The organism is Pseudarthrobacter naphthalenicus (genome assembly GCF_029076445.1).
Classification (GTDB): domain Bacteria; phylum Actinomycetota; class Actinomycetes; order Actinomycetales; family Micrococcaceae; genus Arthrobacter; species Arthrobacter naphthalenicus.
On the sequence record NZ_JARESG010000016.1, the window covers coordinates 1 to 56,999 of the forward strand.

Below are 56,999 nucleotides of genomic sequence, written 5' to 3' on the forward strand. Positions count from 1 at the left end.
ACGTTCCAGGGGCAATCATGGGAGCACCCTATGGGCAGCCACTGACAGCGAAGCTGACGTGTCCACCACAAAGAAGAACCAACCAATCACTGACAATCGAGGACGCTGTTCCATGACTACAGATAAATAGCGCCAACTCGGCAGGGTGCCACCGGCTCCTGAAAGAAGGCGGCGCGGTACTGGTGACCGACGCGGCCGAACTGACCGAACTGCTCGCCAGCTAGCCCGGGGGTGGCCGGCCTTTCGGGGCCGGTCACCGCGGGCGGTCCGCCGTCCTGGGCGGCTTGCGCTCTTGGTCGGCAGCGGCGGACCGCCATCCGCCAGAACCAGGTGCGGTGCAGCTGCCGCCGGCGGCAGACCAGGGTGCCACGAAAGGGCCGTACTTCGGTGGCGGCTAAGAGGAACGAATGTTCCCAGAGCTCACACCCATTAGGGCGTCCGCTGGCGCGGCCGGCTGTTAGGCGCTGCCGGTCCGTCGCAGAGCTCCTGCCCGTCATCACCTGTTGGTCCACAAGCGTTTTTTGTTGCTGTCCTGCGGATTCTAGGCGCCCGCTCCAGCCTGTCTAACCCCTCCTTCGTCGGGGCCTGCGGTGCAGGAATTTCCCTGCGGCGCTCCTGCGTCGCTGATTTCCTTAGGGAATTTCCCACACCTTGCCCAAGGGTAGACAGGCTTCCGTCGGCCGCCGAGCAAGCAAGCTTGCCAGTAACCAAAAAACAACGGGGGGAGAAGGGGAGCTGGCCGGTCACCTACACCGCCCCACCCACCCACCCCACTTCTCGGACAAGAAGGAACAACACCATGACCGCAACACCCACGCTTGAAATGCTCGACCCGGCAACCCTGACTGTTGATGTGAACGTCCGTAAGGACGCGGCCCTGACCGCCGACTTCATCGCCAGCATCAAGGAACATGGAGTGATGGAACCGGTGATCGCGCACCGCAAGGACGATGGCACCGTGCATGTCCTGATGGGCCAGCGCCGCACCCGCGCCGCCGTCGAAGCCAGACGCGAGGCCATCCCGGTGATGATCATCCAGTCCCCGGAAGAAGCGGAACGGATCGTGACGCAGGTGGTGGAGAACATCCAGCGCGCCGAACTGACCGAAGCCGACGAGGCCGACGCCTACCACCAGCTATCCCTGATCGGCGTCTCGGCGGCCGCGATCGCGAAGAAAACAGGGAGGACGAAGACCACCGTGGAAAGCGCCCTCAAAGCGAAGTCATCGGATGCCGGAGCCGCCGCCCTGGGCAAAGGATGGAGCATCGAGGAAGCGTTGATCATGGCCGAGTTTGAAGGGAACCGGGATGCGACGGCGGAATTAGAGTCGGTCATCATGGATGAACCGGGTCAGCTCCTTCACGTCGCCCAGTTGCTGCGTGACCGCCGCGAAAGCGCCGCCGCACTCGCGGCCCTGACCGAGGAGCTGGAAGCCCACGGCAAGATCATTGTGGAGGACGCCGGGCACTATGCCGATGAGGAGAACCTGTACGTCTCAGCGGCCAACAGGGCAGACGGTGAACCGGCCACTGATGAGGACGCCAACGCCTACGTGATCAGTACCGACTATCGGGGCCAGCACAACGCGAAGCCTGCCATCACAGGTTGGAAGGAACTGGGCTTCACGCCGAGGTACGAACGTTACGATGGCGGCCGCCAAGCGCAGAAAGGCCCGATGACCGAGGAGCAGAAGGCCGAGCGGAAAACGCTGATTGAGAACAATAAATCGATGGTTTCGGCGACGACGGTAAGGCGCCACTTTGTGAAGAGTTTGCTGGCGCGTAAGCAGGCTCCGAAGGGCTGGCAGTACTTCACCGTGCATGCCATCACGCACCATCCGGAGACGGCCAGCGGCTATGACGGCAAGGTTGCCGCTGAGTTGGTTGGGGCGAAGGTTGAGGAGTCCAACGCGTGGGCGTGGAATCCGCTCCGCGAGCACGTGGCCAAGACGACGGCACGGCCGGAGTTTTCCCTGATCGCGTTGGTGTGTGCCGGGTATGAAAAGACGATCGCCAAGGACTCGTGGCGCTCCCCGAGCCAGACGCACCGGGACTACTTGAAGCAACTGGTTCTTTGGGGCTATACCGCGAGTGAGACTGAGCAGATCATCCTCGACAGCGGCAAGCCGAACGAGGCCGACGCCGCCTAAACTGCTACCGCCTTGCCGGGCATCATCTGTCGCAACCGCCCGGCAAGGCCACCAGCCATCACCACACCGGGGTACGGAACCTTCGAGACGTCGGGCGGTCCGCCGCCCGGAGCGAACCACAGCAGCTACTCACCGGCGGCGGACCGCCGATCGACGCGACTATCCCACGCCGGCACTTGGTGCCGCGCTGTCATAAACAGCGGGCTTTCCCGCGCAGCTGGGTTCAGGGAAACATGCTCAGCTACGCTGAGTTCGCAAGATCTCCTTTGTCCGAGGAGCGAAGACAGGCCGACCCTCCAGCCGGCCTGTCTTTGTTTAACCACACTCCGGGCACAACCAGGGAGAACGCACATGCCCCGTCCTGGCAAAGATTTAGAACATCACCAGCGAGACAGTTAAGGCTCCGCACCCAACGGTGCGGAGCCTTAACTGTGTGTGCTCACAGCCAGACCCCGCCACGTCCCGGAGGCGGGACGGCGGCGGCGAGGCCTGGTCCGGGGGAGTCTTTCCCGTCCCCGACCCCGCACTCAACAGAGGCTGTGCACAGCCACCGCTCGCCTGAGGGCGACGTGGGCACATGAGGGGAGGTGGTGGTTGTGTGCAGGTGGTCCGGTGGGTCCCGTCGTCCAGATGTGTGCGGGAAAAGCAGCGGAGCGGTTGGGCTTTTGCCGTGCACATGTGGGCGAGGGGCAGGTCTACTCGGCCCCGGTAACCCCGTCGTCCGTGGACGGGGAACTATCGTCCGAGGTCCGGGTGGTGGCCGGCTTCCGGCGGCGAGCGGCGGCACCGGATTCGAGCCCGAGCTTCTTCAGTTCCTCGGTGCTCCACCCGTCTTTAGTGGCGCGCACGTAGGCGCGCTTGTCTTCACGCTCGGCGTCGGCGAGCTGCTCGCGCAGGTCGGTGATCCGCTGCCTGGTCTTGACCAGGTTCGTGACGGACTCGATACGCGAGTCCAGGAGGGCGCGGGCCTGATTGCGGGTCTGTTCAATATCAATGGTTGGCATGCACCCACCGTAACCACAGGCGGCCTCGTTTTTCGGGCAGCGACGCGCAGTGGCGTGCCGCTTCACGACCACCAAAGCACCAAACGGCACGAAAAGAGCAGGAGCCGACTTTGCCGGAGCAAGCTGGGAACTTAGCCGGGCTAAGTTCGTGTCGCTCCCGGGAACTTTGTTCCGGTCGCGGCAGACTGGTGTCTGGTCCCGGGGTTCCCGGGTCGCTGCGCTGGCAAGGTAGGGGAGGGGCGGAACAGATGAGTGAAGGCAACGGCTTCGCCGGGTGGAAGTCCCGCCGCCGCCGCGCGAACGTTGACGGTGGCAGGATGCACCGTCACGAGGTCAAGGTCAGCCCTGAAGAAGAGGCCCAGCTGCTCGCCTTGGCGGAGAAGCACCGCGTCACAATCCCGCGGCTTTTGATTGAAGCGGCGTTGAATGAGGACAGCGAAAGCCCGTCGGAGCGGCGTGATCAGTTCATGCAGCTTTCGAACCTGCAGCGCCTGATCGGGTCCGTGGCGAACAACATCAACCAGATCGCCCGGCACGCTAACTCGACAGGTGAAGTACCGCCTGATGCGGCGCCCGCTATTGCTCATGCCAGGAGCGTCATCATCCGGATTGACCGCCAGCTGGCAGACATGGCTGGCCGGTGATCCTGACGTGATTCCGAACATCACCCAGGGCGACCGCATGGCGGGCCTGATGATCTACCTTGCGGGCCCGGGCCGGGCGAATGAACACGAGGAACCGCACCTCGTTGCCGGTGACGCCGCGCTCATGGCGTGGCATGACGAGACCGAACTGAACCGCGATGCGGCCCTGGATATCGCCAACGCCCTCGACCGGGCGAAGCAGTTTTACAAAACCGAGGTCGACGGCGGCCACGTCTTCCACTGCTCACTGAGCCTGGCCGCGGAAGAAGGCCAGCTCACTGACGAGAAGTGGGGCGCCATCGCGAATGACTTCATGAAGGACATGGACTTCACCGAAGACGGCGGAAAGGCCCCGGCCCGGTGGGTTGCCGTCCGCCACGGACTGAGCAAGAACGGCAACGACCACATCCATATCGTGGCCAGCATGGTCCGTGACGACGGCACCAAATGGAACAGCTGGAAGAGCAAGTACAAGTCCCAACAGGTCGCCCGGGCACTGGAGAAAAAGTACGGACTCACCGCACTCGACGCGGTCCGGGCCGAACGCGGATACACCCCCGCGGAACAGGCCAAAGCCACCCGCCAGGGACTGCCCGAAGTCGAACGCCACAGCCTCGCCCGCAAGGTCCGCACCTGCGCTGCGGCGTCAACTGACGAAGCAGAATTCGTCCGCCGCGCACGCCAGGAAGGCCTGCTCGTCCGCCCTCGCTACGCTGCTGGCCGGACCGATGTCGTAACCGGATACTCCGTTGCCGAACGGCCACGCAAGGGGGAGCGGGCCGTTTGGTTCGGCGGCAACTCCCTGGGACGCGATCTTGCCCTGCCCAAGCTCCGCAGCGAATGGGAGAGCACCCCCGAATCAGCCACCGCGGCCGTCGCGGAATGGAACGCCGCAGCCCGCAACCGCCGACCCGTTGCTCCGGGCAGGGAGACGCTGCAGCCCTCCGCGGAACTCTGGGGCAAGTACGCCAACGACATCAACGCTCTCCGCGAGAAACTTGCCACCACCCCGCACAATGACCACGTTGCCTGGGCGCAGGCCGCCCGTGAAACAGCAGCCGCTTTCGGTGCATGGTCCAGGCGCATCGAACCTACCCCCGGTCCACTGGCAGATGCCGCACGCGAGCTGTCCAAATCCGCCCAGCTCCGCCGCTACCCGAAGCGCTCCGCGGCCGCGCTGCCGTCGGCACGTGGAGCGACAATGATCCTGCTGGCTGCCACCTCCAAGAGCGAACGGGCAGCGTACGCCCTGATGTTCCGGCAACTCGCCCAGACCGCCCGGGCCATCCACGACATGCACAAAGCCACCGACGACCTGCGACGCGTCCGCGGGCTCGCCGCAGCTGTGACCGCTGCCAGCAAAGTTGTTGAAGCCAGCGCCACAACCCAGACCATCAAGGCACAGCCGATCACGATGGACGCACTGCGGGAACAGCACCCCGGTGCCAGCGAAGAAGCCCTCCGGGCGCGGCTCATCGCCGAACGCTCGCGCGGCGGCTCACCCATCCCGACAACACTCACCAGGGCAGAAAAGACACTGCAGCAGGCCGGGCATACCGGCCCGCAGGAGCCACACAGGGACCACCATCCGAATCCAGGCATCGAGCGATAGGGGAAGAGCATGAGCGAAGCAGACGGAATGGACGAAGCAGTAGACGGTGCGATGCGTACCGGGCTAATGGTCGCCGCACGCATTGGCGAACAACTGGCCCGCATGCGGGAAGAAGAGCAGCGCACCATCGCCACCGCCGAGGAACAACGCGCGCGCCTGTTGCAGGAACGCTTCGACGCCCAACGCGCAGCAGCGCGCGCCCAGCTCGCACCCACTGCCAGGGATGACTGGTGGGACAAAGCCACCCCCCACATGATCGAACAAGCCCACCAGACAGCTACCGCATGGAAGGCATACGACCCCGAAGCCGCCCAGGCATCCGACCACATCCGCAACCAGGTGCAGGCACGTTACGGCATCGACGTGAACAACACAGGCGCGGATGAAGCGTCCGTTTCCGCCGCCCTCACCCGGGCACAGCAAGCACGTACCGAAACCGACAACGAACGGACCAAAGCCGCAGCAGCTGCACGCACCGATGAAGCGGTAGTTGGAGCCGCGGTGGCTGGCGCCAACAGGCAGGACAAGGCAGCACAAAAGACACAGGAAGAACCGGGTTACGACTCCCCGCAACGGCGCCAGCAACTTGAAGAGAGCCTTGAAGGCAAAGGCGACCGCGAAGCCGTCAACTCCCGCCTCCTGGCCGACAAACACCAGGGCACGCCGCCGACGGCAGCCGTGGCTCAAAAGCCGTCTCTCGCCAAAACCTCGAAGATGACCAAACAGAGCGGCACGGACAAGACACTGGAACGGGGCGGGCTCGAACGCTAGGACTTCAGTTCCCAGCGCTCCTCGTCCATTGAATTGGTCCCGAGATGCCTACTCGAAATACTGATTTCGGGGTGGTGGTCTTCATCCAACAACACGGCGGGCAGTGCGACCTCACGCGCGATCGTTTCCGGCTTCCGCGTGCGGAGACGAAGCCGCGGCTCCTGGAGAGTCTCCGGCGCTGTGAAGACGCTGGCCCGCGATAAGTGCGGCCCAGTGGAGGGGGAGTTGGGGAGTCAGGTCGTACGGCTGTTCGAGGACGTCATCGATCGACGTTTGGCCTGCCAGCAGGGGCGCGGCCCCTGCCGTGGTCTCCATGCGTCCTCTCGACATGCCTTGACGGTAGCGGGTGCCGGACGTGTTGGGTCCAGCTGACACGCAGGCCGGCTGCTCAGCGACATAGCCCGCCGAGGCGGTGGCTGAGCGACATGGCCCGCCGTGAGGCGGTGGCTGTTGTTACGAGGGCGGGGGAGGGGGACACGTTTCATCGGTTGCCATGGAGTAGATGATTTTGGTCTTGTCGGTGAGTTCATCAATATCTTCCATGGTGATGTTGATGGCCGTGGAGCGGTTCTTCAGGATGAGTACGGCTTCCCTGCCTGGCCACAGCAGATGATCAGTGAAGGTCGAAAACGAGCGCCCGCTGGCGGTGCCGTATCTCAGAATCTCCTGCGGGTCAGTGGTGCGCTGGCCGAGGACAAGTTCCACGTCCACGTCGCCGAGGGGATCCACCGCTGTATCGAGGTAGCTGCCGAAGATCCTCAAGCGCTGCACGAAGCAAGGTTTGGTGGGATCGGCATTGTAGGCCTTGGCCCGCTCGATTATTTCCGCGACCAGCCGGTCCGCTGTTTTGCGGGTGATCGGTTTCCCGAAGCTGGCCATGGCGAGGGCATTGCCGAGCGTTGTTGATCTCCACCACCATTGGCTGCCGTGGGAGTACTCGGCACGCTCGATGTACCCCGCGTCTTCAAGGCCCAGAAGGGTCGAATGCGGGCCGGCAGCGCCAAGAGACGAGAGCAGGGACAAGGCCCATTCCTCATCGAAGTCTGCGAACCTGATCCGGCGCAGGAACTCTCTGGCTGCCGGGGCCGGCAAGCCAGCGATGACGTCAGTCTTCACGAGCCTCATGCGGATACCGACGCCTTGGCAGCGCGGTCGGGATGGCGAGCGGCACCTGACCAAGATTGCACCTTGTCCATCCAGCAGATGCTATCGCGGTAGCTAATAAATACGACGGGCGGAAGACAACGGATAGGGCGGCCGGGACCATGCAGTAACGCGGCGACGGAACGGCCGTGGCGCGCGGCGCGTGACATTCTTGGGGTATGGCGCGAACCTGGTTATCGGTGACGGTGGAACTGCTCGGCGGTCGTGGTCAGGAGCTGTGGCCCTGGCCCGGGCGTATCTTCGCGGTCGGACCGTCACATACCTTCATGGATCTCGCCAATGCCATCAACGATGCCTTCGCCCGGTGGGACCGCTCGCACCTGTCACTGTTTACCCTGGCCGACGGCCGGGTCATCACTGATGAAGAGACGGGAGCCGAGATGGCCGGATCCTTCCGCGGGCCGATCATCGCACCAATCGACATCGATGTAGCAAAGGTCGTCCGGACGCTGGAAGCGGGGGCTGAGTTTCAGTTCACGTACGACCTCGGTGACTCCTGGATGCACCGGTGCGTGGTCGGGGAAGTGAAGGTCGACCCGCTGGAGGTATTGGGTGTGCGCCCTGATGTCCCACTGCCGTACTGGGGATGGGGCAGCGTCCCGGACCAGTACGGGCGCCGATGGGCTACCGACGACGGGGAGAGCCGGGCGCCAAGGAAACCGGGCACGCCGCACCCGATGCTCCTGCACGCCTGGCCGGCGCAGGTGCAGGTACCGGGGCTGGACCTGTCCGAGCTGCGTGGAGCCATTGCGTCGGCAGATGCGGCCCGTTTCCTCGCAGCAGTCACGGGACCGGACATCGATGACGCTCTGCAGCAGGTTGGCGCCGGCATACCGATGGCGCTGGAACAGGGACGGCAGGAGACCGGGCCGGTGGCACTGTCAGTCATCAACCGGCTGACGTGGCGCGGCGGGCCTGGTGACCAGGTGCTGGCCGAGGACCTGCTGGCCGGTCTGCGCCGCGAGCCGCTGACAGGCCGGCTGGTGCCGGTAGACCTGGAGATGCTCAGCATGGTGCTGGAAGGGGATCCCGGCCTGTCAACCGGCGGCTTCCTCGACCTGCGCACCGGGCAGGTGTACGACGAGGCCGCCACTGACCCGATGATGGTCGGGGAAGACGCTGCCATCGACGTGGAGGAGGAACCGGGCCGCTGGCTTCGGTTCAACCGCGCTGGTTCTCGGGACGGCTGGCGGGACATGGAGGCCTTCGCCGAGCGGCAGCACGATGAGGCTCTCCGGGAGCGGCTGGAGCGGGCGATCGGAGGCAAAGGCGCCTTCAGCCGGTTCCGCGACCTCGTCGACAGCGAGAACCTGACCGAACAGTGGTACGCCTTCTCCACCGACCGCCAGATGGGCCGTGCCCGCGAGTTCCTCGCTGACAATGGCATCCGGGTGGGTTGACGAACCGTGCCCGGTCAGCGGCCGACGCAAGGACGTACAGCCCGCCGCATGCCCACGCCGCGCCCATCGTGAGCTCCAGTACGGTTCCAAGGTCGTCCCGGTGCAGCTTGCCGGTTCGCTCTCTCGATTTTCTCCGCCGATTCAGCGTCACAGCCGATGCCTCCGCTGGACGCCTTCACAGGGAATCCTCAGGATCAGGTATGCATAATGAACCGAAGCTCCGGTCAACCGCTATTTGACTGGAGCTTCGCCAATTGTGTTGTCCGGGCCGCGTCGGCTTTGGCTTGGCCACGGCGGTGGGGGAGGGGATCGCGGCCGTATCGTCTCCGACGGCCCGGCGAAGGACATCCACGTCGCCTGGCGGGCGAGATATCGGCGTGAACACACTGACGCCGTCCGCGGAGCGCGGGGCACTGACGTTCTCCCGTCCTTAGACATAGGAACAACGGAGTAATGGTGTACGTTGCTGTCTCGTCAGAAGAACACCGCAGCAAACGTCAGAAACGAGAAACACCTAAAGTGGCAGCCGACTACGATGAAGTCCGTTCCGACGTCAAAGAATCCCAGGACCGTTCCCTGGAGGCGCTGCAGTCCGCGAACGCCCCGGATGCCCGCAGCGTCGTCACTGAACTGGACGAAGCCGACGCGCTCGATGAGGGCCTCACCCCAGGGGGAGAAATCGTCGCCGAGGAACTCGTCGTTCAGATCATTCCGCAGGCAGCGGACGAGTTCACCTGCTACTCCTGTTTCCTTGTCCGGCACCGGTCCCAGCTCGCACGCGAAAGCAACGGCCACTCGTACTGCATCGAGTGTGAAGGATAGGCATCCATCCCTCACGACGCCGTAGCCGGCGGGTCAACGTGGCTTTCTACCCTGCGGTCTGGAGATTGCTGTTGCGGGTCAGTCTGCCTGGGTAGCCCTTTGGCGCCGCGGTCTCAGGGGTCAGGATGCTCAGCTTGTAGTCGGACTGGAACGGATCGACGCAGGCGGGTAGGTGGTGGGACTTCGAGCAGGCCCGGAGTTCTTCCAGCGCGTCGGGCTCGATCCGGGCCCGGGTCATATCAAGCTCCAGGGTCATGCCAGCGGTGAGCGAGTTGGCGCGCTTCATCACGTCATACAGGCCGTGGACGCTTTTGGAGGTCACATGACCCTGCGCTGCAACCTGGGCAGTTGCGCAGTCGAGGTCCACCCGGACCAGCACCCGAAGCTTCTCTGTCGTCACGAATTCTCTCCGCTCTGTGTTGGGTGCCACGACGCTGTGGCGACCCCGAATAACCATAGACCAAATGTGATCCACGGAACACCGGCGCAGGAACCTGTTCCATCAAGGAGCGGGGCCAGCCGCTGCCGCCGCTGTTAATCAGCGCCTGCGCGGGCCTGGTTGAGTCTTGGGATTTTCCCATGCGTGAATAGCATCCGCAGGCTTCCGTCCGCCGTTGAACCACGAAACCAGGGATTCTGTCAGGACAACCGAGGACTCACTGGAGCCAAGCCACCTTGGGTACGCTCCGAGCCCGGCCCTGGACGACTTTATTGCAAAATACGCGCTTTATTAGAAATCAATAAAGTGAAGAAAATCTTCTACAATGCGTGGCATCGATCCAGTGAACGATCCCTACACTCCGGACGCCGGTGCGAGGCCGGAGATTGTCAAAGGACCAGGTGTCCCCGGAGTACTGAGAATGCTTCCAGTTTCTGTTGTAGCTTTCCCGGCGGGAATTCGGATTCCTCGTTGAGACCGTGGTCCAGGGCTGTCCGCTGCTTTAGCAACACCCTCTTTAGGGGCCTCCATCGGCACGGCGTTGTGGCGGCTGCCTGGTTACGCCATCAGGAAAGTGACCAGGGAGACAACGGGCTCCTGAGACCATAAGTAGGAAGCCAGCGACGCCGATGACCGCAAGCTGGTTGATGATTCCGGCGATGACCAAAGCGAAGCCGGCTAGACTTGCCAGAATGCCGTAGACAGTGCGGGCGGATGTCCAACGCCGGGACATCCCCTCCTGCAGCTGGTGATCCAGGCCTGGGTCGGTTTCGGCCAGTTCCTGTTCGAGGTTTTGAATTCTCCTGCGTTCTTCATCAGATAGGGCCATGACGGCGCTTCCCTTGCTCCCCGGGGTCAATAGCTAGCCGAAGGACTGAAACATCCCCTAGCGAACTCACTTTGGAACGTATGGGGCGTATTGCTCCAATGTCCCGTCGAGTACGGCCACGTCAAAACTTGTTGTGTCGCCCTGAGCTTTGACTGTCAGGTCGGTCCGCGCGCCTGGCCTTGCTTCTGTGCTGCTGAGGACAGTCGGCACATCCTGAAATTCCACCTTTCCCCCGGCTGGAATGTTCAAGGGCAGCTCGTCGTCGCGGTCCCCTATAACAAGATCCATGTTCTCGGCAGTCTTGTTGAAGATCGTCCCCAATATGCGACCCGGCTCGTTTTCGGCTGAAGTGACAATGAATATGCTGCGCAGTTCAAGGCCGGCAAAGTCCTTGTTTGACCCCACCGCGATCGCGTAGTGGTCCTCGTCAGGTGGGGGCGTGCAGCCCGTTAGAAGCAGCGTCACAATACCTGGCGCCAGCAGTGCGGCGAGAGCACGTCTTGCCTTGTTCATGTGGTGTCCTTCCGGTTCAGTCATCGATCTGACTGCCGTACAGGGGTTTAGTTAATCTGGACTACGGCGAAAAGCCCCGTGGAGGGCTGACAGCCTGCGTGTTTTCGCATCAGCCGTAACATCAGGCCGGCAACTGCTGGCGGCCGCTGCCGATCAAGGGCTCGTGATGATTCGACCGCGAAGCCACCGGCTGCGCTGGGACCATCTTGCTGTGGGTTGTGTCCCGGATATCTCGCGGGTTCCGGGGTGGCAGGTTCTGCATTCTGCCCGCATTCGGTTCCGATACCGGTTCCGCAATGCCGCTCACTATTCAGGCTACGTGCCTGATCTGTCCCGGCAACCGCGTGTTATGCACCCGTGATTGGGCTGGGCCATTCTTGACGCGCCCGTAACCCTGATTCAGGCCTCTCCTGCTCTGAAACCGGCAATGTAGGCGCGTAACAGGAATTCGGCGACGAACACAACCCAGAACAACCACCCTGCGACCGTGAAGGCGGTGACCATGGCCGGCTCTTTCGCCACCAGCTGGCCGAGCACTACGAAGAGGAAGATCACCCCGAGGATCCCCATCGGTTTATCCAGCCGCCGGGCCAGTACCTCAGCGCGGCGAAGCTGGCCGCTTCCTAACTGCGCGCCCGGGCCGCCAGACCGGTGTTCGTGGCCTGTCATGGGAGTTCGGGCCCGGGAGCATCCTGAACACCATCAAGAGCGGACCCGTTGCCGAGTTTGCTCCTGTGAATGACACTGATGGTCCCGTTGGTTTCAAGGACCACCGCTGCAACGTCCGACAGGTCACCGGAACCGGTGGCACGGACCGCCTGCAGCACCTCGGATTCACTCAGGCGGTTCCTGCGCAGCTGGGCATGCTGGAGTTCCCCGGACACCACCAGAGCCACCGGTCGTGAGGTCACAGCTGACCTTGCCCCGGGCACATGCGCTGATACCCACGCCACGAGAAACTGAAGGCCCGCCAGCAGCGCGAGTGCCGTCAACCCTTCGAGGAAGGCGACGTCCGAGTTAAGCAGGATAGTGGCCAGCGTGGATCCGAAGGCAACTGTCACGATGAAGTCGAACGCGTTCAGCTGCGCCAGGGTCCTTTTGCCCGTCACCCGCAGGAGCACCACTAAGGCGGCATACGAGACCGAGCCGATGAGCAGGACCCGGAGAATATCCGGCCACGAATCGAACCACATACGCTTGATGCTCCTTCGACAGAGAATTCGGCAATATCAAGGATAGGGACACCGTCACTGACAGTACGCTTAGTATTTCCCCTTCCGTTTAGCTGCACCAAGGGTAGTGGGGGAGAGGGCCGCATCCACCGGTGGTGCCGTGGCAGGAAGCAGGAGCTCATGTTTGAAGCACTATTACTACAAAGGGATTGCTGGTGATGGACGGCCGTGCTGTGCACGTGCTGGACTCGCTCCGGACGCAGTTATGGCCACTTCCTGTGTTGGCGGTGGCACTGGCGGTCGTGATGGGGGTGGCGCTGCCTGCTTTGGATTCAGCTGTTGATGGTGAGCTCCCGGAGAACGTTGGAGTTTTTCTTTTCAGTGGAGGTCCGGAAGCTGCCCGGTCGATCCTGCAGGCGATCTCGGGATCCCTCATCACGGTCACGTCCCTGACCTTTTCGCTGACGGTGGTCACGCTGCAGCTGGCCAGCAGTCAATTTTCGCCGCGGCTTTTGCGGACATTTACCTCTGACCGGTTTGTCCATGGAACACTGGCCCTCTTTCTGGCTGCCTTTGCCTTCGCGCTGACGGTCCTGCGGAGCGTCCGGGACGAGGGCAGCGGGAACACCGCCTTCGTACCGGAAATCTCGGTCACCGTCGCGTTTGCCCTCGCCATCGCCAGTGTGGTCGGCCTGGTGCTGTTCCTGGCGCACCTGGCGCGGGAGATTCGGGTGGAAACGATGATGCGCCGGGTCAATCTGGAAACGCAGGAAAGCATCGACCGGGTCTTTGCCGAGGACCGGCCTGCGCATGGACCCGCTCCGGTTCCCGCATCACAGGGAGTTCCCATCACTTCCTTTTCCTCAGGATTTTTGACCTCCGTTGATAAAGATGCGCTCCTTCGCGCTGTCACGACATGCGGGGCAGTGGTGCGGTTGGACGTTCCACCGGGGAGTTCCCTGGTGGTGGGAGTTCCCTTCGCCACCGCCTGGGCAGTGGAAAAGGGGGCCATCCTGGGAGCGGAAGCCCGGGAGAAGCTGACCCATGAGGTGAATGCGGCCCTGGCAACAGGATTTGAACGTACCAACGTCCAGGACGTGGGGTTCGGGTTCCGGCAACTGGTGGATGTTGCCGTGCGTGCCCTTTCGCCGGGCATTAACGACCCCACTACTGCAGTCCATGTCATTGGTCATCTCTCGGACCTCCTGTGCCGGCTGGCGGACAGGAACCCCGGGCCGGAGCACCTCACCGACGAGGACGGGCGCATCAGGGTGGTGCTGTCCCTCCCCACGCTGCGGGACTTGCTCGACCTGGCCATGGATCAGCCCAGGAAATACGGAGCCGGGGACCCTGCCGTTGCGGACCGCCTCCTGGGACTCCTCCACGAACTCGCCTGGTGCGACCGCAACGGCCGATACCGTCAGGAAATTCTGGACCATCTGGAGCAGATGCGCATCGCTATCCTTGCTGCGGATTATTCCGACCCGGAGCTGCGAAGCCTGTTGAAAAAAGCCGATGCGCAAGGACTCACGCAGGCATGAACGGCCACGAGGATCTTTAGGACAAAACCGAACCGCCGAGCAGCGCCGTGAGTAACGCCACGACCATTGCGTCGGTGAAGGCGAAAGCCGGCGGCCAGGGCCACGGACGGTCAACGGGATACATCCGGTGCTCCGGAACCGGTGGTTGCCGGAATACCGGGGTGGCCCCCCAGCGCGATGCTGTCCTGTCGCGGTGCCCTTCTAGAGGCCGGCTGCATACGGGCCGCCATAGCCCGTCTGGATTTTTCGGGCCGATCCATCCCGGTTCTTGTGGGCGGCAACCAGGCAGCCGCCGCCGGGACCGCCGGTTCCTTGAGCCACCTGGCCTCTAAGTTGACGCCTAAAAGTGATGCATGCGTGACCATCCGGGGAGCGCCCGTCGCTAGGCTTTTTATATGGCACGCACCGGGATTCGGAGATGGCCGCGCTGACGTGGTCCTTACCAGGAATGCTTCGCAGCCCCGTTTGGCTGCGAAGCCTCTTCGTGTGGCTTCTTCTGACCCTTCTCCTCACGGGAGCCGCTTCCTATACTTCCGGCAGCCGGTACGCGATCGTCCCCGGGTACGGCCCGATCCAGACAGCAGACGATCCGGGTCCCCGCGAAGTGCCGCCGCAAGCGGAAACCGCAGCCAGTCCCGCTGACACCCCACCATCGACCTCCCACTCAACCGGCGCCGTACACAGCGTCGCGCCATCACTGGGGACGGAAGAAATCGAAAAGGACTGCTGCCAACGGCGTCATGCGCCCCGCGGCGAACCGGCCCCCATGAGGACTGGCGCTCTGGACCCGCCACCGGTGACCTACCAACAGCCCGGGGATGCGTTGCTCAACGGCGCAGCGCCTGTGGTGCCTGACCTGCCCGCGCTTACCGTGGTCGAACTTTCCATCAGCAGGACGTAGAACGCTCCGCCGTTCACCCTCATCAAACCCTGCTGATTACCCCCTGGAAAGAGACTGCAATGACACACGTACAGTCCATGCTGGACGCACACCCGAAAGACCCCGGAAGCGTCGACAGGACCAAGCTCGCCGAGTGTATCCAGGCGTGCTTTGACTGCGCACAAACCTGCACCGCCTGCGCCGATGCCTGTCTCAGTGAAGACATGGTCGCCGAGCTCACACAATGCATCCGCACCAACCTTGACTGCGTAGACATCTGCGCGGCCACGGGAAAGATCCTCTCCCGCCATACCGGCCACGACGCTGGCCTTACCCGGGCTGTGCTCGAAATGTGCCGCATCGCCTGCCGGGCCTGTGCCGAGGAGTGTGCGCAGCACGCCTCGATGCACCGCCATTGTGAAGTGTGCGCCGAAGCCTGCCGGCAGTGTGAACACGCCTGCAGTGAACTCCTTGCTTCGCTGGGCTGAGCAAGGAGAGCGGCACAATGACCCGACCTCAGAACACCCAGGCAGCCCGCCGTTCCTGGGAACAGGAACGGCCAGGGAATCCGGTACCGGGCAGATCATCGGAGGATCCGGATCTGCGCCGCATGCTGAACTCGCACGTTCACTGCGGTGAGCAAATGCAACTGATCATCGTTCATTCCGCCCCGGCGGGCGACCAAACCAGAGCACAGAATGACCGCAGCCTGCACACCTACCGGTGCGCGTGTGGATTCAGCTTCGATCAACGGCGCAACTAACCCGCCGGAGTTACCTGGGGCAGCGTTGCTGCCGGACACCGGAAACACATGCGTCGGGCACCGCAAAACATCACCTGACCATCCATGTGCCCGGCGTTGATTTCCCACACCCGACCTGATCCAAGAAGTTAGCGAGGAATCCATGGCACTGTCAGAGGAAGAACGCAAACGCCTTGAAATGCTCGAACAGGAGCTGGCTTCCACTGACCCGGATCTGGACCGGACACTGCAGAGCGGTGCGCCCGGGAAACACACCAGGGAGGCCGCCATGGTCCATGGACTCCTCACGCTGGTAGCCGCATTCACCCTTGTCATCGTGGGCATCGCAACAGAACTCATTATTATCGGCGCCGTCGGCTTCCTGCTGATGATGGCCGGCGCCCACTGGTTCATCAAAGGCCTCGGACTCTATACAGGCCCAGAAGAGACACGTCATGAAACGTGAAAGGCAAGGTCGCACCATGCAAACACATCCGCTAACTCCCCGAAGTCTCATCCCAGCACCGCCTGCACGGCAACCGGCGATCGGGGCGCGCACATCCCCCAACGGCCCCACCGGGGATCCGCCGCACCCCACCAGGGCCGGTTTTGTGTGGACGGCCACTGTCGCTGGCCTTGTACTCCTGGGAGTCCTGATTCTCTTCATTCTCCAAAACCAGGAACAGGTGTCCGTACAGTATTTCGGGCTCGCGGGCTCGGTTCCCCTCGGCATCGCCCTTTGTATCGCCGCGGTCATCGGCGGACTCCTCGTAGCAGTCGCCGGCGCGATCCGTATCGCGCAACTGCGAACCGCCGCCACCCGCCTACATCGCGTCCCGACCAGGCCGCCAAAAAACACCCACGGTCAATGGTTCAGACAAGGGCACCCCGCCAGGTGATGGAAGCAGCGAAGCAGCGGGACCTGACGCCACCTCTGGCCCCGCGCCTACCCAACCATAATTTCTACCCGCCGGCACTCAGGACCTTGACCCGGCAGGGAGGATGGCCATCATGGCCGGACATTTCGAACTGTTCACCGATGATCAGTTCCAGATACGTTTCCAGCTCCTCGCCCCCGACGGCAGGGTCTTAGCTGTTTCAGGTCCATTCGGCGACAAGCACGCTGCCGCAGCTGCAATCGCCGAAGTCCGCGAGTGCGCCGGTACTGGCCTGATCAAAAACCACTGCGAGACCGCGACCCTGGCCATACCGAAACCGGATTTGGCGGTGGAACTGGAGGACCTCATGCTGAACAACGGAAAACTCGAGGATTTCGTGGAAAACCTCACCGCCGTCGCCGCAAACACGGTGACCTGCGTCAGCCCCGACTCCGCCTGCTCCATAACAATCAGCCGCCCGAAAAAGCAGCCAATCACGGCTTGGAGCGGACCTTTGGCCCGCTCGCTGGACCAATTGGAGGACAACTTTAAACAAGGCCCAAACCTGACGGCCATGACCGAACAATGCACGGTCCACACCTCCGACCTGACCGGCGATGACCGCTGGCCCGGCCTTGCTGGATCCGCCACCGAACATGGAATCAGATCCTGTGTGAGCATCCCCCTGGAAGTGGAAGACCCAAGCCGGGCAGTCATGAGCCTGACAGCCGTCACATCAGATGCTTTCTCGCGTCACGACATTCAAGCCGCGCGGGCATTCGCCGAGCACGCGTCAAAGATGCTCCGCTCTGCCTTACGGATCACCGATCTTACGGAAACCGTGCGGAACTTGTACGCAGCACTGGAACATCGAGCGGTCATTGAATCAGCACTGGGAGTGGTGATGGGCCAGAACAACTGCGACCACGACACCGCTTTCAATATTCTCCGCCGTGCTGCCGGTTCCAGACAGATGAAACTCCGGGACCTGGCCGCGGCCGTCGTCGCATCCGTCTCCGGCGACAGCGACATCGTCGTTCACTTTGACCCATGACACTCTCCTTGATGACGGAAAAAGCGCAGGCCGCAGCACGAGCACAGACCCCGGGAAAGGTGGCGGCAGTTCTTCCCGGGCTGGCCCGCCCAGGCCGCATGGACATCCCCGCACCGGGACCTGCAGTGTCCCACAGAATTGCTGTCGGGTGGCGGAAAAGCCCGCAACCCTGGCCGGCAGTGGATGTAAGAACACCCGTACCGCAGTGTCCATACTTTTCATCCGCGCTGTTCCGGAGCGCCTGAGGAAGCACAGAAACGGCGGTCTGCACTGAACTGCACCGGCCCGTCTGTTGATCCTTGTACCCTAACGCGCACCCTTGAAACGGGATGGCATAAACAATCGCAAAAACCGAGAGCCCTCCGAGGAGGCATGTCATGCCACAGACGATGATCCGCACGTTCGTGGTCGTCTCCGTTCTTAGCCTCTGTGCATGCTCGCCAGACGGCGGACCACCACAGCCCACAGCATCCGAGATACCCTCGGCCAGCCCTGCCCCAACAATGCAGACGCCGCGGCCCGACCCCACAACAACTGCTCCCGGCCCTTCACCGTCGCCGCCTTCCCTTCCGCCGGGGCCCGGGCACGGCGACGCCGAACTCGCCATCATGGTCAAACCGTCCGATTCCCAACCGGCCATCAATTACACCCTGACGTGCAGGAACGGGGCTCCAACCGATGAAAGCCAGCACCCCTCTGCCGCCAAAGCCTGCGAGGCACTAAAAAACAATCCTGAAGTGCTCATCCCACAACCCCGGGGCAAAGACGTGGTGTGCACCCAGCAATACGGCGGACCCCAAACAGCCACCGTGACCGGCATGGTCGATGGCGTGCCAGTGGACATCTCATTCGCCCTCCGTGACGGCTGCGAGATCAGCCAATGGAACGCGGCCGAAAGCATTCTCGGCCCGACCACAGACCTCTAGCCGCACAGGCCAAAGTGCGGCGCCAAAGTGTCGCCCCCGGCGCGCATCCCGAAATGAACGCTACAGCTGATCTATCCTGCCAACCGACGGCTGCCTTGGAACAGTAGCTGAAGATCCGCAACGATGCTAACGAATTATATTCCCTTATAACACTACTTGTTATAAGTCGTTAGAAGCCGCTATCATCGGGTGAATGGATCCTGCACTGAACCCCTTCAACCCTGGCTCTGGTGTCCGCCCGCCTGAGCTGGTCGGCCGTGACGGCGAGATTGATGCCTTCGATTTATTGGTCGCCCGATCCAAGTCCAACACGGTGGGGGACCGGGGCATGGTTCTTTCCGGCCTTCGCGGGGTCGGCAAGACCGTCCTGCTCAACGTGTTTGCCGAGCATGCCCGTCGCAACGACTGGCTGGTCATCCAGGTTGAGGCCCAACCAGGCGAGGCCGGTAAGAAGGCCACCCGGGCGAAGCTCGCGCGTGAACTGGAACTGGGGGCCAGAAGGCTCCGGGGAAAGCCCGCGTGGAGCTTCCTGCAGGACGCCATGGCCGGCATCGGCAACATCTCGGCCAGTCTGGGAGTGACAGGTGTTTCGGCATCCATCACCACCAAACACCAGGGGCGGGCCGACTCAGGCAACCTGGACATTGACCTCGAAGAACTGGTCGAGGACCTCTCGCTGGCGATGCGGAAAGCCAGAGCAGGGTTTGGTTTGTTCATTGACGAAATGCAGGACCTGGATGAGGAGCTGCTGACTGTGCTGCTGTCCGTGCAGCACCTCGCGGGGCAGCGCGGCTGGCCTTTCTACATCATCGGAGCCGGCTTGCCCAACCTCCCCGGCAAGATTTCTGAAGCCAGAACGTACGGGGAAAGGCTGTTTCTCTACCGGACCATTGGCCAGGTCAACGAAGAGGCCGCCTCGGAAGCCCTCGCTTTGCCCATCAGCAGGCTCGGCGCCTCGCTGGCACCCGACGCGCTGTCGCTGCTGCTGTCGGCCGCGAACGGTTACCCCTTCTTCCTCCAGGTCTATGGGCGCTCAGTGTGGGAAGCGGCGTCGGAAAAGGTCATCAGCGCAGAGGATGCCCAGGTAGCAGTACGCCTGGGTACCAGCGACCTGGACCACGGCTTCTTCGAAGCCAGGTGGCAGCGGGCCACCAACGCAGAACGCCTGTACCTCCGTGCCATGGCGCAGGACGGTGACAGTCCGTCCTCCACCGGAGAAATCGCAGGCCGGCTGGGTAAGTCAACCACCAAGCTTGCGGTCATCCGTTCCCGTCTCATCGCTAAAGGCGTCGTGTACGCGCCCGAATACGGCTCCATTCAATTCACGGTCCCTGGCATGGCGGGCTTCATCGCCCGCCAAGGAGAAGACTGACGACGAATGTGGTGATCCGATAAGGAACGCTTGGGCCCGATCCGCGCAAACCTGATCGCGAAAGCGCCTCGTCGACGCTCCCGATCATGGAGTCATCGCCTTCACCATCCCGGCAATGGCGTCCGTCATCAGACACCAATCGCACTGGGCGCCGGGCCGACATGAGATGACGGGACACCACGACGTTCCCATCCCAAAATTGCTCCGCCAACCCACGGCATGGACCCGCCAGCGCGGGAAATGCTAGTGTTAACTGAGCGGCGTTCTATGTCCTATCATACTGTCTACTGGCATCCCTGCGGATTCAAAGTGAGCGTATTCATCCTGCGGTAGGGCCGCTTGGTCAGTGGAAATAGCAGCCGAAGAGCCAATCTCCCTACCGAACTTTGAGCACGCGATCGGGTTGTTTGGAGGGAAGGCGCAACGACCGGCCACTTCGGGCAATTATTTTTCCCGAGTCTTGCAGGCGCCATGTTGACTCCTTGGCCTGTCCACCCTGTAGCCAATCAAACCGTTCCACGGGGCGTTTAAGCTGACGTTCCAGCCAGTTGGCTGCGAAGTGGCCGTAGGTATCCGGCGCTTCCTCCAAGCCGATAATTGTGAGGCCATCTCCGTCGTAGACATGGTTGTCCAAGACGTGGCTATCTCCCCATTCACCTTCCAAAGTGCGGCCGCTGGGTCCGTCGTGCCAGTACGCAACCTGAAGTGTGCACGCGTCCGGCGTCTCGATACCAGGGACGTCCAGAATCACGACTAGCGGTTTGATGCGTGCGAACACTTTAAAGGAATCAAGCTTGGGGTTCGTCGGGGGCCAGCCGGCGATGCCGCGAGCGAGCTCCTTCAGGAACTTCTCCTCTTCGGGCGTGCGGGCTCGATCTCCTTGGAACTGGCCATGCACCGTCATGGTGTGACCCTAGCGCAGGCTGACAGTCGTGGCGGAGGAAAGTGCGTGTAGTCGTGGCCCGAGCTGCGGCGGGAAGGTCATGGTTTGGTTCGGAGGTTGACGTAGCGGGACCAGGCGTCGCCTGCTGCGTCGGCGTGGAGGAACGCGATTTGATGGCTGTAGCCGAGGGCGTCGGCGACCAGTGGCGGCGGTGAGACTAACAGGTGTTCGTCCAGGGCAGTGTTTCGTGCGCCGCGCAGGTCGATGCCCAGGCTGCGGAGCCTATCCATGATGCCGTTTGGGTGAAGTGGTTGTCCGGCCCGGGTCCCCGGGAAGAGCCAAGGGCTTTGTGCGTCTGATCCTGTTCTGAGATTCGGACGGCCTTTAAGGTGCTCTCGAAGCAAGTCGGCGAAGGGTTCGGGAATGGGCACTGGGTGCGGGCCGAAGGTGATCCACATGTTGCCGGTGCTTTCATTGGTTTCGATAGCGTCGGTCCGGAGTTTGGCGACCCGAACGAGCGGCTGGGCGTAGAGAAGCAGCAGGATGCCGGCGACTCGGTAGGTCAGGGACTCGCTGGTGCCTGTAAGCAGTTCCCGGAGCCAGGCCACGCGCTGGTCCTGGGTGATCGCGGGGCGGGTCTTGGCTGTGTAGTGGCCCATGTCCACTCGGTGGTTTGTGCCGGTGTTCTTGATGAAGACGATGAAGGTGCGGACGGCTTTTCTGGTCGTGGGACCGGTTGCGAGCCAGGTTTCGATGTCTTGTTGGGTGCAGCTCGCCGCTGTCCGCTGGTGGGTTTCCCAGAGCCAGTCCAGAAACTTGATGGTCTCCGTGATCTCCTGTTTGGCGGAGTGCACCGGGGCCTGGGCACTCTTCTCCGGTGTTGTCATGGATCGGATGCGCCGGAGGTGATGCCAGGTGGCGAACTGCGCGACGGGTTTGGCGACCTCCTCGGACAAGTCGCGGAGCTTGTCGTCAACCCAGGTCTCGAACCGGGCCAAATACGGGTCCTGGTAGGGGAGGAGTCCGTGATGAATGAACAAGGCGCGCAGGTGATTGGCTTCGCGGTTCGCTGACTCAGCCGCGGCATCGAGTCCTTCGTGCGTCAGCGGAGTCTCCCCGCTCGATAGAGAGCGGAGGAGGTCTTGGACTTTGGGGGAGCGCTTCCACGTGATGATGCTTTCAGGCCGGTCTGCTTTGCAGAGGACATCGACAATTCTGCTGGCTGTTTCGGGGCCGGAAGATTCTGTCAGCAGTTGCTCATTGAGGTCCTCCCGGAGGGCGCAGCGGGCGCAGATACCGCGCCGGTAGAACTCACCTTCAACATTGCAGCGGGTGCAGTGAAAGTCATGGAGGATGCCGGCGCAGGGCGCGCAGCGGGGCCCTCCGCTGCTGTCCTGTGGTCCGGGTAGAAGTCTGTGCTGGCCGCAATCCGGACAGGTCCCGGTGGTGCGGGTGGCGGCGGTGAAGCAGGGCCCGCAGATTCGGCCTTCGGGCCAGGTGGCGCGTGTTCGGCCGGCGGCCCGGCCGCAACGTGCGCACGTCGCGGTCCCGGTGGTGCGGGGCCGGCCGCGGCTGGTGCTGCGGGGGCTGAGGCCTTCGGGTTTGTCAGTGGTCATCGTCGATGATGCGTGCCCGTCGTGGTCTGACGGTGCGGTTCAGGTCAACGACGTTGGGGGCGCTGGTTCCTGTCTTGCGGGCGCGGACGTCGGCGGCTGTGACGGTGATGAGGTCCTCGGGTCCGCAGGAGAAGATGTCGCAGATCGCCGCGATGACCTGCAGCGCAACGCGTTCGGGTTTCTGGTTGACGAGCCGGTAGACCTGTGGCCGGGACAAGGTGATGCCGCGCTCGGCCAGCAGGGGGATGAGGTCCGTGGTGTTGTGCAGTCCCCGCGCTGCCATGAGCTCAGAGAGCCGCCATTTGTATTCGACTTCGCGTCTCACCATTGACCCCTCATCTGCACGCCCAGGACTTCATCCATGGTGCGGTCCAGCGCCGCCCGGAGGGTCGCGTTGCGGAAGTCGTCGCTGACGAACTGGTAGATCCCGGTGGTTGAGGCGTGTTCGTGGCCCATCTGATGTTGCACGAATCTAGGATCCCATCCGTCCTCCAGCAGGTGCGTTGCATAGGAGCGCCGGAGCGAATGCAGGTCCAGGCCATCCAGCGGCAGGCCCAGCTCGTTGAGGTAGCGCCGGAGCCGGCGCAGCAGGGTGGATTCACAGATCAGGCCGCCGCGTTCGCTGGGGAACAGGTCCAGGGTGTCGAGCGTGCCGCGTCCGTTGGCGAGCCAGTCCTCGATAACGCCGGCGGTCCAGTCGAAGACCGTCAGGACGCTGCGGGGTTTGTGCGGGGAGCCCTTGCGTGATTTGCCGAACCGGACCTTGCAGACGCCTGCCTTGCCGAACCTTCGTGCCTGGGGGTTGGCCGCAAAGTCGATGGTTTGCAGGTGCCGGAGCTCGTTGAATCTGAGCCCGTACGAGTAGGCGACTTTCAGCATGACGGCGTCCCGGTAGGCTGCCTGCCAGCCTTTCTTGCCTGAGGCGGCGATGAGTTCGACCTTGTCGTCGGCGTGATCGAACAGCATCTGCAGTTCCGTCTTTGTGAACGGCCGCTTGGAGGCGCGTCCTTCGTACTCCTGCGTGTGGGAGGCGGTGTTCCAGTCAAAGAAGACCTGAGACGGGTGTGTGCCGAAGCGCTGTTCGCAGACCTGGTCCCAGCCGTAGTCGGGGTTCGACACGTATGACGTGAACCGGCGGAGCGTCGACTGGTAACCGCGGACGGTGGAGTGCTTCAGCTGGTGGATCGAGCGGAGGTCACCGAAATACTCCTCGACATGCTCCGGTGCCCAGTTCCAGGGGAACTCGTTCACATGGTTGACGAACCTGCGGACACTTGCGATTCCCTTGTCGATCGTGTCGAACTGGAGGTTCCTGGAGAGCTGCTGGTTGCGCCACCCGGTCAGCATGTCCTCAAGCGTCTGTTCCTCGGGATGCAGCAGCTGAACAGCGCTCAGCTGCAGCACACGCCCGGACGCGTCGACCGCCATTTTCGCCCCACAGTTCCATCGAAGTTTATGCTCAAATCCTGAATCAATGATTCATCAAATGCATCATCAGCACAAAACCGCAGGTCAAACGCTTGTATTGGCCTCTTCGAGATTCGGCGTTGCAGCCCTCAGGAGCGCTTGGGCCGCGGCACATCAAAGCCGTCAGGCCGCAAATTCCGCGGAATCTCAAGGAAGTTAGAGAACTCCTTGCTGGTCCCGGGGGATCGCACAATTGATTCATCTGATGCAATACGCAGAGTACTGATGGCGAAATGCGTTATCCGTTCTGTCAGGATGCTCAGGTGTGCTGTTGCTTGAGGCTGACGTAGTCAGCCATTCTCGTGGCCGATCTCGCGGCGTGTTGGGCGATGATGGCGGGGCTGTAGCCGAGTAGATCCATCAGTGTTCGGGCGTCCACTTCCTGGGTGAGATCGCGCAGCGCGGCGTTTCGTGCTCTTTGGCTGTCGATGCCGAGGACTTTGATTCGTCCGGAGAGGGTCGCAGGGTGGATGTGCTGGCCTGCTCGGGTTCCGGGGAACAGCCATTTCGTGTTGGTGTTCGTGGTGTTCCGGTTTTCGCTTCCTTGGCGTTGGTGCCAAAACATCTCGGTGATGGCTTCGGGTATTGCGGCGGGGATGGTGCCCAGCTTGAGGAACATGCCCTCGGGACTGCTGTCGATGTCGTCATGGGTGAGCATGGCGATCTTGTTTATGGGGTGGGCCCAGAGCAGCAGGATGAGGCCTGCAAGGCGCGTTGACGTGGTGACGTGGTTGTAATCGAGGCAGTTGCGAACCAGTTCGATACGTTCGTTTTGGGTGATCATCGGCACGGAGTGTGCGGGTCGGAACGGCGCGTCGAGCTGCCCGTAGGGTCTGCGGTTTTGCTGGTTGAGCCAGCGTACGAAGTTGCGGACGTGTTTGCGGGTGCTGGGCCCGCTACTGAGATATTCGTCGACGTGGGCCTGCCTGAGTTCGTCAGCTCCGATGGCATGGGTGCCGCGGAGCCAGATGAGAAGTTTGGCGGCTTCGGTAATCTCCTGTTTGGCCGCGTGGGTGACCGTTTCAAGGTTCACGGTTGGGTCCGTGGCTCTGTCGCGGACGCGTTTGAGGTGATGCCATGCTGCGAAGCGTTCGATGATCTTGGCTGTTCCATCGTCGGGGAGGCCGCTGATTTTGGTGGCAAGCCATTGCTCGAAGCGTACGAGCCTTTCGTTACCGCGTCCGGGCATGATGCGGTGGTGCATGAGCAGGTAGCGCAGGTGTTCGGCTGCTGTGGACTGGGGGAGCGCGTCGAAGGCTTCGTGGGTGAGTGGGAGTGTTCGGTCGCCGATGGCGTTCAGGAGTTCCCTGGCCTGGGTGCCGGGGCGCATGTAGGTGTAGATGCTTTCGGGCCTGCCGGCCTCCGCCAGGAGATCGATGAGGCGGTGCAGGCTGAGATTGTCACCAGGTTTGAGCACTGCGGTGAGGTCGTCCTTGAGAGCGCAGCGGATGCATAGGCCGCCCCGGAACCTTTCGATTTCCCGGTTGCATCGGGTGCAGGTGAGTTTGGTCGTGATGCCTGCGCAGTCGCGGCAGATGGGCTGGTGGTCGGGTGAGCGTCCGGGGAGCATACGGGTTTCGAGGCAGCGGGGGCATCTGCCGCGGGTGTGGGTGGCCTCTGCGAAGCAGGCTCCGCAGACCGGGCCGTCAGGCCAGCGCACCCTGATTTTGGCCACCAGCTGGTTGCATCGGCTGCAGAGATAATCCCCGCTCGAGCGGGGCCGGCCACGCTTCCTAGGGATCGGCAGGTCGTTGAGTGTGGGCGGCCGCGCGGATCCGTTGCCTCCGGTGGCAGGTCGGCCCGGGTTAGCCATCGTCCTCGACGATTCGTGCACGCACTGGGCGGTAGTTGTGCAGGTCAGGGATGTCTTCGCCCGCAGCTTTGCGGTGCCGGATGGTCTTGGCTTCGGTGGCTGAGTAGGTGATGAGGTCGTTGGGTGTTACGTCCAAGGCATCACAAAGCGCGACGAGAACCTTGAAGGAGATCCGTTCGGGTTCCTGGGTCACGATCCGCCAAATTGCGTTGGCAGTCAGGGTGATGCCGCGATCGTGCAGGAGGGCAGCGAGCTCCTTGGCCGTGTGGACCCCTCGTCGGGCCATGATCTCGCGGACCCGCCAGGTGTAGGCGATTTCTCGTCTGCTCATGGGTGCTTCCTTTCTGAGGGCAGCGCCAGGGCCGCTTTGATGGTCCGATCATGCACCCGCTCCAGGGCGAGGCGCTGGTAGTCGGGGGAGGGCAGCGTGTATAGCGACGTCGTGTAGGCGTGATCATGGCCGAGTTGCAGCTGCACGAAGGTCAGGTCAAACCCTTCGCCTGTGGTCAGGTGCGTGGCATAGGAGCGGCGGAAGGAATGCAAGTCCAGTCCAGGCGGGTATCCCAGCTCATCCAGGAAGTCATGGAGCCGGCCGTTCAGGTGCGACTCGCCCACGATTTTGCCGCTGCTGGTGGGGAACAGGTCAGTGACCGGATAGCCGTAGCGGGGGAGTCCGTTTTTGATCCAATCGGCCACCATTTCCGCGGACCACTCCCAAACGGTGAGGACTGAACGGACCTTCTTGGCTGAACCCTTGTGAGGCTTTCCCCAGCGCACGAGGACCACGCCGTGATTTCCGAGGAAGGGTGCCTTGCCGTTGCGGGAAAAATCAGACACCTGCAAGCGGCGAAATTCCTCGGAGCGCAGACCCCAGCTGTAGGCCGACTTGAAGGCAATCGCGTCACGCCATGCAGACAATGCGCCCTTGCGCCCCGAGTCCAGGATCCGCTCGACCTCGAGATCTGCAAGGTCGAAGAGTTCCTGCAGTTCACGCTGGCTGAAAGGCCGCTTCCCCGGTCGTGCTTCCGTCGGCTGCGAATGTGTGACCCGGTTCAGTTCGGTCACGACCTGGGCAAAGACCCGGCCGAATAGCTTCGCGCTTTGCTCGCACCAGTCGTAGTGCGGACTGCAGGCGTAGTCGCAGAATAGTTTCACCGCACCCTGATACGACCTGACAGTGCCGTGGGACAGGTTCCTCACGGCACGGGCGTGGGAGAAATAATCGTCGGCGTCGCCGAGGCTCCATTCCCATGGATACCTGCCCGAGAAGTCCACGAGGCTCAGTACTACATTGCGCCTGGTACGGATTGTCGCTGCCGAGAAATCCTTCGCACGCTGCTGGCGTTCCCAGCCATCCAGGACGAGCGCTAGGAACGAGTCCGGATCCGGCGTCTGACCGCCGAAAGGAACATAGAGAACATACCCGTCATCCCGTGCCATGGTTCGCCTCGCATCATCAAGAACCCTTTGCAATTTTCGCACGCAGTTTGCGAGAAACGCAATCGGTCAACGACGAAACCGCAGTTCGGATGCCGAATACGGCACCCACGACGAGCACGGAACAGTACGCACCTTCAGAACCCCGGCAATCCTGCCGTCAAGGCAAAATCGCTGGTCAGCACCGCTTTAGGGGAGGTACAGCAGGCGTTTCCCACATCCTCACGATGTGCAGGAATAGCACTTAGAGTCATTACAGCTTGACATAAGGCCGGTTATCGGCGTTTGAAAACGCCGAGGGAGTGCCTCGAAAGGGGCCGTTTCCTGCCGTCGTTCGTGGCGTTTTTCGAATTCCTGATGTTAGAACTGTTGAGCCAGCGACGCGATTTTCGATTTTCGTGAATCGCCAATCGGCGCGAGTCGGAAGAACTCGCCGATCGCCACTTCCTTGGTGGTTCTGCTGTGAGCTTTTGGAGGGGCCCGTGAGCGGGAACCGTCCGGTTCCGATCGTTACGGCGGCGAAGCATTCAGGACTCAGCGGCTGCTCTCGCTTCATGCAACGTGTTGGAACTGCCTGGGGGCCTCAGCAGGGTGGGGCGGTTGGCCTCTTCCTGCCTTAGAGGCTCCGTTTCGGTGAGTTGTTGGGCTGAGACATGTGTAAGCCAGTGGTATGTGGCCGTTCCACCAGCCTTCCAGGCCAGCTCGGCCTGAGTCAGTTCACGGACCACGTTTGCGGGTGTGCCGTAGGCGAGGTGCCGGGCGGGGATCTCGGTGTTGGAGGTAACCAAGGATCCCGCCCCCACAAATGCCTGTTCGCCGATGACGGAGCCGTCAAGGACGATGGCGCCAATGCCGATGAGGGCACCATCGCCGACGTGGCAGCCGTGCAGAACGGCGCCGTGCCCCACGTGCCCGTTAATGCCTAATTCCGTTAGCCGCCCGGGAAAGGTATGTACGATACACCCGTCTTGCAGATTTGCGCCTTCTTTCATAACGAATCGCCCTAGGTCTCCCCGTAATGAGGCTTGCGGACCGACATAACACCTTGGGCCGATAATGATGTCTCCGATGAGAGTCGCGGTCGGATGGACGAACGCCGTGGGGTGCACGACAGGTACTACATCGCCGAAGGCGTAAACGGGCGGGGTCATGGGTGACTCCTTTACATGGTGCTGTGTCCGCGCCCTGATCGACAGGGAACAGTCGTGATGAGAAGTCTGAAGAGGCACGATCGCGCAGTCGGCACGTATGGAACTTCAGATTCCGGTTGCGCCAAAACGAGGTCCACCTCACTGTCTTGTTGGTGAATACACCGGTCTACGGGGAGTCGCGACCACTGCGTTTCCCCGTACTCGTCCCACCGCGGGGGGCATTCAAAAATCTTCATGTGACGGCACATAGGGTTAGGGAGCCCGGCCCCAGCGGGCGCAAGTTGCCGCCGGGGAACCCGGGTCAGTGGCCGGCGAAGGCCTCCTCGAGCCACCATGCGCCGCCGTCGCTGGAAATTTTCGCGTCAATGACCAGAGGCGTGGTCCGTGGACCGTCCAACCAGGCTTGTACAGCCGTAAGATCGTCGGTTCGACGGACTGTCACGCCGGTTGCGCCAAATCCGCGGCCAATGGCCGCAAGATCGGTATCGGGGAAGGTGACAATGCTTAGATCCACTTCGCGGCCGAAGTGATGTACTTCGGCTCCGTATGCATTGTCGTTGTAGATGACGATAACCAGTGGAATGCGGAGCCGTACGGCTGTTTCCAGTTCCGCGATTCCCATAAGGAAGCCCCCGTCTCCGACTCCGAGAACAGGTAGCCGGTCCGGGCGCGCCACTGCTGCCCCGAGGGCAGTGCTTAGGCCTAAGCCGACGGATTGGAAGGACTGTGTGAAACAGGATCCAAAGTGGTCTGGGACACGGAAATAGGCACTTGGGTAACCGACGAAGTTCCCTGAATCGACAGCTACTGTCCGTTCCTGCGGAAGCATCTCGTCGAGCAACTTGGACAACAGCCGTGGATCTATGGTGCTTTCCGTTGAGAAGTTTTCGGTTTCCATGTCGTTCCAGCGGGATCTCTGGGCAATCTTGTTGTGCATGTCACCTCGCCGGTACCCCTGCAGTGGTTCCTCACCCTTGAGTAGTGCCAGCGCGTCTGCAGCGGTTTCTCCCACATCACCATGTACTGCAAGGTCGAGGGGCACAGTGGCGCCGAGCGCGGCCGTTTCAGAATCGATCTGCACGACTTTTGCCCCGGCGCCGATCATTTTTCCGTGGCGCATGGTCCACATGTTCATGGAGGCTCCCCAGCCGACAACCAAATCGGCACCCGCTATGATTTCCGCGGTAAGAGGCGATGAAAAGCCTCCGGAAATTCCCAGGTTGTAGGGGTGTCCGTTGAAGAGTCCGTTGGCTACGGCTGAGGTAGCCAGAAGTGCGCCGGTCTGGTCGGCAAGCTGGATGAGTGTTTCTCTTGCATTTCGTGCGCCTCTGCCTGCAATGAAGACTGGACGTTCAGCCCGCGTGAGTAAGTTGACGAGCTGGAGGACAGCTTGTTTGTTTGCGCGCGGAGAATGCAGCTCGGGAATCGACGGTGGCGTTGATTGTGGGTTGGCAGGAACCATCTGTGATTGCACGTCGAGTGGAAGGTTTAGCACCACGGTGCGGCGGCCCTGGGCTGCCGTTCGGTATGCCCGTACGGTGTCGGCTACGGCGCTTTGGGCCGAGTGGACACGTTCGGAAATTGCTCCAACACTTCTGATGAGTGAGTCCTGATCGATTTTGAAGTTCGACCGGACTGCTGATCCCGCGCTGTCTGCGGCCAGGACGAGCAGGGGGGTACGGCTTTTTGCAGCCTCCCCGATTCCGGTTATGGCGTTGGTTAGTCCGCATCCTTGGTGGGTGGTCATGACTGCGAGTTGACCGGAGGTGCGGGCAAAGGCGTCGGCCATTGTAATCGCGCCGGCTTCGTGGCGTGTAGCGATGTATGGGACGCCATGGCTGCGCAGGCTATTGGTTACGTGGAAGTTTCCGCTGCCAATGACACCAAAGATCTGCGCGACTCCTAGTTGCGCCAGAGTCCGTCCAACGAGCTCGGCGACAGTGATGGTTCCATCTTGCGCAGCCGCTGGTCCCGAGCTTTCTTGCTGAGTGGGTGCTTCAAGCACTGATTGGTTCTCTTTCACTTGGTCAGGCCTCCTGCGAGTGGTTAGTTTCTGGGGACGGGGTCGGCTATTTTTGCAGCGCCGATTTCGGTCGCGGTACGGACGCGATGACGAGGGCCCCGATGACTGCGAAGGCGGCAAAGGCGTAGAAATTGATCTGGAATCCCAGCGCGATGCTTGCGATGTAACCGCCAATGAGGGGTCCGCAGATTGCTCCCAAGCGGCCAATTCCGAGCGACCACCCCAGAGCGGTAGCGGTAGCGGACTGGGGGTAGTGGGTGGCAACGAAGCCGTTGACCAGAATTTGGGTTCCGACCGAGCCCAGTCCGGCGAAGGCAACCAGAACCAAGAGGACGCCGTAGGGAAGCCCCAGGCTCAGCAGGGCAATCGAGACGCAGGCAATGATGAAGGAGGCTGTGACCACCTTTTTGACACCGATACGGTCTGCTATATAGGAGGCGCCAATGGCACCGACAATTGCCCCGGCGTTCAGGACCAACAGGAAGGTGAGGGAGCTGCCCAGCTCGTATCCTGCTGAGCGCATGATCTGGGGCAGCCAAGTGTTCAAGCCGTAGACCAGCAGGAGGCCGCAGAAGCTGGCTACCGCAAAGAGGACCGTAGCCATGATCCAGCCTTGACTGAACAGGGTTTTCAGGGCGGCCAATTTTTGGGCAGGCGCGTCGTGGGGCGTGGCGTCAGCCTCCGTCACGATGTCGCTGTAGACCAGACCGTACGTCTCTGCCGTGGCTTTGGCCTCAGCGGTTCGGCCCTTGGACGCGAGGAACGCGACGGACTCTGGCAGCATGAAATAGACGACAGGAAGCAGAGTCACCAAAGGGAGTGCCCCCACTGCGTAAAGCCACCGGAAGTCCAGCTGCGGCAGGGCCATTATTGCAAAGATGGCCGCGAGGACGCCGCCCACCGAGTAGCCGCTGTACATGACAGCATTCGCAATTTGCCGTCGAGCCTTCGGAGCGAATTCAACCGTCATGGCCACGCAGGTGGGCACAATGCCGCCGAGACCCAAGCCCGTAAGGAACCGAAACAGACCGAACATCTCCACAGAAGGAGAAAGAGCAGTCAGCAGCAGGAAGACTGAGAACCAGGCAATGGACAGCATCATGATTTTACGTCGCCCCAAGACATCGGTCAGAGCTCCCACAAACAGGGTTCCGACAAGCATGCCGACAAGCGCAAGGCTTCCAATGGTGCCTGCGCTGGCGGGCGTCAGCCCCCACTCCTTGTAGGCCAGCAAAGAGGGCACGGTAGACCCGTACACGACGAGATCGTAACCATCAAACACGATAGCCACGAAACAAAGGATAAGGACTGAAAGTCCTGATTTGCGACCACGGGCGGTTTGCCCAGCGATCGGCAGGACGGAGCTGTTCGACATCGAAATTCTCTTTCTGCATGCGGGTTTGGTGTGGAAGGTCCTGACCGGGAGAACGGAAGAGAATGCCGGAGATCAAGAACCAGGCTGAATATCGCGTGGCCGGCAGCTGGCCGTTCTCCGGCTCGCGTCGCCCGTGAGCCGCTATCTACCCGACACAGGACCAGTATGTGACACAATTCATCGTACCGTCAATCACTTGTTACTTTCTGGGACCAAGTACGGGTTTCCGGGTGGCCGAAACGAAGCCAACCGAAGTTCGCAGTCAGCATGCCTGGCCTATTTCTCAGCGACGACGAAAGCGACACGTGGGCGACTAGGGCCCTGCCTCCGGGGCTGAGAATAAATTCATTGATGGGCCGCCGAAAACCAATGAAGTGAAGCCCCGCAGTGGAAGTTGTCCATCGCAACATTCGGATGGAGGCAGGTACGATCGGCAGCGATCTGACCCAAAATGGGAGTGGAACATGAAGATGTTGTGCGTCAACTAGTGAGTTGCACATTTTGGCGGTTATGCGTCTGACGGCGCGGGAACTATGGAGGAACCTGATGGAATGGAAGCCCAGGGGCGTGATCCTGGATCTCTTCGGGGACTACCTCCGCTACGCCGGGGGTGAAGTGAGGCTGGCTGACTTCACGGAGCTTCTCGCCCTGTTTGATGTGGAGGCCCCGACGGTGCGCGTTAACCTGTCCCGACTGCGTAAGGAAGGGTGGTTTACCACTAGGCGCGTCGGGCGGGAAACGGTTTACGCCCTAACACCTCACATGCTGGAGATTCTTGACGAAGGGCGCGAACGTATATTTCGACGCCGCGACGATACCTGGGAGGGCAGATGGACGATGGCCATTTACCAGGTTCCTGAGTCCGAGCGCGCTTTCCGGGAACAACTGCGCAAGCAGCTCGCCTGGCATGGTTTCGGCCAATTGTCGCCATCCACCTGGCTAAGCCCCCACAACTTGATCTCCGAGGTCCGCGACATCGCCACCGAAAACCCCCACGCAAGAGTTGACGCCCTTTGGTGCGGCACCGGAGATCCCGACGAGGACAGGGAGCTTGCCGCTCGATGCTGGGATCTGGAGGCGTTGGGAGCAGACTATGAACGCTTCATTCACACCTACGCGGCACTTGATAACGAGCCTTTGAATGCTGCCAAGGATGGGAGGACGGCACTCCTCGAGCGGATGCGCATTATCGGGGATTATCGCCGCTTCCTCTTCCGCGACCCTTACCTCCCCCAGGAACTGCAGCCTGAAGGCTGGCCAAGCAGCGCCGCATACAGCCTGTTCGGGGCTGTGCACCGCCAGCTTGGCCCTGCTGCCACAGCTTTCGTCTCCGAGGTGATCGGTCAACCCATCGGGGAAGGCCAGGAAGTCACAGCCTGACAGGGAAGTACGACGAACGGGTCGCCTCCGGCAAACATGTAACATTTGCTTGACGTTGGGCTGGAATTAGTTACATAATCTTGGTGAGAGCTTTCTCACTGGATTCCCAAACTTCAAAAGGTGGCATCGATGGCACTTCGCGTAGCCTGCATTGGCGGCGGTCCTGGCGGACTGTTCTTCTCAACCCTGTTTAAGCAGACCGTCCCCGACGCAGAGGTCGTGCTGTTCGAACGCAACCAGGCCACCGATGCTTTCGGCTTCGGTGTTGTCTTTTCCGATGCGACTCTGAACCGCATCAATGACGCTGATCCCGTGGTCCGGGACGGCCTCCGCGACTACGGCACGCACTGGGACGACATCGAAGTCTGGCTCAAAGGCGAACAGAAGTCCTTCGCCGGCAACGGCATGGCAGCCATCTACCGTAAGACGCTCCTTCAGTTGATGCAGGAACGAGCAGCGGAAGCCGGCGTCGACATGCGCTTTGGCCAGTATGTCCCTGATTTGTCGCAGCTCCAGGACTTCGACCTGATCGTTGGCGCGGACGGCGCCAATTCATCGACCCGCAAACAGCTCGGCGAAAGCCTGGGCCACACAGCTGAAACGGCAACTGCCAAGTTCATCTGGTTTGGCACGAGCCACCTATTTAAAGGCATGACGTTCATCCATCGTAAGAGCGAGTTCGGCAACTTCGCGGTCCACGGCTACCCGATCAGCGATGACCTGAGCACCTTCATCGTGGAAACCGACGAGGAGACCTGGCGCAAGGCAGGACTGGACGAATTCGATGTCAGCCAACCCCCAGGCCCCTCGGACCTGAAGACCCAGTGGTTTCTCGAAAAACTCTTCGCCGAGGACATTAACGGGGAGCCCTTGGTGGCCAACAGCTCCCGCTGGGCTAACTTCCGCACCCGCCGTACGCGCACTTGGCACAAGGGAAACGTCGTCTTGCTCGGGGACGCCGTGCATACGGCGCACTTCTCCGTGGGCTCCGGCACCAAGATGGCCATGGAAGATGCCATCACTCTGGTCCGTGAAGTCGCTGCCCACCAGGATGACCTCGAACTGGCTTTCACAAACTACGAGGCCGAACGCCAGCCACAGGTGGCCAAAATCCAGAACCAGGCCCGCGGCGGCCTTAGCTGGTGGGAACACTTCGGCAGGTATTACGATGCGTTCAACCCTACACAGTTCACCTTCCACTTCTTCTCCCGCAGCATCGACATAGACAAGATCCGCCTTCGTGACCCGGAACTGGTCGCGGCCACGGAACAGGACTGGCTGGACAGGCACGGGCACGCACCCCTCGAAACGCCGCTAAATGCGGGGACGGCCAAGTTCAGCGGGCGTCTGCTTACGGTCTCGACGACCGAGGGCAATGCTGCCACCTTGTTCGGCCCAGGCGGCAGCCTTGCTTTGGTTACTGATCCGGCTGAGGCCAACATCAGTAACGGGCTGCTGATAACAGCACCGGATACGGAAGCGGGTCTGGCTGCCGCTTTCGCGCAGTTGCCTGCCGAGGCTGCCGTCGTTGTGATCCGGGGCGGCAACGCGTTCACCCGGATCCTCCTTTCGGAGGAAGCCCGTCTCGGACGCGGTCTGACAAGCGTCATCGTCGATGATCGAGGACCGGCGTCAAACCTGACTTTGGTGCTCTCCGGCCGTGCAGACGCCGTCGCCACAGCAAACGTGGAGGGCAGCAATGCATAACCTGTCCGCCCTCTTTGCGCCCCGTGGCATCGTTGTAGTCGGTGCATCGTCCAGCCCCGAAAAGCTCGGTGCAGTCATGGCGCAGTCACTTTCGAGCTACGGCGCACCCGTCGAACTGGTGAACAGCCGGGGCGAGAACGGAATGCACACCAGTATCGCCGACGCTGCTGCTGCAATTCCCGGCGGCCCAGACCTGACGGTGCTCTGCGTTCCGGCAGCCGTAACTGCACAAGCATTGCGCGACAGCGCAGCGAACGGTGCAAAAGCAGCTTTGGTTTGCGCAGGGGGTTTTGCTGAGGCGGGCGGTCCCGGCATCGAATACTCAGCCCAAGTAAAGGATGCCGTTCGTGACACTGGCATCCGCTTGCTCGGCCCGAACACCTCGGGCTTCTTCGTCCCGGGCCGCAACTTGCGGGCCAGTTTCGTCCCCGGCGTCGCCGAGCTGGAACCGGGCTCAGTGGCCGTTGTCGCCGCAAGCGGCGGCGTAAACCACGTCCTGGCTTTCCACCTGCAACGTTCCGGTGCAGGCGTCAGCCTCGCTGTCGGTATCGGAGCAGGGACGGACATCACCGCACCCGACGTCTTGGACTACCTGATCACCGATCAGCAAACCAAGGCTGTTGCCCTCCACCTGGAAACCGTTTCGGATGGTCCTGCCCTTGTCGACGCTGTTTCCCGCCTTAGTGCAGTCAAGCCCGTTGTTGCGCTTGTCGTGGGCCGTAACGACGTGTCCGAATTCGCCCAGTCCCACACCGGTGCTTTGGCCACGTCCTGGCGGACCACCCGTTCTGTCCTCAAGCAGGCAGGCGCTGTGATTGTCGACGACGAGAACCAGTTGGTAGCCGCAGTCACTGCCCTTGCAGGGCGCCGGCTTGCTCCGGCTGCCGACCCCGGCGTCGGACTCATCACCGGGCAAGCGGGTCCTGGCCTGTTGATTGCCGATGCCCTTCACGGCGCTGGGGTGGCTGTCCCACGACTTGCCCAGGCCACCCAGGACCTCATCGGCACGCTGCTACCGCCCTTAACCTTCCAAGCCAACCCCGTGGATACGGGCCGGCCAGGGCCCGGATACGAGAAAATCGTTGCGGCAGTCGCTGCCGACCCGGCCATCGACGTCGTAGCCGTCTACGGGCTGACTGAACCTGTGACGGACCTGCCACTTTCCGTCGTCGAGTCCGGCGCCGCAGAGGCAATGCCTTTCGTGATCGGCGTGGACGGCCCCGAAGGCGATCTGGAACGCGCTCGGAAGTCGGCTCAGCAACATGATTTGCCGCTGATCTCCGGACCAACGTCGCTAGCCCAGGGCCTCATCGCTCTGGTGAACGATGCACGGGGGCAGTTCGTCCGCTCCCTCGCTCAAGAGCGGAACTTCACCTGGCCCAACGTGGACGGACCGTGGGACGAAAACCGTGCCAAGGAACTCCTCGACGCCCTGGGTATCAGCACACCGTCACGGCGAAGCTGCACCAACCGCACCGCAGCGCATGAAGCCTTGCAGGAGCTGGGCGGACCCGTAGCCGTCAAGCTGCTCGACGCGGTGGTCCTGCACAAGACCGAGATTGGTGGTGTCCACCTGGGGGTTAAGTCCACCGAAGACATCGACCGAGCTTTGGACGCCCTGGAAGCCGCCGGCGCACGCGAATTCCTGGTTGAAGCCATGGCCCCCTCCGGGATCGACCTGGTCGTAGGGGTCCGGAGGGATCCTGTCTTTGGACCGATTGTGGTTCTTGGCCTGGGCGGAACCGCGGCCGAGGTCTACGCGGATGTTTCCATCCGTTCCGCTCCCCTGTCAGATCGCGCAGCGGAAGACATGCCCAACGAATTGTTGGCTCGCGAGCTCCTGTACGGCTTCCGGTCCGGGCCCATGCTCGATACAGCTGAACTGTCTGCCGTGTTGGTCAAACTCGGGGACGCACTTGTATCCAATGAAGCTATCGCCGAAATCGAAATCAATCCCCTGCGCCTGACACACGAAGGACTCGTGGCGCTGGACGCCGTAGTTATCAATGTCGAGGAGGACATGAAATGACAAGCCACACCAGTGAGGGAACCACTCCCTGGCCAGCAGACCTTGCGGCCGAATTCCGCGCCAAGGGTTACTGGGAGGACCGGGCTCTTGGCAGTTACATTCTGGATACGGCCGACCGGTTGCCTGACAAGATTGCAATCGTGGATGGAGAGCTGCGGCTCACTTACGCCGACATTGCCAACCGCATGGACGCCGGCGCGGAACGGCTCCTGCAGCTGGGGCTGCGGGCGGATGACCGTGTGATGGTGCAATTGCCCAACGGTTGGCAATTTGCCCTTCTGACCCTGGCCTGTTTCCGCGCCGGCATCATTCCGGTTATGGCCCTGCCGGCACACAGGCAATACGAACTGTCCTTCCTCTCGGAACTTTCCGAAGCACGAGCCATCGCCGTCCCGGACACAATCAAGGACTTTGACCATCAAGCGATGGCAGAAGACCTGGTCTCCACAATTCCGTCACTGGAAATCATTCTCGTTTCCGGCGCCGCTAATCCCATGAACGTGGGACTTGAAGAACTCTTGGCACCAGGCAAAGACCCGAAAGGTGCGAGGGCAAGGCTGGACGGCCTCGCGCCGTCGCCCGACTCTCCTGCCCTGTTCCTGCTGTCGGGAGGAACAACCGGCCTGCCTAAACTGATCACCCGGACCCACAATGACTACGCCTACAACATCAAGGCGAGCTCAGTCCCTACAGGCGTCACTGAAGACACCGTCTACCTGGGTACCCTGCCGGCCAGCCATAATTTCCCGCTTGCGTGCCCGGGCATCCTTGGGATCCTTTTCGCTGGCGGCCGCATGGTGATGCTCCCGAGCCCCGAACCACGGAAGGCTTTCGCCGCCATTGAACGGGAAAAGGTGACGCTCTCAACAGCTGTACCCGCGGTCGCGCAGCGGTGGATCGAGTACCAGGAGGAAACAGGCGGCACGCAACTGGCCAGCCTCGAAGTGATTCAAGTGGGCGGCTCGAGGCTCCCTGACGAGATTGCGCGGAAAGTGAAGCCTGTCCTCGGCGCCACGCTGCAGCAGGTTTTTGGAATGGCGGAGGGTCTCATCAATACGACCCGTCTGGATGATCCCGAAGACGTTATTTGCACAACCCAGGGTCGTCCCGTGTCTGAAGCCGACGAGATTCGGATCGTCGATGAATCCGGGAATGATCTCCCGGACGGAGTAGCCGGGTCCATTTTGACCCGCGGCCCCTACACGCCAAGGGGCTACTACCGCGCCCCTGAAGCAAACGCCCGGGCTTTCACTCCAGACGGGTGGTACGCGAGCGGAGACATCGTGGAACGCCGGCCGGATGGAAACCTGATCGTCCAGGGCCGCGACAAAGACATGATCAACCGTGGCGGAGAAAAGATTTCGGCCGAGGAAATTGAAAGCCTGGTCTACCGCATCGAGGACATCACCATGGCGGCGGCGGTCGCTATGCCCGATCCGGTGCTCGGTGAAAAACTCTGCCTCTACATCACCGTGAAACCGGGCACGGAGGTAACACTTGAACAGATTCAAAAGATGCTCCGCGAAACCGGCGTTGCTGCATTCAAAATTCCCGAGCACCTGGTGGTCGTCGACGAACTCCCTGCCACAAAGGTCGGCAAGATCAACAAAAAAGAGCTCCGTGCTGACATAGCAGAACGGCTGGCTACTGCCAGCGCCCACTCTAAGTAGAGGATTGCCATGACTGAGAACATCACCCATGAGTCAGTTACCGCCAGCCACGCCCTGCCGGAGCCCACGGCGGAGGAGGCTGCCCAGCTGGAGCAGCTGTACCGGGACTTCGACAAAGAGAACCTGATCCCGCTGTGGACCGAAATCGGCGACCTGATGCCCATGGTCCCCTCCCCCAAGGCCGTGCCGCACGTGTGGCGCTGGTCCGATTTGTATCCGCTGGCCGCCCGCGCCGGCGATTTGGTTCCGGTGGGCCGTGGCGGGGAACGCCGCGCCATTGCCCTGGCCAACCCGGGGCTGGCCGGCACACCGTACGCAACCCCCACCCTGTGGGCCGCCATCCAGTACCTGGGTGCCCGGGAAACCGCCCCGGAACACCGCCACTCGCAGAACGCGTTCCGCTTCGTCGTCGAAGGTGAAGGAGTATGGACCGTTGTGAACGGTGACCCGGTCAGGATGTCCCGCGGCGATTTCTTGCTGACCCCCGGCTGGAACTTCCACGGCCACCACAACGACACCGACCAGCCGATGGCGTGGATCGACGGCCTCGACATTCCGTTCGCGCACTACGCCGACGCCGGCTTCTTTGAGTTCGGCACCGAACGCGTCACGGACGAGGCCACCCCGGACATCTCCCGCTCGGAGCGGCTCTGGGCCCACCCCGGCCTGCGACCGCTGACGGGACTGGATGACACCACCAGCTCCCCCATCGCCGCCTACCGGTGGGAGCACACAGACCGGGCCTTGCGCGAGCAACTGCTGTTGGAGGACGAGGGCCACCCCGCCACAGTGTCGCAGGGCCACGCCGCCGTCCGGTTTACCAACCCCACCACCGGCGGGGATGTCATGCCCACCATCCGGGCCGAGTTCCACCGACTCCGCGCCGGCGCCACCACCGAGACCGTCCGCGAGGTGGGCTCCAGCGTGTGGCAGGTCTTTGAAGGCACCGGCTCGGTGGTCCTGAACGGCGAAACAAAGCAGCTGGCCAAGGGTGACCTCTTCGTGGTCCCGTCATGGGCCGCCTGGTCCCTCCAGGCAGACACCGAGTTTGATTTGTTCCGATTCAGCGACGCACCCATCTTTGAACGCCTGAACTTCAACCGCACCTACATCGAAGGACGCACCAAGTAATGAGACTCCTCACCCTCCGCACTTCCGAAGGCACGACGGCGGTCCGCCAGGACGGCGGCACCCTTACCGAGATCCCCGGGTTCGCCGACGTTGGCGCCCTGCTGCAGGATCCTGTCTGGGAAGCCACCGCTGCGGCGGCCAACGGCGCAACGCACCCGCTCGAGGGCGCCGACCTCGCAGCCGTTGTGCCCTCCCCGGGGAAGATCATCTGTGTGGGCCACAACTACCGGAACCACATCAAGGAGATGGGCCGGGAAGTCCCCGAATACCCCACTCTGTTCGCCAAGTACGCCGAGTCCCTGATCGGGCCCAATGACGACCTGGCCCTGCCCCAGGAATCCGATGCGGTGGACTGGGAAGCCGAGCTCGCCGTCGTCATCGGCAAGCAGGGCCGCCGGATCAGCGAAGCCGAGGCCGGGGACCACATCGCCGGCTACGCGGTCCTGAACGACATCAGCATGCGGGACTACCAGTTCCGCACCATCCAGTGGCTGCAGGGCAAGACCTGGGAGAAGTCCACCCCGTTCGGCCCGGCCCTGGTCACCAGGGACGAGTTCAGCCCCGGCCCGCTGATGACCTCGGCGGTGGACGGCGACGTCCAGCAGAGCACCCCGACGTCGGACCTGGTGTTCACCCCGGAATTCCTGGTCTCCTATATCTCCACCATCATCACCCTGAACCCGGGCGATGTGATCGCCACCGGCACCCCCGGCGGCGTGGGCCACGCGCAGGACCCCAAGCGCTACCTGCAGGAAGGCCAGGTCCTGGTCACGACCATCGAAGGACTCGGCCAGCTGAAGAACCGCGTTATCAAGGAAGCCTGATGGTCGCCCGCCACGACCAGACCACGGACCCGGCGCTCCTGGACGCACTGCTCCAGGCGCGCCGGGGCACCGCGTTCTTCGCCCGCAAGCTGAACGAGCTTCCGGATGCAGAACTCGATGGCTCCTCGCTGCTGCCCGGATGGACCCGACGACACATCGTCGCCCACGTTGGTTACAACGCGCGTGCTATCGCCCGGCTGATCGAATGGGCCGCCACCGGAGTGGAAACGCCCATGTATTCCTCCCCCGAGGCGCGCAAGCATGAGATCGAGTTCGGGGCCACCCTCAGTCCGATCGCGCTGCGGCACCTCTTCGACCACTCCGCCGTGCACCTGAACGTCGAATGGCGTGACCTGCCCGCCGACGCCTGGCACCACAAGGTCAAAACCGCCCAGGGACGCATCGTTCCCGCTGAAGAAACGGTTTGGATGCGCACCCGCGAAGTGTGGATGCACGCCGTGGACCTGGACAACGGAGCTACGTTCAGTGACATCCCAGTACCCGTCCTGGAAAGACTGCTCGAGGACATCACCGGTGCCTGGAAAACCCGCGGCACCGACACCGGGCTCGTGGTCAAGGTGACCGGGCAGGAACCGGAGCCCAGCTTCGGCGACACCCCCGCAGCTCAACCGACGGTGGTCTCAGGCCCGCTCCCCACGGTGGTCCAATGGGCGGCCGGCCGGGGCAGCGGCGGCGTCGCTGCAATGCGCAAAGGAACACCGCTAGCCGTTCCCCCGGCACCAAAGTGGATCTGAACCCTGAGTGGCGGAGACCTTGTGCATCACCCCCTTTAGATTGGAGCTGACGTGGCGTAGGGTCCCCTGCGAATAGGTAAGAAATAGGGGACGTCCGGTGGGTGCCCCAGCGCCCGGTACCCGCAGGCGTTTTAGTTGTTCGGCTCAGGGCGCTTTTTTGGACGGGGGAAACGTCCTGTTCGGGCACGGCCCGGAGCATGAAGCGGTGGAACTGAGGCACAGTGAATCTGGCGCAGCCGTGGGAGGGGCGTATAGCAGCGCCTTGTTGATGAGTTTTGAGCGGGTGGGGCCAGCTGCGTGGATTCACGGCCCATCGCACCAAAGGTTGCTAACCAGGACACCGCATCAAAAGTGCAGCCAAGAACGGGATTGGAGCGGAAGGCAGCCTAACGCTTCCTGCGATCACCTGCACGCCTGAATGCCTGAATGCCTCCGAGAATCTAAAGGACTAAGGCTTCCACTTGTGCCCTGAAAATCAAAAATGTTTTGTAACACTCTTCCGCTGGTCTACGAAATCTTGTTACGGTAATCGAGAGGTTGATCCCTCGGGCCGAAGGTGCGTAGGGCACCCTGTGGGTGAGGTGGCAGCGGATAGACAGGACCTGATCGTTGGAGTCCGATCTGGCCTGGTCGTCCTGAAGACGGCGGGTACGTGGGCAATAGTGAGGTGAAGTGACCATGACTTCGCCGATGCCCTACTAATCACGCAATTTTGTTGAACCGGGAACTCAAGTCGAACAGGAGAGCACAAAATGGGTTATAAGGTATCCGCAATCGATCCATCACGCACGGCGGTAATTGTGGTGGACATGGAGAACGACTTCGTAGCTGAAGGTGCTCCTATGGAGTCTTCCCAGGCGAGACAGGCAGTTCCGAACATGCAAAAGGCACTATCATCAGCACGCGAAAGCGGCATGAAGGTTATTTACACGACCCATGCCCACCGAGAGGACGGTTGTGACGCTGGCCGATTCGCTGATCTCTACCCGCCTATTGCCGCCAAAGCGGGTCTCGTCGACGGTACTCCAGGCGTAGAGATTTACCCTGAACTCGCTCCAGGGCCGGGAGAGATCGTGGTGAAGAAGCATCGTTACAGTGCTTTTTTTGGCACCGATTTGGACATCATCCTGCGCGGCAGCGGAGTCGAAACTGTGGTCGTAATAGGTACCACTACTGAGAACTGTTGCCACGCCACCGCCCGGGATGCGATGTTCCGAGACTACTTTGTTGTCTTTCTCTCTGACGCCACCGGCACGTTTGACTACCCCGATGTCGGACACGGTGCCATGTCCGCCGCAGAGGTACATGAAGCCACGCTGAAGATCCTCGCCTTCTCCACGGCCGACGTTATGACTACCGACGAATTTACCGCCATGGTCCGCGCCGCTGTGTTGGTGGAGGAACCAGTGTGATTCCCCGCATGGGGGTAAATAAAGAGGTTCAGGGCAAGCACTACGACTCAGCCTCCCGACACAACTGATAGGTGAGTTCCTTTGATCAAGAGCATGAGGAAGCGGTCCGCGGGCTGCGTTGCCTGCGGGCCTCTAGTACGGAGCACCTGAGGCACGGGCGGGAGCTCGTCCAGTTAAGGCACACCTCAACCTGACAAACATGGCCTTGCCTGGACTGGAGAAGCAGTGGGAATTTATTCTCCGCCCACTGCTTCCGCCGCCCACAACCGGGGACTATTCTCATAGGTTATCCACCGCTACTGCTACCAGGGAGCTACCCCAACGGCTCCCACTTCCAGCCGTGGATAACCTGAATTGACCCCAGCCATGGACGGATCAAAGTCGCCACTAGTTACGGCCGCGAGATCAGCAGGCACGGGTTCGCCCCCCGAGGCAGGTTGACGGAATCTTCATTATCGGCGTTTAAGTAGGACGAGTAGCAGTAGCTGCAAGAACTCCCCGTTCCACCGCGAAGCGAATGCGTGAGAACCGCACCCAACGTGACTCTTCCAGGATCGGGAGATGACACGAACCGGTACCACCGCGGCGTTGCGTACCTTCACCCTGCCAACACCCGGATCGAACCTGGTGCCTCTCATGGTGGAACACGAAGAAGCCATCAGTCGACTGGAAGCATCATGGCGGTCTTGAAATTCCTTCGGCTTGACGCCTCAACCGGGATGAGCGTCTGGTGGCGGGACCACGCCGACCACCATATGGGCCTCCTGCTCTCGGCGGAGGGCCCTTTCATGGGCGGCAAATCCATCGCCGGTGGCCAGGCGGCAGAGCAAAATGTTCTGCCTGCAGCTTCGCGACGGTGCCATGTGTCCACCGGGGCCGAAGTTCCAGCAGATTTACCTTGGTCCGAATTCGGATGGGCGGCGATTGGGCGGGTTTGGGTTAAGGCGAATGGGGATTACCCTGACGGGGCCATGCGAGCGGGTTGCGGGGGCATGCGTTTTGTCTTCGGCCGCGCCAAGGGTGAAGGAGTCAGCGATCCCCGGTGTGCCGAACTGGGTGACGGTGTTGGTGCGCTCAGGCCGGTACCAGCCCACGGCGGTCCCGCGCAGGGCCATGAGTGCCGAGCCGAACACCACATACGCGCGCAGTGGTTCGTAGATGAGCCGGTAAATCGGGACCATGAGCAGGTGGAGGAGGTTTTCGCGGACCATCACGACGGCAACGATGGAGATGAGCATGTGAGTTGCAGCCACGAAGGCCGAGAAGATGGCGATGGCTTCCCATTCGCCCTGCACCAGGCTTTTGACTGCGACAACCACTGTCAGCGGCATAAAGAGCAGCGGGACAAGCACTGAGATCAGCGCGTACGGCATGGTGAGCATTCCGAGGGCGCCGAACCGGGGGTTGAACAACATCCTGCGGTGCTTGTACAGGGTCTGGAAATTCCCGTAAGTCCAGCGGAGGCGCTGCTTGAACAGGCCTGCAACGGTCAGCGGCGCCTCGGTCCACGCCACTGCTTCGTTTTCCTGGACGATGCTATAGCCGAGCCGCTGCAGTGACAGTGTGAGGTCGGCGTCTTCTGCGAGTGTGTCGTGGGAGTAGCCGCCGGCTTTGACGAGGGCTTCCCTGCGCCAAGCGGCGCAGGCGCCAGGAACGATCGAGATGGCTCCCATCAGCCCTTCGGCCATACGCGTGACACAGATTCCCGACAGGTACTCCAGGCTTTGCCAGGCTGTGATGAGATTGCGGCGGTTTCCGACCTTGACGTGGCCGGCCACTGCTCCCACTTCTTTGCCGTTGCGTGGTGCGAGGAAGTGACGGGCAAGCATCTTGATGGTTTGCGGTTCAAACAGGGTGTCGCCGTCGAGGGTAACCACGACCTCTCCGCGGGACTGTTCGATTCCGTAGTTGCTTGCCGCGGATTTGCCGCCGTTGGGCTGGTCAAGGACACGCAGGTTCGGCCAGGTCATGGCGTAGTCCCATAGGACGTCCAGGGTGCCGTCGGTTGATCCGTCGTTGATCGCCACCACTTCCATGCGGGGGTAGTCACTGGCCTTCAGCGCATCCAAGGTCCGGGCCACCACCATTTCTTCGTTGAAGACCGGGAGGACGACGCTGACGAAAGGCCAGTCCTTGTCCTCCACCGTGTCCCAGCGACGCTTCCTCTGACGATGGTTGTTGACCAGGGCCAGGACCACGAACAGGAACGTCAGGATGGTCAGGGAGATTATGCCGAACCAGAATAGCCAATTAAGGAGAACGTTCGGGGCGACCAAAAAGGTTGTCAGCGCCGCCAGGGTCACGTTGTCCTCGACAGTGGCAGGAATCCTGCGCTGGGGTACATAGTCGGTCGGCAGCAGGGGCTCGACGGTGGTGAAAGTGTAGCCCTGTGCCCTGGCCTGCGGAATGAGCCTCTTCAACATGTCGATTGTCGCGCGCCGGTCGCCGCCGCTGTCGTGGACCAACACGACGTGCCCTTTGCCGTCCAGTTTCGGCGTTGGGACAGGCATTCCCGGTTCGTATTCCCAGTCTCTCGTATCAAGATCCATATTGATGTTCAGGTAACCGAGCTGCTGGGCCTGCAGAAGGGCCAAGGTATTGTTCTCCGGGTTGCCGCTGGGGATACGGAACAGCTCGGAGTCGTAGTTATCCGTAGCGCGCATGACCCGCTCTGTGCCGATGATCTGCTGACGGTTAGTAGTGTCATTCCCGGCCCAAAAATCGTTATGGGACATGGTGTGGTTTCCCACCATGTGGCCTTCACGCACCATGCGCCGGAAGATCTCCGGGTACTTGACGACGTTGTCCCCGACTGGAAAGAACGTCGCCGTTATGCCTTCGCTGGCCAACAGATCCAGGATCTCCGGCGTGTAGCGCGGGTCCGGCCCGTCATCGAAGGTCAGCATGAGCGTGCGGTCCTTGGCCTGGCCATACGCATCAAGCACGTAGGGGCTGCTGCCGATCACTTGGCTCTCCGTGAGAGTGGCCTCCCTCCAGACAGTGTTGCTGAAAGGATCCTTGAGCAGGACCTTGCCGTTCGTTCTCTCCACGAGCGCGATCCGGTGAAGAAGCGCTGTGCCTTCCCTGAAACCGACCCGGGGGATGTTTTCCAGGTCCTGCTGCGCCAGCAGCGTCCGCGGATAACTGGCTGTCTGATTGAGCTGCCCCCGATGCACCGGAGCGGTCGCCGCAGGCAGGATCCAGCCTGTGGACAGGATAATCGCCAACACCCCTGCAACGAGGGTAATCAGAACTCTTCGCCAGCGTTTGCCGCTCGCGTCGAAGAAGACCGGAGCAGGGCCAGGTGCGTGAGAAGGGGCTGGAGGTCTCATGTTCTCCTCGGGCGGGAGCCGTGCGTACAGGGCAACCTGACCGACAGGGTCAGGAAAGTGACCACCCAGGACGAGGGAGAAAGGGGTAAATCTGCCCCCGAACCTGGTGCCGCGGAGCCAGCCACTCCGAAACGCCACCTTATCTAGGACAGTAGTCGTGCCAGATGCGAGTACACATGAGTGGCACGTACTCTAGTTTCCCGGCCGCGCTACCTGCTCGGCTGCTCACCGCAAAGTGAGCCTGAACTCCGGCTTCGGTAACCGTCCCTAGCTAGTCCGTGTCCTTGAACGAGGGCAAGGGAAACTGCGGTCATCCCGCAGGTCCAGTCATAGCAATAGCGGGGAAGGCAGTCGCGGCACGACAGCATGCGCTGCCTGGGTTGGGCTTGGTCCGGCAACTGACTGCCCGCCCGCTACGCTGGAGACGTGTATCTCTGTCGAGTAACAAACTGCCGCCCGATCGTTGGCCTTTTGATCAAAGGTCCGGGGGCCGAGCAGTATTTTCTTCGTCCGGAAGCGATTGAAGCGGAGCGTCACGGCCAAGGCTGGCTGTGACGTACAAGTTCCTCTTCACCCGTCGTTGGATGGGTTATCTGCTTTTGGCTGCCATTGTGGCAGCAGCTTGCGCGGGACTGAGCAAATGGCAGATGGACCGCAGGAACGATGCGGTCACCGAAATCCGTCGCATCCAGCAGAACTACGCTAAAGCCCCTATACCGTTCGAGGAAGCCCGGCAGTATTTAGAAGTCGCCGATCCTGAGGCGAAATGGACAGCCGTTTCCCTCACCGGCCAATACCTGGTGCAGGATCAACGGGTTGTCAGGAACAGACCAAACAATTCCGCTCCAGGGTATGAGGTACTCGTCCCGTTCCGGCTGGCCTCGGGTGAAACCATCGTGGTTAACCGGGGTTGGTTGCCAATCGGCAACGCCAGATCCGGCTACCCGGATGTGGTTCCGGAACCACCGGCAGGAAACGTCCAAGTTATCGTCCGTTTAAAACCGTCTGAACCAACGATTGACGGACGGACCGCCCCGGAGGGCCAGTTGGCCAGCATTGCTCTGCCCGAGTACGCCCGCCAGTTGGGATACCCGCTGCTGACCGGAAGTTACGGGTTGATGTCCTCGGAGACCCCCAGTGCCGGTGTTTCGCCTGCGCCTCTGTCGTTGCCGCGGGTACAGGAAGGTTCGAACCTGTCCTACGCCATGCAGTGGCTGACCTTTGGAATACTGGCGTTCGTGGGATTCGGATACGCTGCACGCCAGCAGGCCCGCATCGCCCGGAAGGACCGTGAAGACCAAGAGAAGAGCGGCCGCTCCGAATCCGTACTGCCGGCCCGCCGGGAGGCGAAGGCGCGGAAGCGCAACAGCTCAGATGAGGAAGAGGACGCACTCCTGGACCGTTTGGGCATCTGAGAACTCCCTGGCTGCACGCCAGAACCGGGCTCACGCTTTTACATTAATTCATCTTTGAATGTACTTTGGGTGGATGGAAGCCCTTACGCACGCCCCGGTGCTCGCACGGTTCGGTTACGCGGTCTCGGACCCGACCAGGGCCAGAGTCCTGCTGGCCCTGGCGGCAGCGCCTTCGTACCCCTCCGACCTGGCAGATTCCATCGGTGTCTCACGACAGAGCATGTCCAATCACCTGACCTGCCTGCGGGGCTGCGGGCTGGTGGTGGCCGTACCGGATGGTCGGCGGACCCGGTATGAACTTTCCGACGCCCGGCTGGGCCACGCGATCAACGACCTGATAGGCGTAGTGCTGGCCGTTGACCCGGCCTGCTGTGCGGTTGACGGGACGGATGGCATGAGTACGACACTCCAACCCCGCAGCCCGGCGCTTGCCTTGATTCGCAAGGGAGGCTGAGCTGTGCACTACGAGCTGCGCACCATACCGGGCTGCCCAAACTCCGGGCCGGCACTGGAGCTATTCCGAACCGCCCTGCAGGCCGAGGGTCGTAACCCAGAACTCGTGACGGTCCTTGAGGTCACCTCCGAGGCCGAGGCTGCGGCGCTGCAGTTCCACGGCTCCCCGGCGTTCACGGCCGGCGGGCAGGACCTGTTTCCTTCCGCGGCCGGAGCCGGGCTCAGCTGCCGGGTCTATTCCACCGATCGTGGTCTTGCCGGGCTGCCCTCGATTGCCTCCTTGCGGGCCGCTGTGCGCGGGTCCGCCGCCGGGGCGTGAGCATTCTGAGAACCCGGCGGTCCCTGGCCACACGCGCTTGCTTGTGATTTCCGCCGCCGCCCTCGCGGTACTGGACCTGCTGGTCAAGTTCACTGTGGTACAGAGCCTGGGTCAAGGCAGTCACGGTACTGCCAGGGACTTTGACCGGGTCAACATTCGCGTGGCCTAAGACACCAGGGTGAGGTTCGGCCTCGGTTCCTCGTTTTTCGTGCGCGGGTCGTTGCCGTGGCTACTGCCGTCTTCGTTGTGGTGTTGGCCGTATTCCTGGTCCGGGTCTGTCCAGTTCCGGGCGCGACTCTCCTTCTGGGCGGGTGGGCTCGGGAACCTTGTGGACTGGCTGGTTGGCAAGGGGTCGTGGTTTACCTGCACACCAAGTGGTTTCCGACCTTTTATCTTGCGGCGCTTTATCTTGCGGTGCTTAGTTGTGGCGGGGGCTGGGCCGGTGGTCTTGGAAACGGCGTGCGGCCTGGTGAGGCAAAAGAACTAAGCGGCAGGGGGAGTCGTTTTTATTGGCTTCGATCGATCGTCTTCCGGCCATTGGGGTTCGTCCGCGCAACGGTAGGCTCGGAGGCGTCAGGTCCCGTCTGAGGCGTCGACCGGATCACCAGTTGAGAGACCCCGGATTCGCCGTCCTACGGATGAATTAGGGCGCCGGCCCACCCGGAACGTTCCTGCATCATCGGCGGACGCCGCCGGACTGCCCTCACGGTTACATCCAGCCCTGCGGATTGACGGTCTGGCCGTTGAAGAGCACCTCGAAGTGCAGGTGACAGCCGGTGGAGTTCCCTGTCGTGCCCGCAGCGGCCAGGCGCTGACCGGCGGCAACGGCCGCACCAACGCCCGTCTCAATGGAAGCAAGGTGATTGTAGGTGCTTTTAAGGCCCTTGCCATGATCGACCACGATCCGGTTGCCGCCGCCGTAGGCCGACCATCCGGCCTCCACAACCGTTCCGGCCCCGGCTGCGAAAACGGCCGTCTGACAGGACGCCACAAGGTCGAGTCCAGTGTGGAGCTCCCCTGAGCCCCCCGTGATCGGGCTGGTGCGGAACCCGAACGGCGAAGATACAGACATGCTGGCCAGCGGAGCCCCGAGCAGGGACGAGGACACCGAAACGGCTGCGGCGGAAGAAGGCTGTTCCGGTCCGGCCGATCCGGACGGTAGAGCTTCGGATGCTTTGGGGGCCGGGACGGTGGTCACCGGGGAGCGGTCAAATGAGATGGCGGCGCCGGCGGAGGCCTGGGCCGGGACCTCGGCTGCAGCGGTGCCGCTTGCCGCTGTCACCACGGGACGGTCCGGGTCTGTGCCCGCATTCGCGGCGGTAATGGTTGCGCCCACTACCATGGCGGCGGTGATGGTGGCGGCCGCCGGAAGGTGCCGGCGAAGAACGGCGAAATCACGGGCGGTGGGACCCCTGCTGTGTCGGGGAGCGGCAGAGGTGGCGCGGAACCCGATGCGCGGCACCGGGTTACGGTGCCGGGCGCGGGCAGAGGAAGATGGCACAGAGGATCCTTTCAGCGCCTGCGAAGTTAGCTGTCGGGTTCGAGCCAAGGAATAAGCCCGGCCGGGTCCACGAGGCCACAGGAGCGGACATCAGGTTTCCGGCTTCACCCCAAGGCAGCGGTGGCTGCCAGAAATGGGTTCTCCGCCCCCGCCGATGAAGATCGTAGTTCGAGGCCGGCGGCAGGGCTGGGCGTACGACCTCGAAGGCTCTAATACAGAGATGCCTGTATCAACGCTACCGCAGCAAAGGCTAATCGTTACAATGCCGTGACTTGCGGCACTTAGGAAGTGGTCTTTTCGCCGCCTTCTTCACGCCCGATAAGGAATGGGATCAGTCCTCGCCCCGGGGGCCCCTCATCGCGCCCATGCCTTCGTTAGCGATGAAGGGCCAGCGACGGCAGGCCGCGTCTATCGTAGCCGTTCTGACCTGCCTGCCAGGTGCTCCAGGTATAGGTTGTAGGCATCCAGATCAGGATCGCCGCCGGCGATCGCCGCTGCGCGTTCTGACCGTATCCAGCCGCGGGCTTCGTCCCGTTGCCAGCGGACCAGGATGAACATCAGCAGCAGAACCCCCGGCAGCTCCCCGTAAGACCAGGCCAGTCCCCCGGCTACGCCCTGGTCGTGGATCGGGTCAATGTTCCAACTCTCGGGCGGGGTGGCAAAGAACTTCACCATCGGTTCGGTCGCCATCATGATGACCACACCAAAGAATGCGTGCAGCGGCATTTCGGCGAAGATATCAACCATCCTTCCGAGATGGGTCTGACGGGAGGGTAAGGGATCGGCGGAGATCAGCGGAACGGTAAAGAGGATGCCGGCCACAAGGAACAGCAGTTCCAGCCCGATGTGCCCGTACCAGTTCGGCAGCAGCAGGTCGGCCATGCCTGAGAAGTACACGCCGTAGAAGCTCAGCAGGAACAGCGGGACCATGAATCCTGGATGGATGGCCAGCCGCCCGCATCTGGAGCGCAGGCCCCAGATGGCCGCTTTTAGCACCGGCCGGCCGAACCTGTTGTGCGGTGTCGCCCGCAGGAGGAGGGTGCCGGGCGAGCCGATCACCAGCAGCGGCGGGACGGCCATCATCAGTGTCAGTTGCTGGAACATGAAAATGGAGAACATCCGAAGCCCGTAGCCTTCGATGCCTGCGCCCATGACTACGATGATGGCTGTGCAGCCGGTCAGGAACGACGCTGTGCGTATGGGCGACCAGTGCCGGTCCTGGCGCCAGAGGCTGATGGCCCCGGTCAGGTAGAAGAGGGCGGCTGCCAAAGCCAGTACCGGGATGAGCGGGACCGGCTGCAGGTTCGGGGCAAGGTACTCCCCCAGCGATGGGGGCAGGGACGGCAACCAGGCAGGTCCCTCGATTCCGGGCTCCCCCATCTCAGTGTCCTCCATCGTCGTGCCGAGAATTCAGTCTCAGGCCTTGCGTGCCAGTTGAAGACGGTCCTGCCCGGCGTGTCCGACGTGGGTCAGGCCCAGATCCAGGAGCATCCGGACGTGGGCATCGGCCAGCGAGTAATAGGCCATTCGACCCGAACGCCGCACCTCGACGACGCGGGGTCCGCGAAGCAGACGCAGCGCATGAGAGACACCGGATTCGCTCAGCCCCGTGGTGGCGGCCAGGTCGCAGACGCACATCTCCCCTTCGAGCAGAGCAATAAGGATCCGCACCCTGCCAGGATCCGAGAGCAACCCAAAGATCACGGCGAGGTCGGACACTTCGGAGCCCTGCGGCATCCTGGCCCGAACGGCTTCGACCCTGTCGGCATCGACCAGCCGCACCGCACAGTCGCTGCCGGAGCCGAAGGTCGGCGACGAGGCCGGGAGAGGGATTGCAGTCATGCATAAAGAGTACCTTTGCCTGCTAATGCTTCGCATTTACCTTTGGCCGGTGATCGCCGGGCACCCAGGCGGGACCGGCGGGCCGGATTAACGTCTGAACAACTCTACAGATAATGTTGTAGGGTGCCGTGTCCTGCGGCCGCCGACTTCCGGGCAGTACCGGCGGCTGGTACGGAACCATGTTCGGAGGATTCATTGTGGCTGTGAGGTCCGCTGCGGGGACGCCGGAAGTATCGCCGAAACCCTGGTGGCTGGCTGTGGCCGGCCTGATCGCGGTGACCGTGGTCCTGGCGGCGACGGTTTACGGCCGGGGCGTGTTGCCGGCGGAAACCCGGGACCCGGGCGCCCTGGTCCGATGGGGCTTCGGCATCGTTCAGACCGTTCACAACATCGCCGCGGCGGCGACGATCGGCGCGCTGGTCTTCGCCGCCTTCATAGTCCCGCCGGCCCTCACAGGACGGGGCGGTAAACGGCGGGGTTCGGATGCGGCCGGGCCTCCGGCCGAGCATCCGGCGTTTACCCGCATCATGGCTCTGGCCGCGGCCGCGAGCATTCTTTGGACGTTGTCCGCGATGGCGGTTCTCGTGTTCAGCTTCGCCGATCTCGTAGGAATGCCGATTTCCGGGAGTCCGGAGTTTGCCATGCAGCTGGCCTCCTACATCACCGAACTGCCGACCGGGACCGCCTGGCTGTGGGTCGTCATCATCTCAGCGACCGTCGCAACGGCGGCGTTTGCTGTCCGCTCCCCCGCAGGCCTGGCAGCGACCGCGGTCCTTGCCACGGTCGGGCTGGTGCCGATGATCCTGATCGGCCACGCCGCCGGCGGCACGGACCACGAACAGGCGATCAACTCCCTGGGCCTGCATCTGCTCGGGGTGTGCCTCTGGTTCGGCGGCCTGCTGGCCCTGGCCGTCGCCGGCACAAGGTTGGGCAAAGACACCGCAGCGGTCATCGGGCGGTTTTCCATCCTGGCCGGCTTCGCGTTCGCCGTCGTTGTCGCCTCCGGCCTAATCAACGCCGCCATCCGCATCGACCTGCCTGCCGGGCTCGCCTCACCGTACGGGGTGCTCCTGATAGCCAAAACCGCCGGGGCGCTGGTCCTGGGCGGAATCGGTTTCCTGCACCGCCAACGGCTCATTCCAGCCCTGGCCGCAGCGGCCGGAACCGCCAGGGCCGGCAGGCTGTTCTGGCGGCTCATTGTCATGGAGCTGCTGATCATGGGGGCGGTCAGCGGCCTGGCGGCGGCGTTGAGCCGCACCCCGCCCCCGGGAGGTGAGGACATCCGCCCCGCGCTGACGCCGGCCGAAATCCTCACCGGCTATCCCCTGCCCCCTGAGCTCACCCCGGAACGGTGGTTCACCGTATGGCGTCCGGACTGGCTCTGGATCGCCATCGCTGTCCTCGCTGCCTACCTTTACCTGCGGGCGGCCCGGGCACTGCACCGGCGCGGTGACGGGTGGCCGTGGGTCCGGAGCGTGCTGTGGCTCCTGGGCCTGGCCGCCCTGGTGTTCTTCACCTCCGGCGGCCCCTCCGTCTACGGCCGGATCATGTTCAGCGCCCACATGATCGACCACATGGCGCTGACCATGATCGTCCCGGTGTTCCTGGTCCTCGGCGCACCCGTCACGCTGGCCCTCAGGGCGCTGGCGCCGCGGCACGATGGTTCCCGCGGGCCGCGCGAATGGATATTGGTCCTGGTGCACTCCCGGGTGGCGGCCGTCCTGACCCACCCGATATTCGTTGCCGCAAACTTCGCCGGTTCCATCGTGCTGTTCTACTTTTCGGACGCCTTTGGCTTCGCGCTGCGCGAACACACCGGCCATGTCTTGATGACGGTCCACTTCGTCATCACCGGCGACCTGTTCATCTTGTCCATGATCGGCACTGACCCGGTGCCCCGGCGGGCGCCGTACCCGCTGCGGCTCTTGCTGCTGCTGGCCACGATGGCTTTTCACGCCTTTTTCGGCGTCACCCTGATGGGTTCCACCACACTCATTCAGCCAGACTGGTTCACTGGCCTGGGCCGGGACTGGGGCCTTCCCCCGCTGGCCGACCAGCAGATGGCCGGCGCCATCACCTGGGGTATCGGCGAAGTGCCGACGCTCCTGATCGCGATCGGGGTGGCCGTCATGTGGTCCCGCTCGGACGCCCGCGAAATGCGCCGCACCGACCGCGCCGCTGACCGAAACCAGGACGCTGAGCTGCAGGCCTACAACGCCATGCTGTCCCGGATGGGCGAAAGAGCCTACCGGGTACCGGCCCGCCCCGACGACCGCAGTGAGGTCCAATGAGAACGAACCCTCGACAGACACAAGCCCACCCGATTCAGGCAATCGTGAATCCAGCGATTTCTCTATTAATGCATCATGCGCGTCCTCTCCCGAATTGATGTCCTGGCCCGCTTCGGCCAAGCCCTCGCTGATCCGACCAGCGCGGCGATCCTGATGGAACTCCGGGACGGACCGGCGTTCCCTGCGGACATGGCAGCAGATATCGGCGTGAGCCGGCAAGCCCTGTCCCACCATCTGGCATGTCTGCGGGACTGCGGCCTGGTCAGAGCCGGGCCCGACAGCCGCCGGGTCCGCTATGAACTCTCCGACGCCCGGCTCGCACACGCCCTCGATGACCTGCTGCACACAATCCTCACCATCGAACCGGCCTGCACCTGCAGGGAGCCGGACTGCGCCCAGGAGAAGACCCCCATCGCCCCTACCCAGCCCAATATTGTTGAGGTGCATCCATGAGCGGACACGACCACGACCACGCCGCCGGAACCAGCCAGCGCGGGAAACTGATCATCGTCTTCGCCATCACCTTCACGGTGATGGCAGCGGAAATCATCGGCGCCGTCCTGACCGGAAGCCTGGCCCTGCTGGCCGACGCCGGACACATGTTCACCGACTCGACCGGTCTGCTGATCGCTCTCATCGCGGCATCACTGGCCCTGAAGCCGGCGACCCTCAAACGCACCTGGGGCTACAAACGCGCGGAAATCATTGCCGCCGCATTCCAGGCTGCCCTGCTGCTGGGCGTCGGCACGTTCGTCATCATCGAAGGCATCCGGCGCCTCGTCGAGCCGCCGGAAATCGCCGGCTCCACGATGCTGTGGTTCGGCATCATCGGCCTGGCCGGCAACGCCGTAGGGCTGATCGTTCTGGCCTCGGGCCGGAATCACAACTTCAACATGAAGGCCGCCTTCCTGGAGGTTCTGAACGACGCCCTGGGTTCGGTCGCGGTCATCGTCGCAGCGATCATCATCGCAGTCACCGGCTGGGTCCAGGCAGACGCCGTCGTGTCCCTGCTCATCGGCGTCCTGATCATCCCCCGGACCCTGAAACTGCTCCGGGACACCGTTAACGTGCTCATGGAAAACGCACCTGCCGGGCTGGATCTGGGCGACGTCCGCGAGCACATCCTGGCCCTGCCCCACGTCATCGACGTCCACGACCTGCACGCGTCCCTGGTAGCCTCCGGCACACCGGTGCTCTCGGCCCACGTCACCGTCGAGGACGGCTGCCTGACCGACGGGCACGCAGCCACGATCCTGGCTGACCTGCAGCGCTGCGTCGCCGAACACTTCGACGTCAGCGTCGAACATTCCACCTTCCAGATTGAAGCAGCAGCCCACCGCGACCAGGAAAGCATCCACCACTGATGTCACAGAATAAAACCAAGTCCTCCCCCGCCGCCGCAGACCCCGCCAGGAAGGCCCGGACCGTCATCTGGATCCTGCTCGGAGCCATCGTGGCCGCCGGCGCAATCTGGTATGCCGTGTTCACGTTCAATAAACCTGAACCGGTCGCGGTGCAGCCTGCGGCCGACGTCCAGCTGGTCCGTGATGACAGCCACCGGGTGACGTCCCCGGCCACGGAGAAGGCCCAACTGGTCGAGTTTTTGGACTTTGAGTGCGAGGCCTGCAAGGCAGCCGAGCCTGTGGTGGCGGAGCTAAAGGCCGAGTTCGGTGACCGGATTACCTTCATCAACCGATACTTCCCCCTCCCGGCGCACCGGAACTCCGCCCAGGCAGCCCTGGCCGTCGAAGCAGCAGCCCAGCAGGGCAAGTACGAACAGATGTACGCGAAGATGTTTGAAACCCAGTCGCAGTGGGGCGAGAAACAGGACTCCCAGGCGCCCCTGTTCCGAACCTATGCCCAGGAGATGAGCCTGGACATGTCCGCCTACGATGCCGCCGTGGCCTCCGAAAGCACCAAGGATATGATCCGCAGGGAAATAGCCGACGGCAAAGCACTCGGCGTGACCGGAACACCAACGTTCTTCCTCAACGGCGAAAAACTCGTCCTCAACACCATGGAGGAATTCCGACAGAAACTGGCCGACGCCGCGAAGTAGTCCTCCAGCGGATCCGGGGATCTGGGCACGAATTTGGTAACAGGAAGGGAGCACCTCATGACATGCCGGCGTGTGCCGTTCCGGTTGCTTCGCACCGCCGCGGTGGCCGGGTCGGTCCTGTCCCTGGCCGTCGCGGCACATCTGTTCGGCGGCGGCCAGCTTCCCCCAACCCCTGTACTGGCCGCCTGCACTGCCCTGGTAGTCCTGTGTGTCATGGTACTCACCCGCTGGAAGCTGAAAATCCCGGTGCTGGGAGCGGTCCTGACGGGCGGCCAGGTGTTCCTGCACTCATTGTTCTCCGCTCTCTCGACCGTAACCCCTGGCGGTTCCGCTTCTTCTGGTTCCGTGTCCGGCAGGCACCTTCACACGTCTGCCGGCGCCGGCATTCCCCTACCTGCAGCGCAGAACCTCGATGGGTACCTGCCCTGGGATCTTGAGCCTGCCATGGGCACCGCACACCTGGCTGCGACCCTGGTCACCGCCGTTCTGCTGGCCAAGGGCGAAGCAGCTCTGTGGGCGCTGGCAGCCTGGCTCCGCCCGATACTGTTCCTGTCGCCGGCCGACTTCGTTCATGTCACGGCCGCGCCGGCGCCGTCCCCGCGACGCTTTACCATACTGCGCCGGACGATGCCGCGTGCGCATCCGCGGCGCGGCCCACCTGCCTCGGCGTGAACCCGCACTTCGCAGCCACCGGCTGCCGAACGACACCGGCACGCCTGTTCACCGGAACGGCCTGCACCGATCTTTCCGAAGGTAACAAACATGAAACCCCGATCCACTTATAGGTCCCGCCTCCGGCTGGCAGCCGTGGCAGCTCTCCTGCTGCCTGGCGCCCTGGCGGCCTCCCCAGCGCTGGCCCATGACGCTCTGTCCTCAACGACTCCGGCCCAGGACGCCGTCGTGACAGCCGCCCCTGAGACCGTATCGGTGACCCTCACCCAGCCACCTACTGATTCCGCATCCCTGAACCTGAGTGTCATCACCGTCACCGACAGCGCCGGGACCACCGTCAGCGACGGCAAAGTAGTCGTTGACGGGCCGACGCTGGCCACCAAAACCGTTCCGGGAAGCCCCGGGACCTACACCGTGCTGTGGCGGGCCGTCTCCTCCGACGGACACCCCATCGAAGGTAAATACACCTTCACCGTCCAGGCACCGGCATCGGCGGCCACGTCGGAGCCGGCCGTTTCCGCGACTCCTTC

53 protein-coding genes, 2 pseudogenes and 1 riboswitch (1 of these 56 running past the window's edge) are annotated in these 56,999 nt (G+C 62.4%); of the genes and pseudogenes, 33 read left to right on the forward strand and 22 right to left on the reverse strand.

Annotation, left to right across the window (positions count from 1 at the left end; all coding sequences use genetic code 11):
* Positions 1-122: 122 nt before the first annotated feature.
* Both PY310_RS15260 and PY310_RS15265 read left to right on the forward strand, forming a co-directional pair.
* Positions 123-224: pseudogene (locus tag PY310_RS15260) on the forward strand (DNA-processing protein DprA); the annotation flags it as partial.
* Between the two features lie 575 nt (positions 225-799).
* On the forward strand, positions 800-2,149 hold the full coding sequence (locus PY310_RS15265; RefSeq protein WP_275215323.1) for a ParB/RepB/Spo0J family partition protein: 1,350 nt from the start codon (positions 800-802) through the stop codon (positions 2,147-2,149).
* Between the two features lie 695 nt (positions 2,150-2,844).
* Here PY310_RS15265 and PY310_RS15270 read toward each other — a convergent pair.
* Positions 2,845-3,153, reverse strand: a complete 309-nt coding sequence (locus PY310_RS15270; RefSeq protein ID WP_275215324.1) for a hypothetical protein — start codon at positions 3,151-3,153, stop codon at positions 2,845-2,847.
* A gap of 248 nt (positions 3,154-3,401) precedes the next feature.
* On the opposite strand from PY310_RS15270, the gene mobC reads away from it, so the two are divergent.
* From mobC to PY310_RS15285, 3 genes are read left to right on the forward strand one after another with little or no spacing between them, the layout of a single operon-like run.
* Positions 3,402-3,797, forward strand: a complete 396-nt coding sequence (mobC, locus tag PY310_RS15275) for a plasmid mobilization relaxosome protein MobC (RefSeq protein WP_066435253.1) — start codon at positions 3,402-3,404, stop codon at positions 3,795-3,797.
* Positions 3,763-5,409: a relaxase/mobilization nuclease domain-containing protein gene (locus PY310_RS15280; protein ID WP_275215325.1), complete on the forward strand. Its 1,647-nt coding sequence runs from the start codon at positions 3,763-3,765 to the stop codon at positions 5,407-5,409. The genes mobC and PY310_RS15280 overlap by 35 nt, the downstream gene beginning before the upstream one ends.
* Positions 5,410-5,418: 9 nt before the next feature.
* The gene (locus tag PY310_RS15285) at positions 5,419-6,180 is read left to right on the forward strand and encodes a hypothetical protein (RefSeq protein ID WP_275215326.1); all 762 of its coding nucleotides are present in this window, start codon (positions 5,419-5,421) and stop codon (positions 6,178-6,180) included.
* 111 nt (positions 6,181-6,291) lie between these two features.
* Here the strand turns inward: PY310_RS15285 and PY310_RS15290 are convergent, their stop codons facing one another.
* On the reverse strand, positions 6,292-6,510 hold the full coding sequence (locus tag PY310_RS15290; RefSeq protein WP_275215327.1) for a hypothetical protein: 219 nt from the start codon (positions 6,508-6,510) through the stop codon (positions 6,292-6,294).
* 123 nt (positions 6,511-6,633) lie between these two features.
* Entirely contained in the window at positions 6,634-7,305 is a 672-nt protein-coding gene (locus tag PY310_RS15295; RefSeq protein WP_275215328.1) for a hypothetical protein, read from the reverse strand.
* 197 nt (positions 7,306-7,502) lie between these two features.
* Here PY310_RS15295 and PY310_RS15300 point away from each other — a divergent pair, with 197 nt between their 5' ends.
* Both PY310_RS15300 and PY310_RS15305 read left to right on the forward strand, forming a co-directional pair.
* Complete coding sequence (locus PY310_RS15300; protein ID WP_275215329.1) at positions 7,503-8,744, forward strand: UPF0158 family protein; 1,242 nt, start codon at positions 7,503-7,505, stop codon at positions 8,742-8,744.
* Between the two features lie 519 nt (positions 8,745-9,263).
* Positions 9,264-9,566 (forward strand): DUF4193 domain-containing protein, encoded by a 303-nt coding sequence (locus PY310_RS15305; protein WP_275215330.1) that lies wholly within the window; start codon positions 9,264-9,266, stop codon positions 9,564-9,566.
* A 46-nt stretch (positions 9,567-9,612) separates the two neighbouring features.
* Here PY310_RS15305 and PY310_RS15310 read toward each other — a convergent pair whose 3' ends face one another.
* The 5 genes from PY310_RS15310 to PY310_RS15330 form a co-directional block, all read right to left on the reverse strand.
* The gene (locus PY310_RS15310) at positions 9,613-9,966 is read right to left on the reverse strand and encodes a hypothetical protein (RefSeq protein ID WP_275215331.1); all 354 of its coding nucleotides are present in this window, start codon (positions 9,964-9,966) and stop codon (positions 9,613-9,615) included.
* Between the two features lie 556 nt (positions 9,967-10,522).
* Positions 10,523-10,834, reverse strand: a complete 312-nt coding sequence (locus PY310_RS15315) for a DUF3040 domain-containing protein (RefSeq protein ID WP_275215332.1) — start codon at positions 10,832-10,834, stop codon at positions 10,523-10,525.
* Positions 10,835-10,900: 66 nt separating this feature from the next.
* Entirely contained in the window at positions 10,901-11,347 is a 447-nt protein-coding gene (locus tag PY310_RS15320; RefSeq protein WP_275215333.1) for a hypothetical protein, read from the reverse strand.
* Positions 11,348-11,746: 399 nt separating this feature from the next.
* Positions 11,747-11,917, reverse strand: coding sequence for a hypothetical protein (locus PY310_RS15325; protein WP_275215334.1), 171 nt, complete (start codon positions 11,915-11,917; stop codon positions 11,747-11,749).
* Between the two features lie 95 nt (positions 11,918-12,012).
* Complete coding sequence (locus tag PY310_RS15330) at positions 12,013-12,540, reverse strand: DUF421 domain-containing protein (RefSeq protein WP_275215335.1); 528 nt, start codon at positions 12,538-12,540, stop codon at positions 12,013-12,015.
* Positions 12,541-12,737: 197 nt separating this feature from the next.
* Between PY310_RS15330 and PY310_RS15335 the strand changes: the two genes are divergently transcribed.
* From PY310_RS15335 to PY310_RS15370, 8 genes are all read left to right on the forward strand, one after another.
* Positions 12,738-14,060 carry a DUF2254 domain-containing protein gene (locus PY310_RS15335; RefSeq protein ID WP_275215336.1) on the forward strand — a complete coding sequence of 441 codons (1,323 nt, stop codon included), beginning with the start codon at positions 12,738-12,740 and terminating at the stop codon, positions 14,058-14,060.
* A 766-nt stretch (positions 14,061-14,826) separates the two neighbouring features.
* The gene (locus tag PY310_RS15340; protein ID WP_275215337.1) at positions 14,827-14,961 is read left to right on the forward strand and encodes a hypothetical protein; all 135 of its coding nucleotides are present in this window, start codon (positions 14,827-14,829) and stop codon (positions 14,959-14,961) included.
* A gap of 59 nt (positions 14,962-15,020) precedes the next feature.
* The gene (locus PY310_RS15345) at positions 15,021-15,428 is read left to right on the forward strand and encodes a four-helix bundle copper-binding protein (protein ID WP_275215338.1); all 408 of its coding nucleotides are present in this window, start codon (positions 15,021-15,023) and stop codon (positions 15,426-15,428) included.
* 417 nt (positions 15,429-15,845) lie between these two features.
* Positions 15,846-16,148: a DUF3040 domain-containing protein gene (locus tag PY310_RS15350; RefSeq protein WP_275215339.1), complete on the forward strand. Its 303-nt coding sequence runs from the start codon at positions 15,846-15,848 to the stop codon at positions 16,146-16,148.
* A 16-nt stretch (positions 16,149-16,164) separates the two neighbouring features.
* The gene (locus PY310_RS15355; protein WP_275215340.1) at positions 16,165-16,581 is read left to right on the forward strand and encodes a LapA family protein; all 417 of its coding nucleotides are present in this window, start codon (positions 16,165-16,167) and stop codon (positions 16,579-16,581) included.
* Between the two features lie 112 nt (positions 16,582-16,693).
* Positions 16,694-17,614 carry a GAF and ANTAR domain-containing protein gene (locus PY310_RS15360; RefSeq protein WP_275215341.1) on the forward strand — a complete coding sequence of 307 codons (921 nt, stop codon included), beginning with the start codon at positions 16,694-16,696 and terminating at the stop codon, positions 17,612-17,614.
* 608 nt (positions 17,615-18,222) lie between these two features.
* Complete coding sequence (locus PY310_RS21565) at positions 18,223-18,540, forward strand: SSI family serine proteinase inhibitor (RefSeq protein ID WP_342755754.1); 318 nt, start codon at positions 18,223-18,225, stop codon at positions 18,538-18,540.
* Positions 18,541-18,733: 193 nt separating this feature from the next.
* Positions 18,734-19,912 (forward strand): ATP-binding protein, encoded by a 1,179-nt coding sequence (locus PY310_RS15370; protein WP_275215343.1) that lies wholly within the window; start codon positions 18,734-18,736, stop codon positions 19,910-19,912.
* 376 nt (positions 19,913-20,288) lie between these two features.
* Here PY310_RS15370 and PY310_RS15375 read toward each other — a convergent pair whose 3' ends face one another.
* The 10 genes from PY310_RS15375 to PY310_RS15420 form a co-directional block, all read right to left on the reverse strand.
* Positions 20,289-20,816, reverse strand: a complete 528-nt coding sequence (locus PY310_RS15375; RefSeq protein WP_275215344.1) for a hypothetical protein — start codon at positions 20,814-20,816, stop codon at positions 20,289-20,291.
* Positions 20,817-20,893: 77 nt separating this feature from the next.
* A complete protein-coding gene (locus tag PY310_RS15380; RefSeq protein WP_275215345.1) occupies positions 20,894-22,411 on the reverse strand; it encodes a recombinase XerD in 1,518 nt (505 codons plus the stop codon).
* Positions 22,401-22,739: a helix-turn-helix domain-containing protein gene (locus PY310_RS15385; protein WP_217432637.1), complete on the reverse strand. Its 339-nt coding sequence runs from the start codon at positions 22,737-22,739 to the stop codon at positions 22,401-22,403. Before PY310_RS15385 ends, PY310_RS15380 begins: the two co-directional genes overlap by 11 nt.
* Complete coding sequence (locus PY310_RS15390; protein ID WP_275215346.1) at positions 22,733-23,839, reverse strand: tyrosine-type recombinase/integrase; 1,107 nt, start codon at positions 23,837-23,839, stop codon at positions 22,733-22,735. The genes PY310_RS15385 and PY310_RS15390 overlap by 7 nt, the downstream gene beginning before the upstream one ends.
* A gap of 298 nt (positions 23,840-24,137) precedes the next feature.
* Positions 24,138-25,295, reverse strand: a complete 1,158-nt coding sequence (locus tag PY310_RS15395; protein ID WP_275215347.1) for a hypothetical protein — start codon at positions 25,293-25,295, stop codon at positions 24,138-24,140.
* A 388-nt stretch (positions 25,296-25,683) separates the two neighbouring features.
* Positions 25,684-26,022: a helix-turn-helix domain-containing protein gene (locus PY310_RS15400; RefSeq protein ID WP_173160762.1), complete on the reverse strand. Its 339-nt coding sequence runs from the start codon at positions 26,020-26,022 to the stop codon at positions 25,684-25,686.
* The gene (locus PY310_RS15405) at positions 26,019-27,131 is read right to left on the reverse strand and encodes a tyrosine-type recombinase/integrase (protein WP_275215348.1); all 1,113 of its coding nucleotides are present in this window, start codon (positions 27,129-27,131) and stop codon (positions 26,019-26,021) included. Before PY310_RS15405 ends, PY310_RS15400 begins: the two co-directional genes overlap by 4 nt.
* A 524-nt stretch (positions 27,132-27,655) precedes the next feature.
* The gene (locus PY310_RS15410; RefSeq protein ID WP_275215349.1) at positions 27,656-28,036 is read right to left on the reverse strand and encodes a gamma carbonic anhydrase family protein; all 381 of its coding nucleotides are present in this window, start codon (positions 28,034-28,036) and stop codon (positions 27,656-27,658) included.
* 544 nt (positions 28,037-28,580) lie between these two features.
* Entirely contained in the window at positions 28,581-30,224 is a 1,644-nt protein-coding gene (locus PY310_RS15415) for a thiamine pyrophosphate-binding protein (protein WP_275215402.1), read from the reverse strand.
* A gap of 124 nt (positions 30,225-30,348) precedes the next feature.
* Positions 30,349-31,677, reverse strand: a complete 1,329-nt coding sequence (locus tag PY310_RS15420) for an MFS transporter (RefSeq protein WP_275215350.1) — start codon at positions 31,675-31,677, stop codon at positions 30,349-30,351.
* 546 nt (positions 31,678-32,223) lie between these two features.
* On the opposite strand from PY310_RS15420, the gene PY310_RS15425 reads away from it, so the two are divergent.
* The 9 genes and pseudogenes from PY310_RS15425 to PY310_RS15465 all read left to right on the forward strand — a co-directional run.
* Positions 32,224-33,057, forward strand: coding sequence for a PaaX family transcriptional regulator (locus PY310_RS15425; RefSeq protein WP_275215351.1), 834 nt, complete (start codon positions 32,224-32,226; stop codon positions 33,055-33,057).
* Between the two features lie 129 nt (positions 33,058-33,186).
* Positions 33,187-34,764, forward strand: a complete 1,578-nt coding sequence (locus PY310_RS15430; RefSeq protein ID WP_275215352.1) for an FAD-dependent monooxygenase — start codon at positions 33,187-33,189, stop codon at positions 34,762-34,764.
* The gene (locus tag PY310_RS15435) at positions 34,757-36,793 is read left to right on the forward strand and encodes an acetate--CoA ligase family protein (protein ID WP_275215353.1); all 2,037 of its coding nucleotides are present in this window, start codon (positions 34,757-34,759) and stop codon (positions 36,791-36,793) included. The genes PY310_RS15430 and PY310_RS15435 overlap by 8 nt, the downstream gene beginning before the upstream one ends.
* On the forward strand, positions 36,790-38,463 hold the full coding sequence (locus PY310_RS15440) for a (2,3-dihydroxybenzoyl)adenylate synthase (protein ID WP_275215354.1): 1,674 nt from the start codon (positions 36,790-36,792) through the stop codon (positions 38,461-38,463). The genes PY310_RS15435 and PY310_RS15440 overlap by 4 nt, the downstream gene beginning before the upstream one ends.
* A gap of 9 nt (positions 38,464-38,472) precedes the next feature.
* Positions 38,473-39,594 (forward strand): cupin domain-containing protein, encoded by a 1,122-nt coding sequence (locus PY310_RS15445; RefSeq protein WP_275215355.1) that lies wholly within the window; start codon positions 38,473-38,475, stop codon positions 39,592-39,594.
* A complete protein-coding gene (locus PY310_RS15450; RefSeq protein WP_275215356.1) occupies positions 39,594-40,418 on the forward strand; it encodes a fumarylacetoacetate hydrolase family protein in 825 nt (274 codons plus the stop codon). Before PY310_RS15445 ends, PY310_RS15450 begins: the two co-directional genes overlap by 1 nt.
* Positions 40,418-41,173: a maleylpyruvate isomerase family mycothiol-dependent enzyme gene (locus PY310_RS15455; RefSeq protein WP_275215357.1), complete on the forward strand. Its 756-nt coding sequence runs from the start codon at positions 40,418-40,420 to the stop codon at positions 41,171-41,173. Before PY310_RS15450 ends, PY310_RS15455 begins: the two co-directional genes overlap by 1 nt.
* 752 nt (positions 41,174-41,925) lie before the next feature.
* Positions 41,926-42,585, forward strand: coding sequence for a cysteine hydrolase family protein (locus tag PY310_RS15460; protein WP_275215358.1), 660 nt, complete (start codon positions 41,926-41,928; stop codon positions 42,583-42,585).
* A gap of 622 nt (positions 42,586-43,207) precedes the next feature.
* Positions 43,208-43,379, forward strand: a pseudogene (locus PY310_RS15465) (DUF4913 domain-containing protein); the annotation flags it as partial.
* Between the two features lie 99 nt (positions 43,380-43,478).
* Here PY310_RS15465 and PY310_RS15470 read toward each other — a convergent pair.
* Positions 43,479-45,917, reverse strand: coding sequence for a bifunctional polysaccharide deacetylase/glycosyltransferase family 2 protein (locus tag PY310_RS15470; RefSeq protein WP_275215359.1), 2,439 nt, complete (start codon positions 45,915-45,917; stop codon positions 43,479-43,481).
* A gap of 551 nt (positions 45,918-46,468) precedes the next feature.
* Between PY310_RS15470 and PY310_RS15475 the strand changes: the two genes are divergently transcribed.
* The 3 genes from PY310_RS15475 (at position 46,469) to PY310_RS15485 (ending at position 48,104) form a co-directional block, all read left to right on the forward strand.
* Positions 46,469-47,332 (forward strand): SURF1 family cytochrome oxidase biogenesis protein, encoded by an 864-nt coding sequence (locus tag PY310_RS15475; RefSeq protein WP_275215360.1) that lies wholly within the window; start codon positions 46,469-46,471, stop codon positions 47,330-47,332.
* A 73-nt stretch (positions 47,333-47,405) separates the two neighbouring features.
* Complete coding sequence (locus PY310_RS15480; protein WP_275215361.1) at positions 47,406-47,786, forward strand: ArsR/SmtB family transcription factor; 381 nt, start codon at positions 47,406-47,408, stop codon at positions 47,784-47,786.
* A gap of 3 nt (positions 47,787-47,789) precedes the next feature.
* Entirely contained in the window at positions 47,790-48,104 is a 315-nt protein-coding gene (locus tag PY310_RS15485; protein ID WP_275215362.1) for a hypothetical protein, read from the forward strand.
* Between the two features lie 709 nt (positions 48,105-48,813).
* Here PY310_RS15485 and PY310_RS15490 read toward each other — a convergent pair.
* From PY310_RS15490 to PY310_RS15500, 3 genes are all read right to left on the reverse strand, one after another.
* A complete protein-coding gene (locus PY310_RS15490) occupies positions 48,814-49,605 on the reverse strand; it encodes a M23 family metallopeptidase (RefSeq protein WP_275215363.1) in 792 nt (263 codons plus the stop codon).
* A riboswitch (cyclic di-AMP (ydaO/yuaA leader) is annotated at positions 49,606-49,795 on the reverse strand.
* Between the two features lie 218 nt (positions 49,796-50,013).
* Positions 50,014-50,985 carry a cytochrome c oxidase assembly protein gene (locus PY310_RS15495; protein WP_275215364.1) on the reverse strand — a complete coding sequence of 324 codons (972 nt, stop codon included), beginning with the start codon at positions 50,983-50,985 and terminating at the stop codon, positions 50,014-50,016.
* A 36-nt stretch (positions 50,986-51,021) separates the two neighbouring features.
* Positions 51,022-51,447, reverse strand: a complete 426-nt coding sequence (locus tag PY310_RS15500) for an ArsR/SmtB family transcription factor (protein WP_275215365.1) — start codon at positions 51,445-51,447, stop codon at positions 51,022-51,024.
* A 197-nt stretch (positions 51,448-51,644) separates the two neighbouring features.
* Between PY310_RS15500 and PY310_RS15505 the strand changes: the two genes are divergently transcribed.
* The 6 genes from PY310_RS15505 to PY310_RS15530 form a co-directional block, all read left to right on the forward strand.
* A complete protein-coding gene (locus PY310_RS15505) occupies positions 51,645-53,738 on the forward strand; it encodes a bifunctional copper resistance protein CopD/cytochrome c oxidase assembly protein (protein ID WP_275215366.1) in 2,094 nt (697 codons plus the stop codon).
* 75 nt (positions 53,739-53,813) lie between these two features.
* Positions 53,814-54,191: an ArsR/SmtB family transcription factor gene (locus PY310_RS15510; protein WP_275215367.1), complete on the forward strand. Its 378-nt coding sequence runs from the start codon at positions 53,814-53,816 to the stop codon at positions 54,189-54,191.
* Positions 54,188-55,102: a cation diffusion facilitator family transporter gene (locus tag PY310_RS15515; RefSeq protein WP_275215368.1), complete on the forward strand. Its 915-nt coding sequence runs from the start codon at positions 54,188-54,190 to the stop codon at positions 55,100-55,102. The genes PY310_RS15510 and PY310_RS15515 overlap by 4 nt, the downstream gene beginning before the upstream one ends.
* A complete protein-coding gene (locus PY310_RS15520; protein WP_275215369.1) occupies positions 55,102-55,797 on the forward strand; it encodes a DsbA family protein in 696 nt (231 codons plus the stop codon). Before PY310_RS15515 ends, PY310_RS15520 begins: the two co-directional genes overlap by 1 nt.
* Positions 55,798-55,854: 57 nt before the next feature.
* Complete coding sequence (locus PY310_RS15525; protein WP_275215370.1) at positions 55,855-56,469, forward strand: hypothetical protein; 615 nt, start codon at positions 55,855-55,857, stop codon at positions 56,467-56,469.
* 90 nt (positions 56,470-56,559) lie between these two features.
* Positions 56,560-56,999, forward strand: partial view of a copper resistance CopC family protein gene (locus PY310_RS15530; protein ID WP_275215371.1) — the 5' portion only. It continues 178 nt past the right edge of the window; the window shows 440 of its 618 coding nt (coding positions 1-440); its start codon is at positions 56,560-56,562; its stop codon lies off the right edge, out of view.

Bases quoted from the DNA above. Each gene is read 5' to 3' on its own strand.
- PY310_RS15370 (WP_275215343.1), top strand. From the start codon at position 18,734: ATGGATCCTGCACTGAACCCCTTCAACCCTGGCTCTGGTGTCCGCCCG.
- PY310_RS15450 (WP_275215356.1), top strand. From the start codon at position 39,594: ATGAGACTCCTCACCCTCCGCACTTCCGAAGGCACGACGGCGGTCCGC.
- PY310_RS15525 (WP_275215370.1), top strand. From the start codon at position 55,855: ATGACATGCCGGCGTGTGCCGTTCCGGTTGCTTCGCACCGCCGCGGTG.
- PY310_RS21565 (WP_342755754.1), top strand. From the start codon at position 18,223: ATGGTCAAACCGTCCGATTCCCAACCGGCCATCAATTACACCCTGACG.
- PY310_RS15470 (WP_275215359.1), bottom strand. From the start codon at position 45,917: ATGAGACCTCCAGCCCCTTCTCACGCACCTGGCCCTGCTCCGGTCTTC.
- mobC (WP_066435253.1), top strand. From the start codon at position 3,402: ATGAGTGAAGGCAACGGCTTCGCCGGGTGGAAGTCCCGCCGCCGCCGC.
- PY310_RS15375 (WP_275215344.1), bottom strand. From the start codon at position 20,816: ATGACGGTGCATGGCCAGTTCCAAGGAGATCGAGCCCGCACGCCCGAA.
- PY310_RS15290 (WP_275215327.1), bottom strand. From the start codon at position 6,510: ATGTCGAGAGGACGCATGGAGACCACGGCAGGGGCCGCGCCCCTGCTG.
- PY310_RS15300 (WP_275215329.1), top strand. From the start codon at position 7,503: ATGGCGCGAACCTGGTTATCGGTGACGGTGGAACTGCTCGGCGGTCGT.
- PY310_RS15520 (WP_275215369.1), top strand. From the start codon at position 55,102: ATGTCACAGAATAAAACCAAGTCCTCCCCCGCCGCCGCAGACCCCGCC.
- PY310_RS15265 (WP_275215323.1), top strand. From the start codon at position 800: ATGACCGCAACACCCACGCTTGAAATGCTCGACCCGGCAACCCTGACT.
- PY310_RS15325 (WP_275215334.1), bottom strand. From the start codon at position 11,917: ATGGGGATCCTCGGGGTGATCTTCCTCTTCGTAGTGCTCGGCCAGCTG.
- PY310_RS15460 (WP_275215358.1), top strand. From the start codon at position 41,926: ATGGGTTATAAGGTATCCGCAATCGATCCATCACGCACGGCGGTAATT.
- PY310_RS15480 (WP_275215361.1), top strand. From the start codon at position 47,406: ATGGAAGCCCTTACGCACGCCCCGGTGCTCGCACGGTTCGGTTACGCG.
- PY310_RS15495 (WP_275215364.1), bottom strand. From the start codon at position 50,985: ATGGGGGAGCCCGGAATCGAGGGACCTGCCTGGTTGCCGTCCCTGCCC.
- PY310_RS15330 (WP_275215335.1), bottom strand. From the start codon at position 12,540: ATGTGGTTCGATTCGTGGCCGGATATTCTCCGGGTCCTGCTCATCGGC.
- PY310_RS15320 (WP_275215333.1), bottom strand. From the start codon at position 11,347: ATGAACAAGGCAAGACGTGCTCTCGCCGCACTGCTGGCGCCAGGTATT.
- PY310_RS15285 (WP_275215326.1), top strand. From the start codon at position 5,419: ATGAGCGAAGCAGACGGAATGGACGAAGCAGTAGACGGTGCGATGCGT.
- PY310_RS15435 (WP_275215353.1), top strand. From the start codon at position 34,757: ATGCATAACCTGTCCGCCCTCTTTGCGCCCCGTGGCATCGTTGTAGTC.
- PY310_RS15270 (WP_275215324.1), bottom strand. From the start codon at position 3,153: ATGCCAACCATTGATATTGAACAGACCCGCAATCAGGCCCGCGCCCTC.
- PY310_RS15405 (WP_275215348.1), bottom strand. From the start codon at position 27,131: ATGGCACGGGATGACGGGTATGTTCTCTATGTTCCTTTCGGCGGTCAG.
- PY310_RS15510 (WP_275215367.1), top strand. From the start codon at position 53,814: ATGCGCGTCCTCTCCCGAATTGATGTCCTGGCCCGCTTCGGCCAAGCC.
- PY310_RS15390 (WP_275215346.1), bottom strand. From the start codon at position 23,839: ATGGCGGTCGACGCGTCCGGGCGTGTGCTGCAGCTGAGCGCTGTTCAG.
- PY310_RS15315 (WP_275215332.1), bottom strand. From the start codon at position 10,834: ATGGCCCTATCTGATGAAGAACGCAGGAGAATTCAAAACCTCGAACAG.
- PY310_RS15360 (WP_275215341.1), top strand. From the start codon at position 16,694: ATGGCCGGACATTTCGAACTGTTCACCGATGATCAGTTCCAGATACGT.
- PY310_RS15340 (WP_275215337.1), top strand. From the start codon at position 14,827: ATGAGGACTGGCGCTCTGGACCCGCCACCGGTGACCTACCAACAGCCC.
- PY310_RS15425 (WP_275215351.1), top strand. From the start codon at position 32,224: ATGGAATGGAAGCCCAGGGGCGTGATCCTGGATCTCTTCGGGGACTAC.
- PY310_RS15440 (WP_275215354.1), top strand. From the start codon at position 36,790: ATGACAAGCCACACCAGTGAGGGAACCACTCCCTGGCCAGCAGACCTT.
- PY310_RS15385 (WP_217432637.1), bottom strand. From the start codon at position 22,739: ATGGTGAGACGCGAAGTCGAATACAAATGGCGGCTCTCTGAGCTCATG.
- PY310_RS15335 (WP_275215336.1), top strand. From the start codon at position 12,738: ATGGACGGCCGTGCTGTGCACGTGCTGGACTCGCTCCGGACGCAGTTA.
- PY310_RS15445 (WP_275215355.1), top strand. From the start codon at position 38,473: ATGACTGAGAACATCACCCATGAGTCAGTTACCGCCAGCCACGCCCTG.
- PY310_RS15345 (WP_275215338.1), top strand. From the start codon at position 15,021: ATGACACACGTACAGTCCATGCTGGACGCACACCCGAAAGACCCCGGA.
- PY310_RS15350 (WP_275215339.1), top strand. From the start codon at position 15,846: ATGGCACTGTCAGAGGAAGAACGCAAACGCCTTGAAATGCTCGAACAG.
- PY310_RS15430 (WP_275215352.1), top strand. From the start codon at position 33,187: ATGGCACTTCGCGTAGCCTGCATTGGCGGCGGTCCTGGCGGACTGTTC.
- PY310_RS15455 (WP_275215357.1), top strand. From the start codon at position 40,418: ATGGTCGCCCGCCACGACCAGACCACGGACCCGGCGCTCCTGGACGCA.
- PY310_RS15500 (WP_275215365.1), bottom strand. From the start codon at position 51,447: ATGACTGCAATCCCTCTCCCGGCCTCGTCGCCGACCTTCGGCTCCGGC.
- PY310_RS15380 (WP_275215345.1), bottom strand. From the start codon at position 22,411: ATGACCACTGACAAACCCGAAGGCCTCAGCCCCCGCAGCACCAGCCGC.
- PY310_RS15355 (WP_275215340.1), top strand. From the start codon at position 16,165: ATGCAAACACATCCGCTAACTCCCCGAAGTCTCATCCCAGCACCGCCT.
- PY310_RS15515 (WP_275215368.1), top strand. From the start codon at position 54,188: ATGAGCGGACACGACCACGACCACGCCGCCGGAACCAGCCAGCGCGGG.
- PY310_RS15420 (WP_275215350.1), bottom strand. From the start codon at position 31,677: ATGTCGAACAGCTCCGTCCTGCCGATCGCTGGGCAAACCGCCCGTGGT.
- PY310_RS15400 (WP_173160762.1), bottom strand. From the start codon at position 26,022: ATGAGCAGACGAGAAATCGCCTACACCTGGCGGGTCCGCGAGATCATG.
- PY310_RS15295 (WP_275215328.1), bottom strand. From the start codon at position 7,305: ATGAGGCTCGTGAAGACTGACGTCATCGCTGGCTTGCCGGCCCCGGCA.